Raw genomic sequence first — 57671 nt, forward strand, 5'->3', positions numbered from 1 at the left:
GCCACCGGGACAACCGCGGCACCTTCGTCCGCCTGTTCTGCGCTGAGGAACTTCAGCCCCTGCTGGGCGACCGCCAGTACGCACGGAAAACCCACGCCACAAGAGCCCACCCCGGCGCCTGCCCCGCAGCAGCCGGCCTATGAGGCCCCCTCCGCGCAGGTCAGCGAGGATCAGGCGCTGAAGGCAGCCAAGGTTTTGAGCCTCGCCCAGGACACCGCCGACCGGTTGACCAGCACTGCGAAGGCAGAGTCGGAGAAACTGCTCGCCGATGCGCGCGCGCAGGCCGACGCGATGGTCAGCGAGGCGCGGCAGACGGCCGAGACCACCGTCGCCGATGCGCGTCAGCGCGCCGATGCCATGCTGGCCGACGCCCAGACCCGATCCGAGGCCCAGCTGCGCCAGGCGCAGGAGAAGGCCGACGCCCTGCAGGCCGACGCCGAGCGCAAGCACTCCGAGATCATGGGCACCATCAACCAGCAGCGCACAGTTTTGGAGGGCCGCCTCGAACAGTTGCGCACGTTCGAACGCGAATACCGCACCCGGCTCAAGACGTATCTGGAGTCTCAACTCGAGGAGTTGGGCCAGCGCGGCTCGGCCGCACCAGTCGACTCCAGTGCTGGTAACGACGGCGGTGGGTTCAATCAGTTCAACCGGGGAAACAACTGAGCGCACTGAAGACCTAGGGTTGATCAATGCTGATCGTTGCGCTCGTCCTCGCTGTCATCGGCCTCGCCGCGCTCGTGACCGCGGTCGTCACAAGCAATGAGCTGATCGCCTGGGTCTGTATCGCCGCCAGTGTCATCGGTGTCCTGCTCCTGATCGTCGACGCGGTCAGGGAACGCTCCCGTGGCCGAGCGGCCGGCACCGACGAGGAGCAGGCCGACGCGGAACCCGAGTACTACGAGGACTATCCGGACGACACCCCGGCTGAAGACGAACCAGAATACGCGGACGAATCCGAGGCGGAGTCCGAGACCACGATCGTCGAACAGGCCGATTCCGGCGAAGACCGCCGCTGAGCCAGTCGAGCCGCTGAGTCGTCTAAATCGTTGGCGCCGCGAGTAATTCGCGGACTTCATCATCGGTGACCTGGTGGAAGTCGGCGAACACCTGGCCGACCGCTTCGAACCCCGCCGGCATCGTCGCGCACACCACCTCGTCTGCTTCCTTGGCCAACTCCCGACAAGCCGACGGTGGTCCGACCGGAACCGCGACGACGATCCGAGCCGGATTCTGGGCGCGAACGGCGCGCACCGCGGCGAGCATGCTGGCGCCGGTGGCGATCCCGTCGTCGACCAGGATCACGGTCTTGCCCGCGAGCTCGAGGGGTGGGCGGTCGCCGCGGTAGGCCCGCTCACGGCGATTCAGCTCCTCGGTTTCGCGCGCGATCGCGGCCTGCAGCGCCTCGTCACCGATCCCGAGGTTGCTCACCAGGTTGTCGTTGATGACCACGCCGCCCCCGCTGGCCAGCGCGCCCATCGCGAGCTCCTCCCACTGCGGCACGCCCAGCTTGCGGACCAGGAACACGTCAAGCGGGGCGTGCAGCGCGTGCGCCACCTGCCAACCGACCGGCACGCCGCCGCGCGCCAGCCCCAGCACCACCAGATCCTGATCGCGGTAGGACGTCAACTCGTTCGCCAAGACTTCGCCGGCGTCTCGGCGGTTCTGATACACACGTCTGGCGCTTCGGCGGGCGAGCCCGCTCCATCCGCTCATCACAGTTCGTTTCGATGTCGGGACTTTGTCAGCCTATGTCCGTGGGTACCCCACCCGGGCACAATCCACCGGCGCGACGGGAGCGAATATCAGTCATGGGAATCGAGTACCGCAGCGTCGTCGAACATCCATTGGACGAGGTGTTCGCGTGGCACGCGCGCCCCGGTGCGATGAGGCGGCTGGTCCCGCCGTGGCAGCCGATGAAGGTGGTGGCCGAAGCGGGCTCACTGGCCGACGGGCAGGCGGTGCTCGGACTACCCGGCGGTCTGCGCTGGGTCGCACAGCACGATCCCGCCCGCTACGACCCGCCGCGCCGCTTCGTCGACGTGCTGTCCACGCAGGGACCGGCCTCGTGGCCGCCGCGCCTGGTCGGCAGGTGGACGCACACCCACGAGTTCGCCCCGGCGCCCGGCGGCACGACGGTCTACGACCACGTCGCCACCCCGGTGCCCGCGGCGGCGCTGCGGCCCATGTTCGTCTACCGCCATCGGCAACTGGCCGACGACCTCGCCGCGCACCGCAGCGGCGCCGCCGCCGGCCTGCGACCGCTCACCGTCGCGGTCAGCGGAGCGTCCGGCCTTGTCGGCTCGGCATTGTCGGCGTTTCTGAGCACCGGCGGCCACCGGGTGATCCGGCTGGTACGACGGGCGGCGCACGGCCCCGACGAGCGGCAGTGGAATCCCGATCGGCCGCATCGTGACCTGCTGAGCGGCGTGGACGCGGTCGTGCATCTGGCTGCCTCGTCGATCGCCGGGCGTTTCACCGACGCGCACAAGGACGCCGTGCGTGCCAGCCGCGTCGAACCGACCCGCCGGCTGGCCGAGGCCGCGGCCGACGCCTCGGACGGACCGGGGGTGTTCGTCAGCGCTTCGGCGGTCGGCATCTACGGCTTCGACCGTGGCGATGCGGTATTGGCCGAGGAAAGCGTGCGCGGCGACGGTTTTCTCGCCGATGTGGTGGCGGACTGGGAGGCGGCGACCACACCTGCCATTGACGCGGGACTGCGGGTCGTCACCGTGCGGACGGGAATCGTGCAGTCCGCGCGTGGAGGCACGCTGCGGCTGCTGCGACCGCTGTTCGCCGCCGGCCTGGGCGGGCGGCTGGGCAGCGGCAGTCAGTGGTTGGCGTGGATCGCGCTCGACGACCTGCTGGACGTCTACCACCGCGCGCTCTACGACGCCCGGCTGACCGGTCCGGTCAACGCGGTTGCGCCCCACCCGGTGCGCAACACCGACTACACCAGGACGCTGGCGCGGGTATTGCGGCGACCGGCGATCGTGCCGGTACCCTCGCTGGGTCCGCGGCTGCTGCTGGGGGAGCAGGGGGCCCGTGAGCTCGCCGAGGCCGACCAACGGGTGGTGCCGGCCAAACTGCAGACGGTGGGCCACCGATTCCGTCATCCGTCCCTCGACGCCGCGCTCGCTCATGAGCTCGGGCACGGCTGACGGATAAATTGACGCGCGAGCGGGCACTCCACGGGGTGTCAGTGCTGGCCGAGTGGTTCCTCACGTCAGGTGAGCGCGGCAACCCGAATTGGGCACTGCCGGCATGGAGCGAGGGCAACCAGGCCGAAGCCCTCATTCACGGCGCGACGTACTTCGATCGGCTCGTCACCGAGGTAGAGGCACTCGGGGCCGGCGATCACCTGTTCTTCGCCGACTGGCGAGGCGACGCCGATGAGCGACTGCGCGACGACGGGCCGACCGTCGCGGAGCTGTTCCGCGCGGCGGCGGAACGCGGCGTCCTGGTGAAAGGGCTGATGTGGCGGTCGTATCCGAACCGATTGCAGTTCAACGAGGAACAGAACCGCCATCTCGCCGAGACGATCGAGCGGGCCGGCGGCGAAGTGCTGCTCGACCAACGGGTGCTGGTCGGCGGGTCGCATCATCAGCGACTGGTTCTGCTCCGCCATCCCGACGAACCGCACCGCGACGTCGCGTTCATCGGCGGCATCGATCTGTGCCACTCCCGGCGGGACGACGCGTCGCACCGAGGTGACCCGCAGGCGGTGCAGATGTCGAGCCGGTACGGCGAGCGCCCACCGTGGCATGACGTGCAGCTGCAGGTGCGCGGTCCCGTCATCGGCGCGCTGGACACCACGTTCCGTGAACGCTGGACGGCCCGTGCGCCGCTCGACTTGTTCAATCCGCTGGCGTGGTTACGCGACCGGTTTCTCGGGTCCGAGGCCGCGCGGCATCCGCTGCCGGAGCAGCCGCCCGACCCACCGCGCTGCGGATCGCACGCGGTGCAGGTGTTGCGAACCTACGGCGATGCGTTGATCCAGTACGAATTCGCCAAGGAGGGTGAGCGCAGCATCGCCCGCGGCTACACCAAAGCGGTCCGGCGGGCCCGGCGCCTGATCTATCTCGAAGACCAATACCTGTGGTCAGAGGAGGTCGCGCGGCTGCTGGTCGACGCGTTGAGCGCGAACGAGGATCTACATCTGGTGGCGGTCGTGCCGCGCTATTTCGACCTGGAGGGCGGCCTGGGCCGGCCCCCGACGCTGGTCGGGCGACAGCTTGCGCTGGATGCATGCCGCCGCGCCGCGCCCGAGCGAGTGCACGTGTTCGACGTCGAGAACCACGAGGGCACACCGGTTTACGTGCATTCCAAGGTTTGCGTCATCGACGACACCTGGGCCTGCATCGGTAGCGACAACTTCAACCGGCGGTCCTGGACGCACGACAGTGAGCTGTCGTGCGCGGTGCTCGACGCCGACGGTGCGTTCGCACTCGACCTACGGCTGCAGCTGATGCGTGAACACCTCGACCGCGCCGACGACGGCAGCGAAGACGAGGGATTGGCCGAACCCGACGAAGCGGTACGCGAAATAGTGTCTGCCGCAGAGGCTTTGGAGGCGTGGCACCAGTCGGGCTGCCAAGGGCCGCGGCCGCCGGGGCGATTGCGGCCGCACGAGAGCGAACGAGTAGATCCGTTGACGCGTTTGTGGGCCGAACCGGCGTACCGGATGATCTTCGACCCGGATGGCCGGTCGTATCGCGATCGACTGTTGAGGCGGCGGTGGCCGTGAACGTTCACGAGTGGTTCCTCACGGCGGAGGAACGGGGCAATCCCGCCTCCGACCTGCCGGCGTGGTGCTCGGGCAACCGCGTCGAACCGCTCGTGCACGGCGCGACATATTTCGAGCACCTTGCCACCGAGGTGGAAGCGCTGCAGGCGGGCGACTACGTGTTCTTCACCGACTGGCGTGGGGATCCGGACGAGAAGATGCGTGACGACGGCCCGACGGTGCGCGAATTGTTCTGCCGCGCAGCCGAACGCGGTGTGATCGTCAAAGGTCTGGTGTGGCGGTCGCATCTGGACAAGCTGGCCTACAGCGAGGAGGAGAACCGCCACCTCGGAGAGCACATCGAGGAGGCGGGCGGTGAAGTGCTGCTGGACCAGCGGGTCCGGATCGGCGGTTCGCATCACCAGAAGCTGGTCGTGATCCGGCATCCCGGCGCGCCGGAGCGCGATGTGGTGTTTGCGGGCGGCATCGACCTGTGCCATTCGCGTCGAGACGATGCCTCGCACCGCGGGGATGCGCAGGCGGTGCAGATGTCGAGTCGGTACGGTGAGCACCCGCCGTGGCATGACGTCCAGCTGCGGCTGCAGGGACCGGTCGTCGGCGCACTCGACATGACGTTTCGTGAGCGGTGGAACGACCCGGCGTCGCTCGACATGCTGAACCCGCTGGCATGGCTTCGGGACAAGTTCGGCGGAGCCGACATGACCGCCGACACGCTGCCCGAACAGCCGCCGGATCCGCCGCCGTGTGGAACCCACCTTGTCCAGGTGCTGCGCACCTACCCGGACGCACACTTCGCGTACGACTTCGCGCCGCACGGCGAACGCAGCATCGCCCGCGCCTACAGCAAGGCGGTGCCGCGCGCCCGCCGGCTGATCTACCTGGAGGACCAGTACCTGTGGTCGAAGCGGGTGGCCGAGCTGTTCGCGCGAGCCCTGCGCGAGAACCCCGATCTGCATCTGGTCGCGGTCGTGCCGCGCTACCCCGACGTGGACGGTCGGCTGGCGTTGCCGCCCAACCAGGTTGGCCGCTGGCAGGCGATCGAGACCTGCCGTCAGGCAAGCCCCGATCGGCTGCACGTCTTCGATGTCGAGAACCACGAAGGCACACCGGTTTACGTGCACGCGAAGGTATGTGTGATCGACGACGTGTGGGCGTGTTCGGGCAGCGACAACTTCAACCGGCGGTCCTGGACGCACGACAGCGAACTGTCCTGCGCGGTGCTGGACGAGGACGGTGTCTTCGCCCGTGACTTCAGGTTGCGATTGTTGCGCGAGCACTTGGACCGAGCCGAGGACGGCAGCGAGGACGGGGGACTGGTCGATCCGGTCAGCGCGGTAGACGAGATCGTCGCCGCCGCCGAGGCGTTGGAAGCGTGGCACGCGTCCGGCCGCAGGGGGCCGAGGCCGCCGGGTCGGCTGCGTCCGAACAAAGCCGAACGGCTCGGGCTGCTGACGCGGCTGTGGGCTGAGCCTGCATACCGGTTCATGTACGACCCCGACGGGCGGTCGTACCGCGACCGGCTCAGGCGCCGAGTATGAGCATTGGGCCGTAGATATACGCGCATGCGCTGATGTTTTGCCGGATACGGCGTCGCATGCTGGCTAGCATGAGCGCAACTGAGTGGAGCGAGCTTGGTGTGCGTGGACTTCCGACCGGAACGGTGACGTTGCTGTTGGCGGACGTCGAGGCTTCCACGCGGCTTTGGGAGACGCAACCCCACGACATGAGGGCGGCGGTCGCGCGGCTCGACGAGACCTTGGCCGATCTCGTCGCCGCATATCGCGGCGTGCGACCAGTTGAACAAGGCGAGGGCGACAGTTTCGTGCTGGCTTTCGCGCGGGCTACCGATGCGGTGGCATGCGCGTTGGCGTTACAGCGGGCACCGCTGGCGCCGATCCGGATGCGCATCGGAATCAACACCGGCGAGATCGAGTTGCGCGACGAGGACAACTACATTGGGCCAACTATCAATCGGACCGCCCGGCTACGCGATCTCGCGCACGGTGGCCAGACCGTGCTGTCGAGTGCGACCGAGTCGATGGTGCTCGACCACCTGCCGGCCGACGCGTGGCTCCGCGAGCTGGGCAGCCATCCGCTGCGAGATCTCCCGCGGCCCGAACGGGTCGTCCAACTGTGCCATCCCGATCTACGAAACGAATTTCCCCCGCTGCGGACAGCCGATGCCGTCGAGAAGCGAGTCCTGCCCACTCAACTGACTCGCTTCATTGGCCGCGAGAAACAGATCGACGACATTCGACAGGCTCTGGCTGACAACCGATTGGTGACGTTGACAGGCTCCGGTGGAGTCGGGAAGACCCGCCTGGCGGTACAGGTTGCGCAGTCAATGAGCACCGGCGCGATCTGGTACGTCGACCTTGCACCGATCACTGACCCAGATGTAGTGCCAGTAGCGGTCGTTCGCGCCATGGGCTTGCCCGATCAGCCTGGGCGCTCGACGCTGGAGACCATTCTCGAATCCATCGTGGGACGGCTCGGCTTGATGCTGCTCGACAATTGCGAACACCTGCTCGACGCGAGTGCCGAGCTGATCGTCGCTCTCTTGGAGCAGTGCCCGGAGCTGACGCTTCTGGCGACCAGCCGCGAACCCATCGGGGTCGCAGGCGAACTCACGTGGCGAGTTCCGTCCTTGTCACTGCGGGACGAAGCCATCGAGTTGTTCTACGACCGTGCTCGACACGTGCGGTCGGACTTCACTGCCACCGACGACAACATCGTTCTCGTCGGCGAAATCTGCAAGCGCCTTGACGGAATGCCGCTTGCGATCGAGCTGGCCGCCGCCCGGGCACGAGCCTTATCGGTGTCGGAGATTCTCGACGGCATCCACGATCGATTCCGGTTGTTAACCGGAGGATCGCGAAAGTCGGTGCGACGCCAGCAGACGTTGCGGGCGTCCGTCGACTGGTCGCACGCAATGTTGACGCAACCCGAGGCCGTGCTGTTCCGGCGGCTCGCGGCGTTCATGGGCGGGTTCGATCTCGAAGCTGCACAGTCTGTCGCCGACGGTGGCGAGGTGGCCTCCTTTCAGGTGCTCGACCTCCTCACACTCCTTGTCGATAAGTCGCTCGTATCAGCCGACAGCACCAGCGGACTGATGCGGTATCGGCTTTTGGAGACCGTCCGCCAGTACGCGCTGGAGAAGCTGAGCGAATCAGGTGAGGCCGACACCGTCCGCGACCGGCACCGCGACCACTACACGGCCATGGCCGTGCAGCTCGAAACGCCTACGACCGCCGACCGCGATGGGTTGCTGCAACGCGCCGAAATCGAGATCGACAACCTGCGCGCCGCATTCACATGGAGCTTGGAGCGCGCTGACGTCGACTCTGCATTACGACTCGCCTGCTCGCTACAACCGCTCTGGCTCATGCGGGGTCGAGTGCAAGAGGGCTTGGCATGGTTCGACCAAGGATTCGCGGAGTACGTGGCCGGCGGCGTTGAACTGTCGCCTGTCACCCATGCCAGCGCTCTCGCCGATCAGGCTTTATTGGGTTCGTGGGCTGTCACAACCGGCGGCATCGGCACTGCTGAACAGGCCCTTGCGATAGCGAGAGAAGTTGATGATCCTGTCCTGTTGGTTCGCGTACTCACAGCCTGTATCGGGGCCGCCTCGTTCGATGCCGAGGCAGCGCGCCCACATATCGAGGGGGCCCTCGAATTGGCGCGGGCGTTGGGCGATGACTGGCGGCTCGGTCAGATCCTCGGGTGGAAGGCGTACATCGCGACTCTCGCGGGTGACTCGATTTCCGCCCGCGCTGCGGGGGATGAAGGCTACCTACTGGCCGACGCCGTCGGTGACCGTTTCATCTCGCGTTTCTGTCGGTACTGGGGTCCGGCCATGGCGTCTTTCCAACAAGGCGATCCAGACCGGAGTTCCGCCGAACTTCAATCGATCCTCGTTGAAGCAGACGCCTCCGGAGATGTCATACACGGCTTTCTCGCGCGTATCGGCCTCGGACACCTACAGGTCATAAGGGGAGACATCGCCGGTGGTCGCGCCCGTGCGGAAGAGGCCGTGGCAGCAACGCCAAGACTGGGGCCCTATCTTGAACCGTGGGCTTATGCGCCGCTGGCGCTCGCGGCATTCGCCGAAGGAGACTTGGTCGCCGCCGCAGAGGCGTGCGAGTTGGCGTGGCAACGGATCAGTGCCCAACCCGAAACGGCCATCGCGAACGTTCTTCCGCTGGCGGAGCTCGAACTCGCGCGACGGGACTTGCCCGCGGCCAGGAAGTGGGCCGACGCCAATGTGGCCGTGATGATGGGCTGGCATCTCGCGAAAGCGTTGGTGTCGCGTGCTCGGGTTGCCAGCGCGCAGGGCGAGTTGGAGTTGGCACAGAGTGATCTACATCAGGCGCTCGCATGCGCCGCCGGCCACCAGGCGTACCAAATCGCTCCCGAGGCTTTCGAAATTCTGGGCGAAGTGACGGGCAAGACGGGCGATCACCGTGAAGCCGCGCGGTTATTGGGCGCGGCCTACGCCATGCGGCAGCGAACGGGTCTGGTCAGATTCCCGGTGTATGACACTGCCTATACGGCGTTGGTCACGCATCTTCGTGAAGCTCTGGGAGAGGACGAGTTTCACGCGCTGTGGGACGAGGGCTCGGCTCTCTCGACCGAAGAGGCGATTGCGTATGCGCAACGCGGGCGCGGTGAGCGCAAGCGCCCGTCCAGCGGTTGGGCATCATTGACCCCGACGGAGCTAGACGTCGTCCGGTTGGTCTCCGAAGGGCTGGGGAACAAGGACATTGCCGCGCGTCTGTTCGTCTCGCACCGCACGGTGCAGACCCATCTGACGCATGTGTACGCCAAGCTGGGACTCACCTCGCGTGTGGCGCTGGCGCAGGAGGCTGCTCGCCAACCCTGACCGGACGTCGGTGGGTCCAGATACACTCGAACACATGTTTGAATCCGAGAGCGATGCGGGGTTGCTCGACGCGATACGGGATGCCCAGCATGCCGAACGCGTCGCCATCGCTCGAAAGATTTTCGCCGCAGGCCGGTTCGGTTTGCAGCGCTTCGCCGCGATGGGCAATACGCACGAGAACTGGTGCATCGACGACTGGGATGTCATCGCTTCCGAAGTCGCGGCCGAACTCGGAGTGACCCGTCGACGCGCGTCCTCGCTGATCGATTACGGCCGAACGCTTATCGAGGAGATGCCGCGGCTGGGCGAGGTCTTCCTCGCGGGGCGGGTGGATTTCCGGGTGATCAGGATCATCGACTTCCGGTGCGGATTGATCATCGATGAGCAGGCCATCGCCGCGATCGACGAGATGGTGGCGCATCAGGCGTCGTCGTGGAACAAGTTGTCCGACGCCAAAATTGCCCAGCTGGTCGACTGGATGGTGCTCGATGTCGATCCCGAAGCGTTGCGCGTTGCCAAGGAGCGCGACGACGACCGTTATATCGAGATCACCCCCGATCAGTACGGAACGGCCAATCTCGAGGGCAAGCTGCGCGTTGCCGACGGCGCCGCCCTGGACGAGAAACTCAACCAGCTGGCGACCACAGTCTGCCGAGACGATCCGCGCACCGCGCGGCAACGCCGCTCGGATGCGGTGATGGCCCTGGTCGCCGGAGAGACCACCATGGCGTGCAGGTGCGAAAAGCAGCGGTGTGCCGCCGCGTCCGACGGCCCGGCCGGGTCGTCGGGTGTGGTGATTCACGTGATCGCCGAGGCCGCGACGCTCACCGGTGAGAAGGACACCCCCGGGTATGTGGCCAACTTCGGTCCGGTGCCGGCGCCGTTAGTGCGCGAAATGGCCGCGACCGCCAAGCTCAAACCCCTGAGCGTGCCGAAGGACTCGGTCGCCGAACCTCGATACCGGCCGTCGGCCGCGTTGGCCGACTTCGTCCGCTGCCGTGATCTGACCTGCAGATGGCCCGGATGCGACAAGCCGGCCTGGAAAGCCGACATCGACCACACCGTGCCTTACCCGTCAGGACTGACACATCCGTCGAACAACGCCTGCTATTGCCGCTTTCACCACCTGATGAAGACCTTCCACTGTGGACCCGGTGGATGGAGCGAGCAACAGTTACCTGATGGCACAATCGTTTACACTTCGCCCAGCGGCCGGGTCCACCTCACCGAACCGCTGGGCGCGCAGTTGTTCTCGCAACTCGCGGCGCCCACCGGCGCCCTCACCCTGAGTACCGGTCCGCCGCCAGGTGAGTGGCGTGGTGTGGCGATGCCAAAGCGAAAACGCACCCGCGCCCAAGAGCGGGCGTATCGCATCCAACGGGAGCGCGCGATCAACGCCGCACGCTATGCCGCGGACCCGCCACCGTTCTGATCGCCTGTCAGCCGACGTAACCCACGCCACATTTGTTTCCGGTGCGTTTCAGCGGTCCCGACGTGCATGCGGTGCCTATGTGAGGGGGTGTTGACGTTTCCGACACGACCGTGCAACGGATGCGGAATGGGCTCACGCGACTCTGGTGCCCGTGAAGACTTTGCGCCGCAGCCGCACGATCGAAAACTGGGACGCCGAAGACGTCGAAGCGTGGGAATCCGGTGGCAAGCAGATCGCCAAGCGCAACCTGATCTGGTCGATCTTCGCCGAGCACGTCGGCTTCTCGGTGTGGTCGATCTGGTCGGTGATGGTGCTGTTCATGCCGCAGGACGTCTACGGCATCGACGCCGCGGGCAAGTTCTATCTGGTCGCAGTGCCCACGCTCGTGGGAGCGGCGATGCGCATCCCGTACACCGTCGCCCCGGCCAAGTTCGGCGGCCGCAACTGGACCATCGTCAGCGCCCTGCTGCTGCTCATCCCTGCGCTGCTGACGCTGTGGGCGATGAAGCGCCCCGACACCTCGTACACCACGTTCATGATCGTCGCGGCCTTCGCCGGTTTCGGCGGCGGCAACTTCGCCTCGTCGATGACCAACATCAACGCGTTCTACCCGCAGCGGCTCAAGGGCTGGGCGCTCGGCCTGAACGCAGGCGGCGGGAACATCGGCGTCCCGGTCATGCAGCTCGTCGGCCTGCTGGTGATCGCCACTGTCAGCAACACCGCAGCCGAAGTCGTCTGCGCCATCTACCTCGTGCTGATCGGGCTCGCCGCCCTGGGCGCCGCGCTGTTCATGGACAACCTCGGCAACCAACGGTCGAACATCAGCGCAATGGCAGAGGCGTTGCGGTTCAAGCACTCCTGGGTGATGAGCTTCCTCTACATCGGCACGTTCGGCTCGTTCATCGGGTTCTCGTTCGCGTTCGGTCAGGTGCTGCAGATCAACTTCCTCGCCGCCGGCGACACCCCGGCTGAGGCGTCGCTGCACGCCGCGGAGATCGCGTTCATCGGCCCGCTGCTCGGCTCGATCTGCAGGCCGTTCGGCGGCAAGCTGGCCGACCGAATCGGCGGCGGCAAGATCACGCTCTACACCTTCGTGGCAATGATTTTCGCCGCCGGCGTCCTGGTGACCGCGGGGACCCTGGATGACGGCGCCACTGGAGCTCCGTCAAGCGGTCAGATGATCGCCTACGTCATCGGATTCATCCTGCTGTTCATCCTCTCGGGACTCGGCAACGGCTCGACCTACAAGATGATCCCGTCGATCTTCGAGGCCAAGGCGCAAGGCCGCGATGACTGGAGCCGCGACGAGAAAGCCGCTTGGTCCCGCAGCATGTCCGGCGCGCTGATCGGTTTCGCCGGGGCCATCGGCGCTCTCGGGGGCGTGTTCATCAACGTCGTGCTGCGCGCCTCCTACGTCAGCGATGCCAAGTCCGCGACCAACGCCTTCTGGGTGTTCCTCGCCTTTTACGTGATCTGCGCGATCGTCACCTGGTTCGTGTTCCTACGCATGCAAACCCCGCGGGCCCGCGCCGGCGAGCAGTTCGACAGCGCGGCATCGCCGGTGCCGGCCTGACGCCCATGGTGACCCGGACGGCGTGCTCCTACTGCGGCGTTGGCTGCGGTATCGAGGTGCACACCACGACCGACCGCGAGACCGGCAGACCAGTCATCGCGCGAGTGGCCGGAGACAAGTTGCACCCGGCCAACTTCGGCAGGTTGTGCACCAAGGGCGCCACCCACGCCGAGATGATGCGCGCCGATGCTGGCAGGCTGACATCGGCGTTCCTGCGGCCCACCCGGGACGAGGAACTGGTTCCCACGCCCGTCGACGACGCGGTCGCCGAGGCGGGTCGGCGGCTGCGAGCCATCGCCGACGAGCACGGGCCGGACGCCGTCGCGCTGTACGTGTCGGGGCAGATGTCCATCGAGGCTCAGTATCTGGCGACCAAACTGGCCAAAGGCTTCCTGCGCACCGTGCACATCGAGTCGAACTCACGGCTGTGCATGGCGAGCGCGGGCACCGGGTTCAAGCAATCGCTGGGTGCCGACGGCCCGCCGGGGTCGTACAGCGACTTCGACTGCACCGACTTGTTTTTCGTCATCGGCTCGAACATGGCCGACTGCCACCCCATCCTGTACCTGCGGATGGTCGACCGGCTCAAGGCCGGAGCCAAGCTGATCGTCGTCGACCCCCGCCGGACCACCACCGCCGAACGCGCCGACCTGTTCCTCCAGATCAAACCCGGCACTGACCTGGCGCTGCTCAACGGCCTGCTGCATCTACTGGTCGAGAACGGCGACATCGACCGGGATTTCATCAACGAGCACACCGACGGCTGGGACACGATGCCGGCGTTCCTCGCCGATTACACCCCCGAACGCGTCGCAGCCAGCACCGGCCTCGCCGAGGCCGACATCCGGACCGCCGCACGCATGATCGCCGATGCGGGGGAGTGGCTGAGTTGCTGGACCATGGGACTCAACCAGAGCACCCACGGCACGTGGAACACCAACGCGATCTGCAACCTGCACCTGGCCACCGGCGCGATCTGCCGACCGGGCAGCGGACCGATGTCGCTGACCGGACAGCCCAACGCGATGGGCGGACGCGAAATGGGCTACATGGGACCGGGATTGCCCGGCCAGCGCTCGGTGACCTCGGCAGAGGATCGTGCATTCGTCGAGGAGCAGTGGAACCTGCCGCCCGGCACCATCCGTTCCGACGTCGGCCCCGGCACCATCGACATGTTCCGTCAGCTCGCCGACGGCGAAGTCAAGGCGTGCTGGATCATCTGTACCAATCCCGTTGCCACGGTGGCCAACCGGTCGACCGTGATCGCCGGGCTGGAGGCGGCCGATCTGGTCGTCACCCAGGACGCCTACCGCACGACGGCGACCAACACCTACGCCGACATCGTGCTGCCTGCCGCGCTGTGGGCGGAGTCCGACGCGGTGATGGTCAACTCCGAACGCAACCTGACGTTGCTGCAACAGTCGATTCCAGCGGTGGGACAGGCCCGCCCGGACTGGCAGTTGATCTGTCAGGTGGCCGCGCACATGGGGTTCGGCGACCACTTCTCCTACACGTCCAGCGAGCAGATCTTCGACGAGATCCGACGGTTCTGGAACCCCAAGACCGGATACGACCTGCGCGGCGTCAGCTATGCACGGCTACGCCAGACACCGGTGCAGTGGCCCTGCCCGCCGGACGACGAGGCGGACCGGCACCCCGTGCGCTACCTCAACGACGGGGTCAGCCAGGAGTACTTCGTCGACGAGCACGGAAACGCTCCGCGCCTCGCGTTCCCGACGCCGTCGCGCCGCGCCGTGTTCCACGCCCGACCGCACATGGACCCGCGCGAACTGCCCGACGACGATTATCCGTTGGTGCTCAACACAGGTCGGCTGCAACATCAATGGCACACCATGACCAAGACGGGTTTGGTCGACACCCTCAACAAGCTCGACGCCGGACCGTTCGTCGAGATCCACCCCGACGATGCGCTGACGCTCGGCATCGACGACGGTCAGCGCGTCGAGCTCGCGTCGCGGCGCGGCCGTGCGGTGCTGCCCGCAGTCGTCACCGACCGGGTGCGACCGGGTAGTTGTTTCGCGCCGTTCCACTGGAACGACGACCACGGCGTGGATCTCACCGTCAACGCGCTGACCAACGACGCCGTCGACCCCGACTCGCTGCAGCCGGAGTTCAAAGCCTGCGCGGTCAGCCTGCGGCCGGTCCCTTCGCCGACACTCACCGAACACGAATCGCTCTATGTCGCCGGGTTCTTCAGTGGCCTGACCGAGGCTCAGTCCGATGTGCCGACACTGCCGGTTTCTGCGCCGTTGAGCACCGAGGCGCGCCAGTGGATCAATGGTCTGCTCGCCACGCAGTCGCGCCGGCCGGCCGAGGATCCGGTGCGGCCGCACTCGGGTGACGGGCCGCTCGTGCTGTGGGCCTCGCAGACCGGAACCGCGCAGGACTTCGCCGCGCGCCTGGCCGCCCGGCTCGACGGGGCGCAGCTGGTGAACATGGACGACATGGCGCCCGCCGACCTGGCCGCGGCCCACGACGTGGTGGTCGTCACCAGTACCTTCGGCGACGGTGAGCCGCCCGACAACGGCGCGAGCTTCTGGCACCGCCTGGAGGGGACGGAGGCGCCCGCGCTGACGGGTGTGCGGTACGCGGTGCTCGGCATCGGGGACCGGTCGTATGACAATTTCTGCGGGCACGCCAGGGCGCTCGACGCCAAATTGGCCGACCTCGGCGCCACCCGGCTGCTCGACCGCGCCGAGTGCGAGGCCTACGACGACGAGCCCATGCAGCGATGGGCCGACGACCTGACCGCGTTGCTCAACCCCGGCATCACACCGTCGCCCGCCGCTGGAAGTGTCTCGATCCTCGCGCGGCCCGCCACTGTTGCGCAGCCGTTCACCCGCGCGCGGCCCATCGTCGCCCCGCTGTCGAGGAACGCGGTCCTCACCGGGTCGGCATCGCGAAAAGAAGTGCGCCAGTTGGGCTTCGACATTTCCCAGCACGAGATCAGCTATGCCGCGGGCGATTCGCTGGGAGTGTGTCCCACCAACGACCCCCTAGTGGTCGACGCGTGGCTGGCGGCCACCGGGATGCCGGGTCAGCACGTGATCGAGGTGGACGGCACCGAGCAGTCGTTGCGCGATGCGCTGCTGTCGCACTTCGACTTCTGCCGCGTCACACCGGACCTGCTGCGGTTCATCGCCGAACACAGCCGCGACGCGAAATCGTTGCTGGCGCCCAAAGCCAAGCTGGACAAGTGGCTGCGGGGCCGCAACGGGCTCGACCTCGTCCAGGAGTTCGTCGTGCACGCCGACCCGGACGAATGGCGCGAGGTATTGGTCCGGCTGACCCCGCGCAGCTACTCGATCTCATCTAGCCCGCTGGTCAGCCCGCACGAAGTGCAGTTGACGGTGTCTGTGGTGCGCTACCGCAGCGTCCACGGCGGCCGGCGCGGTGGGGTCTGCTCGACGTTCCTCGCCGACCGCGCGTCGTCGGCACCGGTATTTCTGCAACGGTCGCCGCACTTCCGCCCGCCGGAGGACGGCGCGGTCCCGATGATCATGGTCGGCCCGGGCACGGGGGTAGCGCCGTTCCGCGGGTTCCTGCAGGAACGACGGGCCCTCGGCCACCGCGGCCCCAACTGGTTGTTCTTCGGTGAGCAGCACCGCAGCCAGAACTACTACTACCGCGACGATTTCGAGGACATGGCCCGCGACGGCCTCCTGGACCGGTTGGACCTCGCGTTCTCGCGCGACCAGAAGTCGCGGGTGTACGTCCAGCACAGAATGCTCGACCGCGGCGCCGAGATCTGGCGCTGGCTCGACGACGGGGCGCACTTCTACGTCTGCGGCGACGCCACCCGCATGGCCCGCGACGTGGACGCCGCACTGACCACGATCATCGAGAGACACGGCGGGATGTCGCACGAGCAGGCCCACGACTACAAACGCGAACTGGTCGCCGAGAAGCGCTACGTCCGCGACGTGTACTGACCTGGCGTGATCGCGGCTTCGCTCAACACACTCATCGGTTCGGATATGAATGCGAGCATCCATATCGCTCGACTCAATCGTGTGTCCGAGGGGGGACTTGAACCCCCACGCCCGTTAATAGGGCACTAGCACCTCAAGCTAGCGCGTCTGCCATTCCGCCACTCGGACCTGTTGTGGGCAGCTAAGGCTATCGGATCACCGAGGCCGGACCCAAACCCAGACCCGAACCTGAACCCAGGTCAATGGTACGAATGGTGACTGTGACTGGTCCTGTCAATGCCGAGGCCGAGGTCGTCGACCTCGTCAGCACGCTCATCCGGTTCGACACGTCCAACACCGGCGACCCCGCCACCACGAAGGGCGAGGCAGAATGCGCGCGTTGGGTCGCCGAGCAACTCGAGGAAGTCGGATACGCGACCGAGTACGTCGAGGCGGGAGCCCCGGGCCGCGGCAACCTGTTCGCCCGGCTGGAGGGCGCCGACCGTTCGCGCGGCGCGCTGTTGCTGCACGGCCACCTCGACGTGGTGCCGGCCGAGGCGTCCGACTGGAGCGTGCACCCGTTCTCCGGCGCGGTCACCGACGGTTACGTGTGGGGCCGCGGCGCCGTCGACATGAAGGACATGTGCGGCATGCTGATCGCGATCGCACGGCACTTCAAGCGCGCCGGAATCACTCCTCCGCGCGACCTGATCTTCGCGTTCCTGTCCGACGAGGAGGCCGGGGGCAAGTTCGGTTCGCACTGGCTGGTCAACAACCGGCCCGACCTCTTCGAGGGCGTCACCGAGGCGGTCGGCGAGGTCGGCGGCTTCTCGTTGACCGTGCCACGCAAAGACGGCGGTGAGCGACGCCTCTACCTGGTCGAGACGGCCGAGAAGTCGATGATGTGGATGAAGCTGACCGCGCGCAGCCACGCCGGCCACGGCTCGATGATCCACGACAGCAACTCCGTCACCGCAGTCGCCGAGGCCGTTGCCAAGCTGGGCCGCCACGAGTTTCCCCTGGTGATGACCGACGCCGTCGGCCAGTTCCTGCAGGCCGTCACCGAGGAGACCGGGTACTCGTTCGACATCGACTCGCCGGATCTGCCCGGCGCGATCGCCAAGCTGGGCCCGATCGCGCGCGTTGTCGGCGCCACGCTGCGCGACACCGCCAACCCGACGATGCTCAAGGCGGGATACAAGGCCAACGTCATCCCGGCGTCGGCGGAAGCGGTGGTGGACTGCCGCATCCTGCCGGGCCGCCAGGCCGCCTTCGAGCGGGAGGTCGACGAGCTGATCGGGCCCCACGTCACCCGCGAATGGATCACCGAGCTGCCGTCGTATGAGACCACCTTCGACGGCGACTTGGTCGACGCGATGAACGGTGCGATCCTGTCGGTGGATCCCGACGCCCGCATAGTGCCGTACATGCTCTCCGGAGGCACTGACGCAAAAGCGTTCGCGCAGTTGGGAATCCGTTGCTTCGGCTTCGCGCCGCTGCAGCTGCCGCCGGATCTGGACTTCACCGCGTTGTTCCACGGCGTCGACGAGCGGGTACCCGTTGACGCGTTGAAGTTCGGTACCCAGGTCCTCGAGCACTTCCTGTTGCACTGCTGACCCAGAAAGGACGAGTCATGGCATTTGACTACAACCCGTACGAGTTCCTCCCCGAGTTGCCGTCGTTCACGCTCACTTCCGACACGTTCAACGACGGCCAGGCGTGGGGCAACGACCAGGTCAGCGGCATCATGGGCGCCGGAGGCAGCGACGTATCGCCGCACCTGACGTGGTCGGGTTTCCCCGAGCAGACCCGCAGCTTCGCCGTCACCGTGTACGACCCCGACGCCCCGACCGCCTCCGGCTTCTGGCACTGGGCGGTGGCGAACCTGCCCGCCACCGTGACCGAACTGCCCGCCGGTGTGGGCGACGGCAGCAGTAGCGGATTCCCGGGCGATGCGCTCACGCTGCGCAACGACGCCGGGCTCAAGCGCTTCATCGGCGCCGCCCCGCCGCCCGGGCATGGTGTGCACCGCTACTTCGTCGCCGTGCATGCCGTCGACGTCGAAAAACTCGATCTGCCCGAGGATGCGACGCCGGCCTATCTCGGTTTCAACCTTTTCCAACACGCGATCGCGCGGGCGCTGATCCATGGCACTTATGAGCAGAAGTAGCGAGAAGTAGCGCATAAGTAGCGAAATCCGCTCTGCGCGCTTCGATTACCTGCATGACTGGCTTTTCCCGGGAACTGACGTATGGTCGCGGTTGAGTGATTGCCACTTCTGCTAAGGAGCGACAATGGCTGACAAGAAACCGGGCAAGAACCCTAAGAAGGCCGAACGGTCCCTGAAGGAGCGGCGCGCTGAGAAGCGTCAGCGCGAAGCCGAGGCGGGTGAGTTCATCCGCAAGCGCAAGCGCGCCGGTTAGGCCGCCGACCCCACCGCGTCGGTCAAGGACGCAAAGCCGCCCTCGTGTAGGCGGCGGGCGATGCCGTCGTGAATGCGCTTGGCCCACAGCCCGCCGCCGTATACGAAGCCCGTATAGCCCTGCAGCAGCGAGGCGCCGGAGGTGATGCGGTCCCAGGCGTCGTCGGCGGTTTCGATGCCGCCGACGCTGATCAGCACCAGGCGGTCACCGACGCGCCGGTAGAGCCTGCGCAGCACCTCCGTCGAGCGTTGCGCGACCGGAGGTCCGGAGATGCCGCCGGGACCGAGTTCGTCGACGCCAGGCGTGGCCAGCCCGTCGCGCGACACTGTGGTGTTGGTGGCGACGATGCCTGCCAGACCGAGTTCGGTTGCCAGATCGGCGATCTCGTCGACGTCCTGGTCGGACAGGTCCGGCGCGATCTTCACCAGGACCGGTGTCGACGTCTCCGCCAGCACGGCCGTCAGGATCGGCCGCAACGACTCCACGGCCTGCAGATCGCGCAATCCGGGGGTGTTCGGCGAGCTGACGTTGACCACTATGAACGACGCGAGCGGGCCGAGCAGCCGGGCGGACGTGGCGTAGTCCTGCACGGCCTCCTGCGGCGGGGTGACCTTGGTCTTGCCGATGTTCACGCCGATCGGCACGTCGGGCACGTGACGCGTCAGCTTCACGGCAAGTTCGCCGGAGCCGTGGTTGTTGAAACCCATCCGGTTCAGCAGCGCGCGATCCTGCGGCAGCCGGAACATCCGCGGTTTGTCATTGCCGGGCTGAGCTTGCGCAGTCACGGTTCCGATCTCGGCATACCCGAAGCCAAGTGCCCCCCAGGTGTCGAGCCCGCTGCCGTTCTTGTCGAACCCGGCGGCCAGGCCGAGCGGCCCGGGAAACCTGACCCCGAACACGGTGGAGGCCAGCACCGGATCCCGCGGTCCCAACCAGCGTTTCAGCGCGCGTCGCGGCCACGGCAGGTAGGTGGCGGCGCGCAAGAGGGCGAACACCCAGGTGTGAATCCGTTCGGGCGCAACCAGAAACAACGCCCGCCGCAGCGCGCCGTACATCATCGAGTCACAGCGCGGGCTGCTCGGGAACGCCTACCCGGTCGGCCGCGGTCTTCCTGCGCCGCAGTAACACCCGCCGCGAGCCGTCGGTGTACAGCCGGACGCGGGTGAGTTCCCACCCCCGGTATTCGGCCTCGATGGACAATCGGGTCGACGCGCTGACGCGGGTCACATCGGGCGGCAGCCGCAGCGGAATCCATTCGTAATCGTCGGAGAGGTCCTGATCCCAGCCTGCAGGCAGGCGACCGCGGTGAATGGCACTCACGGGCGCCCACCCGCGGCGTCGGTGATCACCTGCACACCCGCTCCCACTCCGGACACGACGTACAGCGTGCCAGAGGATTCGTCATAAGCCAGGGAGTTCGGTTGCTGCACGGTTCGATATCGCACCTTCTCGACGGGGATCCCGGTGGCCAGATCGTAGCCAACGACCGTATTCGCCGCCGTCTGCGACACCCAGGCCAGCGTCGATGACCCGGCCAGGCCGTAGGGGGCCTCGGGCACCGGATAGCGCTGCCGAAGGATCAGCGGGTTCGTGCCGAAGACCAGCAGTCCGTCGCCGCGGGTGTCGGCGACCAGCACCCGGCCGGCGGGGTCGGCGACCATCGTCGTCGCCCCCTCACCGGCCCGCAGCGCCTGCTCCTGCTCGGTGCCGCTTTCGGACAACGCCGTCACCGACGTCTGCCCGCGATCCAGTACGACGGCCGTATTACCTTGCGTGACAAGGTCATCGACGCGAGCGAAGATCTTCAGCTGTGCGGCCACCGAGCCGTCCGAGCCCAGCGTGTACACCGCACCGTCCGCGCTGCCGAGAACCAGCCGCCCGTCCGCGCGTCGGGCGATCGCGGTGAACTCGGTGTCGGGTTGTCCGCCGACGTCGGACCTGGTCGCGTTACCCGTCGAGAGATCGATCCGGTAATAGCCGCCGCGGGTCGCGGCATAGGCGTGCCCGCCGTCGTCGCCGGTCAACGCGGTCGCGGCGGCGGGCAGCGGCACCGTCGCGACGACGTCGCCCGCCCTCGAGAACACGGTGACCTGCGACTGGCCGGCCGGGCCCGGGGCCAGCACCGCCAACGAGCCGCTCGCCGCGTCGACGATCGCAGCCTGCGCATGGCCCGCCAGCGGCCACACCACGCCGTCCGGCCGGCCGGTGACCGGTGGCGACTCAGCGGCCGACGCGGGCGCGATGGTCGGCGGTGCCACCTCGGCGGGCTCGGACGAACAGCCACCGACCATGCCGACGGCCACGACAATCGCCAGCGACACCACGATCCCGCGAACCAGCTGATTCGAGGCGTTTATGAAGGGCGGCAAGGGGTAGCTCTCGGTCGTGGGTACGGGAAATCGACTGAATGGCCAGTCTAGGCAGCCGGCTCGCCAGGAGTTTCCAGCCGCTCGCCGTGCCCTCCCAAGCGGCGGGCGGGCCGGAGGTATGGTGCGAACATGACCCTCGCCGCAGACCGTGATTTGGGTGCCCAAGAGTTTGCTATAGAGGACATCACCACTGGTGTGCACGCCAGCGGGTTTGGCCAACTCGGCGACGGCCGCAGCTTCTCGTTCCACGTCGAGCGCCAGAATCTCGTCGTCGAGATCTATCGTCCCCGGCTGACCGGGCCCGTCCCGGGCGCAGAGGACGTGGTGGCGACGTCGACCCGCAAGCTGACCGACATCGACCTCACCGACCAGCGCAGCGTGGGTGCCGCGGTCCGGGATGCGGTGGCCGCGGCCCAGCCGGTGGCGCGCGCCGGGCGCTAACAGCCGCCCACGGTACGGTCGTCGTCGTGACGGACGTGCCGGCGATGTCGTGGGTGCAGGTGGTCGTTCTCGCGGTACTGCAGGGGCTGACCGAATTTCTGCCCGTTTCGTCCTCGGCGCATCTCGCGATCGCCTCGCGCGTGTTCTTCGCCGACGACGCGGGGGCGTCGTTCACCGCCGTGACCCAGCTCGGTACCGAGTTCGCGGTGCTGCTGTACTTCGCAAAAGACATCGGCCGCATCATCAAGGCCTGGTTCCACGGGCTCTTCGTCGCCACCCAGCGCACCGCCGATTACCGGCTCGGTTGGTACGTGATCATCGGCACCATCCCGATCGGGGTGTTCGGGCTGTTGTTCAAAGACGAAATCCGCACGGGCGCACGCAATCTCTGGGCGATCGCGATCGCGTTGATCGTGTTCTCGGCCGTCATCGCCGCCGCCGAGTACTTCGGCAGGCAGATACGCAACGTCGAGCAGCTGACATGGAAGGACAGCATCGTCGTCGGCCTCACGCAGTGCCTCGCGCTGCTGCCCGGCGTGTCCCGCTCGGGCGCGACGATCAGCGCGGGCCTTTTCCTCGGCCTCAACCGCGAACTCGCGGCCCGGTTCGGCTTCCTGCTCGCCATCCCGGCGGTGTTCGCCTCCGGGCTGTTCTCGCTGCCCGACGCCTTCCATCCCGTCGGTGAGGGCATGAGCGCCAGCGGGCCCCAGTTGCTGGTGGCGACGGTGATCGCGTTCGTCGTCGGGTTCGCGGCGGTGGCATGGTTCCTGCGGTTCCTGGTCCGGCACAGCATGTACTGGTTCGTCGGTTACCGCGTGGTGCTGGGCGCGGTGGTGCTGGCCCTGTTGGGCACCGGGGTGGTGGCCGCGACATGACGGTGATCCTGTTGCGGCACGGCCGCTCCACCTCGAACACCGCGCACACGCTGGCGGGCCGCTCCGAGGGCGTCGACCTCGACGACAAGGGGCGTGAACAGGCGCAGGCGGTGGTGGCCAGGGTCGGCTCGCTGCCGATCCGTGCGATCGTGCGCTCGCCGTTGCTGCGGTGCGAACGGACCGTGGAACCGCTGGCCGCCGCGCTGGGCCTGACACCGATCGTCGACGACCGCATCGCCGAGGTCGACTACGGGGCCTGGACCGGCCGCAAGATCGCCGATCTGGTCAAGGAGCCGTTGTGGACGGTGGTGCAACACCAGCCGAGCGCCGCTGTCTTTCCGGACGGCGAGGGCCTTGCGCAGGTGCAGGCCCGCGCGGTCGCCGCGGTACGCGAGCACGACCGTCGGCTGGCGGAGGAACACGAGGGCGACGTGCTGTGGCTGGCCTGCACCCACGGCGATGTGATCAAAGCCGTCGTCGCCGACGCGCTCGGCACCCATCTCGACAGCTTCCAGCGGATCACCGCCGACCCCGGGTCGATGAGCGTGATCCGGTACACGGCGGTGCGACCGTTCGTGATCCACGTCAACCACACCGGTGACCAACTGACGGCCGGGCTGCGCCCCAAACCGGCCGAGACCGACGGCCGGGCCGACTCCGGAGAGGGGGAGGTGCCGCCGGAAGATGCCGTCGTGGGCGGGTCGACCGGCTAGTCGCGATTACGGCTGACAAGCCCTAACCGGTATTTTGGAAAGTGCCATGGCCCGCGCAATTCACGTCTTCCGCACACCCGACCGCTTCGTGGCCGGGACCGTCGGCCAGCCCGGCAACCGCACCTTCTACCTGCAGGCCGTTCACGACAAGCGAGTGGTGTCGGTGGTGCTGGAGAAGCAGCAGGTTGCCGTGCTCGCCGAGCGGATTGCCGCGCTACTGCTCGAGATCAACCGCCGGTTCGGCACCCCGATCCCGCCGGACACCGGTGAGGTCGAGGACCTGAGCCCGTTGATCACCCCGGTCGATGCCGAGTTCCGGGTCGGGACGATGGGTCTGGGTTGGGACTCCGAGGCGCAGACCGTCGTCGTCGAATTGCTCGCGGTGTCGGAAACCGAATTCGACGCATCGGTGGTGCTCGACGACGCGGAGGAAGGGCCCGACGCCGTGCGCGTCTTCCTCACGCCCGAATCCGCACGCGAGTTCGCGACGCGCTCCAACCGGGTCATCTCGGCAGGCCGACCGCCCTGCCCGTTGTGTGACGAGCCGCTGGACCCCGACGGTCACATCTGCGTGCGCACCAACGGCTACCGGCGCGGCGCCTTCGCCGAGTCCGACGATGACGTCGACATCTGACCCCGGGCCCGACGCCGCTTGCGAAGACGTCCTGCAGCGCGGCGAGCTCACCGTCATCGGGCGCATCCGCTCGGCGAGCAACGCGACGTTCCTGTGCGAAGCGAATCTCGGTGAGCAGCAAGTGCATTGCGTCTACAAGCCGATCGCCGGCGAGGCGCCGCTGTGGGATTTCCCCGACGGCACGCTGGCCGGCCGAGAACGCGGCGCATATCTGGTGTCGGCGGCGTTGGGTTGGAACCTGGTGCCCCACACCATTATTCGCGCCGGGCCCGCCGGCGAGGGCATGGTGCAGCTGTGGGTGGACCAGCCCGGCGACGAGATCGAAGACGAAAAGCCGACGGGGCCCGACCTGATCGATCTGTTGCCCGCCGGCCGGGTCCCTCCGGGGTTCCTGCCCATCCTGCAGGCCTACGACTACGCAGGCGGCGAGGTCGTGCTGGTCCACGCCGACGACGACCGGTTGCGCCGGATGGCGGTGTTCGACGTGCTGGTCAACAACGCCGACCGCAAGGGCGGCCACATCCTGTGCGGAGTGGACGGGCGCGTGTACGGCGTTGACCACGGGGTCACGCTGCACGTCGAGGACAAGCTGCGCACCGTGTTGTGGGGCTGGGCCGGTAAACCCGTCGACGACCAGACGCTGGAGGCGGTGGCCGCGCTGCGCGATCAACTGCGCGACGGGCTCGCCGCCCAGCTGTGCGATCACATCACCCAACGCGAGGTCGCCGCGCTGCTCGCGAGAACCATTGCGCTACTTGACGATCCGGTGATGCCGACACCCGACCGGCACCGCCCCATCCCGTGGCCGGCGTTCTGATCGATGACCCAGACCGATGCGGCGCTGGCCGCCGAGGTGGCCGTTGAGGCAGGCGAACTGCTGCTGCAGGTTCGCGAGGAGCTCGGTTTCTACGACCCGTACGACCTCGGTGACGCCGGCGACATGCGGGCCAACAAGCTGATCCTGCAGCGCCTGCGCGAACGTCGACCCGACGATGCGGTGCTCTCCGAGGAGGCCGTCGACGACGTGTCGCGGGTGCACGCCGACCGGGTCTGGATCGTCGACCCCGTCGACGGCACCTGGGAGTTCTCGCTGCCGGGCCGCACGGACTGGGCGGTGCACATCGCGCTCTGGCAACGCGACGGCAGCCCCAACGGCCGCATCACCGACGCGGCCGTCGCGCTGCCGGCGCGCAACGAGGTCTACCGCAGCGACACCGTCGAACCGCCGCCGCCACGCGCCGACGGCCCGATCCTGATCACGGCGAGCTCCAACCGGCCGCCGCCGGTGTTGTGGTGGTTGCGCGATCGGATGGACATCCAGCTGGTGCGGATCGGGTCCGCGGGTGCCAAGGCGATGGCCGTGGTCCGCGGCGACGTCGATGCCTACCTGCACGCCGGCGGCCAGTGGGAGTGGGATTCGGCGGCCCCGGCCGGGGTCGTGCAGGCGGCCGGTCTGCATGCGTCGCGGCTGGACGGCTCCGAGCTGATCTACAACCGCCGCGACCCCTACCTGCCCGACCTGCTGATGTGTCGGCCGGAACTGAGTGAACCGCTGCTCGAGGGCATTCTCTCGGCGTATCGGAGCCGCGGGAGGGGTTGAACCGGGAATGAAACAGGCGCCGCCCTTGTCGATCACGGCGATGCTTAGAGTCGAGGCTATGAATCCGTGGCCGGCACCCGTCGTCCCGGCGCTGCCGGGCCGCGGCCCGCAGCTACGCCTCTACGACAGCGCCGACCGGCAGGTACGCCCCGTCAGCGCCGGTGACACGGCCACTATGTATGTGTGCGGCATCACGCCGTACGACGCCACCCACCTCGGCCACGCCGCCACCTACCTTGCGTTCGACCTCGTGCACCGCATCTGGCTGGACGCCGGCCACCGGGTGCACTATGTACAGAACATCACCGACGTCGACGATCCGCTGTTCGAGCGCGCGCAGCGTGACGGGGTCGACTGGCGTGAGCTCGCCGACCGGGAGACCGACCTGTTCCGTGAGGACATGGCGGCGCTGCGGGTGCTGCCCCCGCACGACTACGTCGCGGCCACCGATGCCATCGCCGAGGTTATCGAGGTCGTCGAGAAGCTGCTGGCCTCGGGTGCGGCCTACGTCGTCGAGGACGCCGAATACCCCGACGTCTATTTCCGCGCCGACGCCACCGCCCAGTTCGGTTACGAGTCCGGCTACGACCGCGACACCATGCGGCGGCTGTTCGCCGAGCGCGGCGGCGACCCCGACCGACCCGGAAAGGGCGACGAACTCGACGCGCTGCTGTGGCGGGCGCAACGAGCGGGGGAGCCGAGTTGGCCGTCGCCGTTCGGGCCGGGCCGCCCCGGTTGGCACGTGGAGTGCGCCGCGATCGCGCTGAGCCGGATCGGCACGGGGCTCGACATCCAGGGCGGCGGCAGCGACCTGATCTTCCCGCATCACGAGTTCTCGGCCGCTCACGCCGAATCCCTCACCGGCGAACGGAGATTCGCCCGTCACTACGTCCACGCCGGAATGATCGGCTGGAACGGCCACAAGATGAGCAAGAGCCGGGGGAACCTGGTCCTGGTGTCGCGGCTGCGCGCCGACGGCGTCGACCCTTCGGCGATCCGGTTGGGGCTGTTCGCCGGTCACTACCGCTCCGACAGGTACTGGAGCGACGCGATGCTCGCCGAGGCCGTCGAGCGGCTGGACCGCTGGCGCTCCGCGGTGGCGTTGCCCGCCGCGCCGGACGCGACCGACGTCGTCGGCCGGGTGCGCCGTTATCTCGCCGACGATCTCGACACCCCGAAAGCGCTTGCGGCTCTGGATGGTTGGAGCACCGACGCGTTGACTTATGGCGGCCACGATCCCCATGCGGGCGGCACGGTGGCCACCGCCGTCGACGCGCTGCTCGGCATCCGGCTGTAGAACCGCCGAGACCCCGCCCGCCGCGGCGCCGTCCCGGGTACGTTGACGGCCATGGGTTCTGTGAACGGGAAAGTCGCGCTGATCACCGGTGGCGCCAACGGGATCGGGGAAGAGGTGGCGCGCCGCCTGCACGACAAGGGCGCCAAGCTCGTGCTGACCGACCTCGACGGTGACAGGCTGGCGCAGGTCGCCGCCAAGCTCGGCAACGAGAGCGTGCTGACCGTCGTCGCCGACGTGCGCGATCTGGCCGCGATGGAATCCGCCGTCGCCGAGGGCGTCGAGCGGTTCGGCGGCATCGACATCGTGATGGCCAATGCGGGCATCGCGACCTACGGTTCGGTGCTGCAGGTCGACCCGCAGGCATTTCGGACGCTCATCGACGTCAATGTCGTCGGCGTGTTCCACACCGTGCGGGCCGCGCTGCCGTCCGTCATCGACAGACGCGGCTACGTGCTGATCGTGTCCTCGGCGGCGGCCTACGCGGCGTCTGCCGGCATGGCGCCCTACGACGCTTCCAAGGCCGCTGTCGAGCATTTCGCCAACGCATTGCGTCTGGAGGTGGCGCATCAGGGTGTCGACGTCGGGTCGGCGCACATGCTGTGGATCGACACGCCGCTGGTGCAGGAGAGCAAGTCGGATCTGGCGAGCGCCCGCGAGATGCTGGACTCGCTGCCCGGGCCGCTGGGTAAGACCACCTCGGTGCAGAAGTGCGGGGAGCTGTTCGTCAAGGGCATCGAGGAGCGCAAACGACAGATCAACTGCCCGCGTTTCGTGGGCCTGCTGCGCTTCCTCAAGCCGGTGTTGTCGTCGCGGCTGGGGGAGCGCGCCACTCTCAAGTCGGTGCCCGAACTGTTGCCGAAGATGGATGCGGAGGTGGCCGCGCTCGGCCGTTCGATGAGCGCACGCACCGAAGCGTTGGAAAAGCGGGGTTAGCCGCGAAAGCCGGGACCTCGACGACGCAGGTAGCGCTCGAACTCCGCGGCCAGCGCGTCCCCGTCGATCTTGCCGAGCGCCTCGTGCATGTCGACCTCGGCGTCGCCGCGTTCCTCCAGTGAATGCACGTACTCGGCGATCTCGTCGTCCTCGGCGGTCATCTCCGACACCGCCTGCTCCCACTCCTCGGCCGCCGACGGCAGATCGGCCAGCGGCACCTCGATGTCGAGCACATCCTCGACACGGCGAAGCAGCGCCACGGTTGCTTTGGGGTTCGGTGGCTGGGAGACGTAATGCGGCACCGCGGCCCAGAACGTCACGGCGGGGATACCCGCCTGCACGCAGGCATCCTGGAACACCCCGGCGATGCCGGTCGGACCTTCGTACCGCGTCTCCTCCAGCCCGAACACCTTGGCGGTGTCCGACGAGTAGGCCGCTCCCGACACGGGCACCGGGCGGGTGTGCGGCGTGTCGGCCAGCAGGGCGCCGAGGATGACCACGGTCGCGACGTTGAGCTTGTCGGCGATCGCCAACAGCTCGGCGCAGAAGGTGCGCCAGCGCATGTTGGGCTCGACGCCGTGCATCAACACGATGTCACGGTCGGATCCGGGCGGGCGGCAGTGCGAAATCCGCATCGACGGCCACACCAGTTCGCGGGTCACCCCGTCGACCAGCCGGATCACCGGCCGGTTCACCTGGTAGTCGTAGTACGCCTCGTCATCGATCTCGACGATCGTGTCGGCCTCCCAGATGGCGTCCAGGTGCTCCAGAGCGTCGCTGGCCGCATCACCGGCGTCGTTCCAGCCTTCGAAAGCTGCGACGACGATCGCGTCGTTCAGTTCGGGCAGGCCCGGGCGGTTTTCAGATGATCCGCTTGCGCGAAGACCATCTGGCATGCCGCTCGCATCCGACAAGGTCACAACGCCAGCGTAAGCCCTGTGCGGCGGGTTCGAGCGCCATCGCCACACGGGGTGATTTGATCCGGCGACTACCCTGTATGCGTGGCTGATGCTGGCGATCGCGCGGGCGACACCGATTTGCTCGGGGCCGTGTCGACCAGGGTGATGGTCGGCGACGGCGCACTGAAGACACAGTTGCAGGCCGCCGATCTCATCGAGACGAAATACGTACGGTTGCAATCTGGTTAGCCTTGGTGACGACGACATTGCCGACAGGGTCCGTGAGCTGCCGCTCAACGGCGCCGCGATTGCCGGTCGGGTCGGTTTCGATCGCCGCGACGAGGCGGGCGTCCAGACGTCGATCGGGTGACGACGTAGACTTTTCTGGTCGAGAGGCGTTGCAACGGTTCCGGGTTTCCGCCGGTATCCGCCACGCTCGGCAGATTCAAGGACGCCTTCCATTACGGAAGGAGCGCGCGTGAACGCCTTTGAGCCCAACATCCGCCCTGACTGCACAGACGAACTGATGGCTGCGCTGCGCCAACGGATCGTGGTGATCGACGGCGCGATGGGCACGGCGATCCAGCGCGACCGGCCCGACGAGGCCGGCTACCGCGGCGAGCGGTTCAAGGACTGGCCGAGCGATGTCCAGGGCAACAACGACCTGCTCAACCTGACACAGCCGCAGATCATCGAGGCGATCCACCGCGAGTACCTCGACGCCGGCGCCGACATCATCGAGACCAACACGTTCAACGCGAACGCGGTCTCGCTCTCCGACTACGGCATGGAAGAGCTCGGCTACGAGCTGAACTACGCCGGCGCGGCCTTGGCCCGTACAGCCTGCGACGAGGTCAGCACCCCTGACAGGCCCCGGTACGTCGCCGGGGCGCTGGGGCCGACGACGCGGACCGCGTCGATCTCGCCCGACGTCAACGACCCGGGAGCCCGCAACGTCACCTACGACCAGCTGGTCGCCGCCTACCTCGAAGCGGCCAACGGCCTGGTCGACGGCGGCGCCGACATCATCCTGGTCGAGACGATCTTCGACACGCTGAACGCCAAGGCCGCGGTGTTCGCGCTCGAGACGCTGTTCGAGGACCGCGGGCGCCGCTGGCCCGTGATCATCTCGGGCACCATCACCGATGCCTCCGGGCGGACGCTGTCCGGTCAGGTCACCGAGGCGTTCTGGAACTCGATCAGGCACGCCAAACCGCTCGCGGTCGGACTCAACTGCGCCCTGGGCGCACCGGAGATGAGGCCCTACATCGCCGAGATGTCACGCATCGCGGACACGTTCGTCTCCTGCTACCCGAACGCCGGCCTGCCCAACGCCTTCGCCGAATACGACGAAACCCCCGAGCGGCAGGCCGGATACGTCGCCGACTTCGCCGAGGCGGGCTTCGTCAACCTGGTCGGTGGGTGCTGCGGGACGACGCCGGCGCACATCGCCGAAATCGCCAAGGCCGTCGAGGGCAAGCCGCCGCGCCGGGTGCCCGAGATCCCCGTGGCCACCCGGCTGTCGGGCCTGGAACCGCTCAACATCGACGACAACTCCCTGTTCGTGAACATCGGTGAGCGCACCAACATCACCGGCTCCGCCCGGTTCCGCAACCTGATCAAGGCCGAGGACTACGACACCGCGTTGTCGGTGGCCCTGCAGCAGGTCGAGGTCGGTGCGCAGGTCATCGACATCAACATGGACGAGGGCATGATCGATGGCGTCGCCGCGATGGACCGGTTCACCAAGCTGATCGCCTCCGAACCCGACATCAGCCGCGTCCCGGTGATGATCGACTCCTCCAAGTGGGAGGTCATCGAGGCGGGCCTGAAGAACGTGCAAGGCAAGCCGATCGTCAACTCGATCTCCATGAAGGAGGGCGAGGAGAAGTTCATCCGCGAGGCACGGCTGTGCCGCAAGTTCGGCGCCGCCGTCGTCGTGATGGCCTTCGACGAGCAGGGGCAGGCCGACAACCTGGAGCGTCGCAAGGAGATCTGCGGGCGCGCCTACCGGATCCTGACCGAAGAGGTCGGCTTCCCAGCCGAGGACGTCATCTTCGACCCGAACTGCTTCGCGCTGGCCACCGGTATCGAGGAGCACGCGACGTACGGCATCGACTTCATCGAGGCCTGCGCCTGGATCAAAGAGAACCTGCCTGGGGTGCACATCTCCGGCGGCATCTCGAACGTGTCGTTCTCGTTCCGGGGCAACAACCCCGTCCGCGAGGCGATCCACGCGGTGTTCCTCTTCCACGCCATCAAGGCCGGGCTGGACATGGGCATCGTCAACGCCGGCGCGTTGGTGCCCTATGACTCGATCGACCCCGAGCTGCGGGACCGCATCGAGGACGTCGTGCTGAACCGTCGCGACGATGCCGCTGAACGGCTCCTGGAGATCGCCGAACGGTTCAACAACACGGACAAGTCGGAGGATCCGAAGGCAGCCGAATGGCGCAGCCTGCCGGTCCGCGAGCGGATCACCCACGCCTTGGTCAAGGGCATCGACGCCCACGTCGACGCCGACACCGAGGAGCTGCGGGCCGAGATCGCCGCGGCAGGAGGTCGCCCGATCGAGGTGATCGAGGGCCCGCTGATGGACGGCATGAACGTCGTCGGAGACCTCTTCGGCTCGGGCAAGATGTTCCTGCCCCAGGTCGTGAAGTCGGCGCGGGTGATGAAAAAGGCCGTGGCGTACCTGCTTCCGTACATCGAGGCGGAGAAGCAGCCGGGCGATGCCGAGAGGTCCAACGGCACCATCGTGATGGCGACGGTGAAGGGCGACGTTCACGACATCGGCAAGAACATCGTCGGGGTCGTGCTGCAGTGCAACAACTACTCCGTGATCGACCTCGGCGTGATGGTGCCTGCGCAGAAGATCCTGGACGCGGCGAAGGAACACGACGCCGACATCATCGGGCTGTCCGGCCTGATCACCCCGTCCCTGGACGAGATGTCCAACTTCGCGGTCGAGATGGAACGCGAAGGCCTGGAGATCCCGCTGCTGATCGGTGGCGCGACCACGTCGCGCGCGCACACGGCGGTGAAGATATCGCCGCGTCGTAGCGGTCCGGTGGTCTGGGTCAAGGACGCGTCCCGTTCGGTGCCGGTCGCTGCCGCGCTGCTGGACGACAAGCAGCGCCCGGCGCTGCTGGAGGCGACCGAGAAGGACTACGCCGCCCTTCGCGAACGGCACGCCCAGAAGAACGAGCGGCCGATGCTGACGCTGGAGAAAGCCCGCGCCAACCGGACGCCGATCGAGTGGGACGGCTACACGCCGCCGGTACCCGCGCAGGGCCTCGGCGTACGCGAGTTTCTCGACTACGACCTCGCCGAACTGCGCGAGTACATCGACTGGCAGCCGTTCTTCAACGCCTGGGAGATGAAGGGCCGCTTTCCCGACATCCTCAACAACCCGGCCACCGGCGAGACTGCCCGCAAGCTGTACGACGATGCCCAGGAGATGTTGGACACCCTGATCAAGGAGAAGTGGCTGACCGCCAACGGCGTGATCGGGTTCTTCCCGGCGAACGCGGTCGGCGACGACATCGAGGTGTACACCGACGACACCCGGACCGAGGTGCTCACCACGCTGCACAACCTGCGCCAGCAGGGCGAGCACCGCGACGGCATCCCGAACCGGTCGCTGGGCGACTTCATCGCCCCCAAAGAAACGGGCCTCCGGGACTACGTCGGCGCCTTCGCCGTCACCGCGGGGCTCGGCAGCCAGGACAAGATCATGGAGTTCAAGGCGGCGCTCGACGACTACAGCGCGATCCTGCTGGAGTCGATCGCCGACCGGTTGGCGGAGGCGTTCGCCGAACGGATGCACCAAAGGGTCCGCACGGAGTTCTGGGGATACCAGCCGGAAGAGCAGCTCGACAACGACGCACTCATCGCCGAGAAGTACGTGGGAATCCGCCCGGCCCCCGGCTATCCGGCCTGCCCGGAACACACCGAGAAGGCCACGCTCTGGGAGTTGATGGACGTCCATCGGCGGACCGGCATCGAACTGACCGAGTCGATGGCGATGTGGCCCGGCGCTGCGGTCAGCGGCTGGTATTACTCGCACCCGCAGTCGCAATACTTCGTGGTCGGCCGGGTGGCCCAGGATCAGGTCGCCGACTACGCCAAGCGCAAGGGCTGGACACTCAAGGAAGCCGAGCGCTGGCTGAGCTCCAACCTCAGCTACAACCCGGAGGACTGAGCCTCACGTCGGTTCAGGAGCGGAACAACTCGGCGTTGCGGGCGGCCCAGCGGGCGACCGACTCCGCGGGCGTCCCGGTGAGTTCGACGACCAGCTGGTTGGCCTGCTGCGCCTCGGCGTCCTTCATCAGCTTGAGATACCAGTCGACCTCATCGCCCATCAACGGCCGCAATCGGTCACGCGCCTCGTCAAAGCTGCACTTCTCGTACCTCACCTCGGCGCCGATGCCCGCCCCTATCTGTTCGGCGATCTGCGCGCGGGTCAGCGCTTCGGGACCGGTGAGCTCGTAGGTCTGACCGAAGTGCACCTGCTCCGGTTTGACCAGCAGCGTGGCCGCCACTCTGGCGATGTCGTACATCGAAATCGGCGCCTCGACCACTTCCGGATAGGGCTCTCGCACGGTCCGGGTGGCCTTGATCGGCTCGGACCACATGGCGAAGTTCTCCAGGAACTCGCCCGGCCCCAGCTGCGTGCTCACGAGGCCGGATGCGGCGATGGTGTCCGTGTGCGCCTGCCAGTGCGCACCGCCGGACAGCGCGACGACGTACTGCACACCGGCCTGCTTGGCCAGGTCGAGCGTGACGTCCAACGTCGACGGCAACGGGGCCAGATACATCCGCTCCACCCCCTCCAGCGCGGCGGGCAGCGTGTCCGGGTCGCCGAGATAACCGGTGATCGCAGCGACCTCGTCCGGCAGGTTCGCCTTTGCGGGGTTCTTGGTCAGCGCTCGGATGTCCGGAATGTCACTGCCGCCCAGACGAATTAGCTCGTCCACTACGAGGCGGCCGATGTTTCCAGTGGCTCCGGTCACAAGAATCGTCATGATTTCACCGTACGTGCGCCCTCTGACAGAATCGGGGTCATGCGTGCGGTCCTGTTCGATATGGACGGCACGCTCGTCGACTCCGAAAAGCTCTGGGACATCTCGCTGGCGGCGTTGTACGACCACCACGGCGGTCGGCTCACCCCCGAGGTGCGTGCATCACTGGTGGGCAGCTCGGCCGAGAACACCATCGCGACCGTGTATGCCGACCTCGGTCTCGATCCGGATCCGACGGCCATGGCCGAGGCCAACCGCTGGCTGCACGACTACACCGCGGAGTTGTTCGACGGCGGGCTGCCGTGGTGCGACGGTGCCCGCGAATTGTTGGAAGCCCTTGCCGCCGAAGGAACTCCGATGGCGCTGGTTACCAACACCCAGCGTGCGTTGACCGACCGCGCTTTGAACAGCATTGGGCGACATTACTTTTCGGTTACCGTATGCGGAGACGAGGTGGCCCGCGGCAAACCCGTTCCCGACGTGTATCTGCAAGCGGCGGAGTTGCTGGGGCTTGGGCCGGCCGCCTGCCTCGCGATCGAGGATTCGGTCACCGGCACGGCGGCCGCCGAGAGCGCCGGATGCCCGGTACTGGTGGTGCCCAACGATGTAGCGGTGCCCGACGGGCCGCGGCGACGCCACGTTTCCTCGCTTGTGGGACTGCGGACGGCCGATCTACGCACCGTTCATTGCGAGCTGACGACGGGCAGGGAAGACCGCAGCGCGTGAACCCCGTCTGTGATTGAATGTGACGTCCATCACCCAAATCTGCGGAAGGGTGTCACATGGCCCATGGTCCCGTCGGTGAGCCCTCGTCAGGTTTGGATTACGAAGAATCCGAGCACAGCGGCCGCGTGGTCCGGATCGCCTCCGTAGCGGCCCTGGGCGGTCTGCTTTTCGGCTATGACAGCGCGGTCATCAACGGGGCGGTATCGGCGGTCGAGGACCACTTCCAGATCAGCAAGACCGTGACGGGCGTCGCCGTCGCGGCCGCGCTGATCGGTGCGGCTCTCGGCGCGGTCGTCGCGGGTCGGCTGGCGGACAAGATCGGCCGGCTGTCGGTGATGAAGATCGCCGCGCTGCTGTTCCTCATCAGCGCCTTCGGCACCGGCCTGGCGGTCAACGTCTGGATGTTCGGGATGTTCCGCATCGTCGGCGGCCTCGGCGTCGGCGTGGCATCTGTCATCGCTCCGGCGTATATCGCGGAGACCTCGCCGCCGCGGATCCGCGGCCGGCTGGGCTCGCTGCAACAACTGGCCATCGTCTCCGGGATCTTCGTTTCGCTGGCGATCGACGCGCTGCTGGCGCATCTCGCGGGCGGGTCGCGGGAAGAACTGTGGCTGAGCATGGAGGCTTGGCGCTGGATGTTCCTCGTGATGGCGGTGCCCGCGGTGGTCTACGGCGGTCTGGCGTTCACGATTCCGGAGTCTCCCCGCTATCTCGTTGCGACATACCGGATTCCGGAGGCGCGGCGGGTGCTGAACAAGTTGCTGGGGGAGAAGAACCTCGAGCTGACGATCACTCGCATCAAGGAATCGCTGAAGTCGGAGAAGCCGCCGTCGTGGCGCGATCTGCGCAAGCCCACCGGCGGGCTCTACGGCATCGTGTGGGTCGGTGTGCTGCTGTCGGTGTTTCAGCAGTTCGTCGGCATCAACGTGATCTTCTACTACTCGAACGTGTTGTGGGAGGCCGTCGGTTTCGGTGAAGGTCAGGCGTTCATCATCACCGTGATCACATCGGTGACGAACATCGTCACGACGCTGATCGCGATCGCGCTGATCGACAAGGTCGGCCGCAAGCCGTTGCTGCTGTTCGGATCGACCGGCATGGCCGTGACGCTGGGCACCATGGCGATCGTCTTCGGCACCGCACCGGTGATCGACGGCCAGCCACACCTCACCGGGGCGGCCGGGCCCATCGCGCTGGTCGCCGCCAACCTGTTCGTGGTCTCCTTCGGCATGTCGTGGGGCCCGGTGGTCTGGGTGTTGCTCGGCGAGATGTTCCCCAACCGCATCCGCGGTGCCGCGCTCGGCCTCGCCGCCGCCGCGCAGTGGGTGGCCAACTGCGCGATCACCGCGTCATTCCCCGCACTTGGTGATTTTTCGCTGGGTATCGCGTATGGCTTCTACGCCGTCTGCGCAGTGCTGTCGCTGCTGTTCGTGTGGCGGTTCGTGTCCGAGACCAAGGGCAAGCACCTCGAGGACATGGGCAGCGAGGTTCCGCATCAGCAGGAGCCGGTCTGAGCGCCGCGCCGACGCTAGCTGGCGTTGCGCGAACCGAACTCAACAAACCGGCGTGACCCAGCGGGCGAAACCGTGACACAATCGCGTGCCGTGAAGACCTTCGACGCCCTGTTCGCCGAGCTCGGCGAACGCGCCCGGACCCGCCCCGCCGGCAGCGGCACCGTCGCCGCGCTGGACGGCGGTGTGCACGGGCTCGGCAAGAAGATCCTCGAGGAGGCCGGCGAGGTGTGGCTGGCCGCCGAACACGAGAGCGACGAGGCCCTGGCCGAAGAGATCAGCCAGCTCCTGTACTGGACGCAGGTGTTGATGATCGCGCGCGGCCTCACCCTCGACGACGTTTACGAGAAGCTGTGATGTCTGCTCTTGGCCCGAGCGGCTCATCGCCGAACCGCGTGCTTCGCGTCGCCGTCCCGAACAAGGGCACGCTGTCTGAACCGGCGAGCGAGATCCTGTCCGAAGCGGGTTACCGGCGCCGCACCGATCCGAAGGACCTGACCGTTGTCGACCCCGTCAACAACGTCGAATTCTTCTTTCTGCGCCCGAAGGACATTGCGATCTATGTCGGCTCGGGGCAGCTCGATTTCGGCATCACCGGGCGCGACCTGGCCGCCGAGTCGGGTGCACCCGTGCGGGAGCGGCTCGCGCTGGGCTTCGGATCGTCGACGTTCCGGTACGCGGCGCCGGCCGGCCATCAGTGGCGCGTCGAGGACCTCGCGGGCAAACGAATCGCGACCGCGTTTCCGAACCTCGTCCGCAAAGACCTTGCGGCACATGGCATCGACGCGACGGTGATCCGGCTCGACGGTGCGGTGGAAATATCTGTGCAACTCGGTGTCGCCGATGCGATCGCCGACGTGGTCGGCTCCGGCCGCACGCTCGGTCTGCACAACCTGATGGCGTTCGGTGATTCCCTGTGCGACTCGGAGGCGGTGCTCATCGAGCGTGAAGGCGCGCCGGACAGCCCCACCGGCGGCCAGTTGGTGGCTCGCGTGCAAGGTGTGGTGTTCGGGCAGCAGTACTTGATGCTCGACTACGACTGCCCGCGCAGTGTGCTCGACGAGGCGACCGCGGTCACCCCCGGACTGGAGTCACCGACGATCGCTCCGCTCGCCGACCCGGCGTGGGTCGCGGTGCGCGCGTTGGTGCCCCGGCGCGATGTCAACGCGATCATGGACGAACTCGCCGCCATCGGAGCGAAGGCGATCCTGGCATCCGACATCCGGTTCTGCCGCTTCTGATTCAACCGGAAGTGGCCGCGCAGGCGTGTTAGCGTCCCGGCATGACGCTAGCGTTCGTTCTGTTGCTCGCCCTGCTGATCGGTGTGATCGCCGGTCTGCGCGCGCTGACGGCCCCCGCGGTGGTCGCCTGGGGGGCCGCGCTCGGCTGGATCGACGTCGACGGCAAATGGTCGGAGTGGATGGCACACCCGATCACCGTGGCGGTGCTGACGATTTTCCTGCTCGTCGAACTCGTGACCGACCAGCTGCCCACACTGCCGAGCCGCAGGACCGCGCCGCAGTTCATCACCCGGCTCATCATGGGCGCATTCGCCGGAGCAGTCATCGGCAGCGCGCACTTCCACACCTTCAGCGCGATGGGCGCGGGCATGATCGGTGCGGTGCTCGGCACGCTGGCCGGGGCGGCGGCACGCCAACGCTTCGCCGACGCCCGCAAGGGGCAGGACCGTCCGGGCGCGATCATCGAGGACATCGTCGCGGTCGGCGGGGGCTTCCTGATCGCGTTCCTGGCCAGCCTGGTGTGAACGGAACTGTGACACAGCGATTCGACGCGATCATCGTCGGCGCCGGTCAGGCAGGGCCACCATTGGCCGGCCGGCTCACCCAGGCGGGCCAGAAGGTCGCTGTGATCGAGCGCAAACTCGTCGGCGGCACCTGCGTGAATTACGGCTGCATACCGACCAAGACGCTCGTCGCGAGCGCGCACGCCGCCCATCTGGCCCGCCGCGGCGCCGAATACGGTGTCGGCACAGGCGAAGTCAGCATCGACATGGCAAAAGTCAAGGCACGCAAAGACAAGATCGTGCTCGGCGACCGCAACGGTGTCGAATCCTGGCTCAACGGCATGGACGGGTGCACATTCATCCGTGGCCACGCACGTTTCGAGGACCCTCACACGATTCGCGTCGACGACCAGGTGCTGCGCGCCGACAGGATCTTTCTCAACGTCGGCGGCCGCGCCGTGGTACCCGACCTGCCCGGCCTCTCCGACATCGACTACCTGACCAACGTCGGCATGCTCGAACTCGACACGGTCCCTGAGCATCTCGTCATCGTCGGTGGTAGCTACATCGCACTCGAGTTCGCGCAGATGTACCGCCGCTTCGGGGCCCGTGTCACCGTGCTCGAGAAGGGCCCCAGGTTGACCTCTCGCGAGGACGAGGACGTCTCCGCCGCGATCAAGGACATCCTGGAGAGCGAAGGCATCGATGTGGTACTCGACGCCGACGCGATCCGATTCAACAAGACCGACAACGGCTTCGAGGTGGTCCCCGCCGAGGGTGCGGCGCCGATCGCCGGAAGCCATGCGCTCATCGCGGTCGGGCGCACGCCCAACACCGACGACCTCGGGCTCGACAAGGCCGGCATCGAGACCGACGCCCGCGGTCATATCGCCGTCGACGACCAGTTACGCACCAACGTCGAGCACATCTGGGCGATGGGCGACTGCAACGGCCAGGGAGCGTTCACGCACACGTCGTACAACGATTTCGAGATCGTCGCGGCCAACCTCCTCGACGACGACCCACGCCGCGTCAGCGACCGGATCACCACCTATGCGCTCTACATCGACCCGCCGCTGGGACGGGCCGGGATGTCGGTGGCCGAAGTCCGCAAGTCGGGCCGAAAGGCATTGATCGGCAAGCGCCCCATGACAAGGGTGGGCCGTGCGGTGGAGAAGGGGGAGACCCACGGCTTCATGAAGGTGGTCGTGGACGCGGAGACCGAGCAGATCCTCGGCGCGGCGATCCTCGGAGTGGGTGGCGACGAGGTGGTCCACGCCATCCTCGACATCATGACCGCCAAGAAGCCCTACACCGCGATCTCGCGCACGATGCACATCCACCCGACGGTCAGCGAGTTGGTGCCGACGATGTTGCAGGAGATGACGCCGCTCGATTAGAGCCGCGCCAAGTCAAGCGCGAGTGTCGCCACCGCCAGCGCGAGAAAGGCCGCCGGGTAGGCGATGTTGCCGAACACCCGATAGTGGACGTGGAAAGCGACCGCGCCGATGAAGAACAGTACGAGGCCGACCGCCGCCGCGAGGCCGATCACCGGGACACCGAGCAACCCGACGATCAGGCCGGCCGCTCCGGCGGCTTTGAGCACACCCAGCGGTGCGATGGAGCGGTCCGAGAGGTGCACTGCGGCAGCGTTGTCGAGCACGAATTGGGCACGGGCGAAGTCCGCGACGGCCGCCGCGAGGTTGACGCTGGCGGTGACCACCGTGACGACGACGTACGCGGTGGTCAGCATCAGTGAGCCGCCGACGAAACTGCAGGAGACGAAGCCGCTGGAGTGACCGACCGGCCGACCTTGAGTTGGCGGGTCACGATCGCCACCCGCCAGCCGAGGTGCCGGCAGGTCTGCACATCGGACGGATGCACCTGGTCGGGGTTGGCGTCGACGTCGGTCTGCGCGCCGGCGCCGAGCCAGAAGCCCAGCCGGTTGAGATCGCTGTCACTACTGCCGGAACTGTTCCATCCTGGCCCCAAACCCAAACTGACCCAATGCATATGGTGCTGGGCCGCAAAGACCGCCATCGACACCAGTGTGTTGAGCTTGTCGCCGCTTTTGGCGCCGGAGTTGGTGAACCCCGCCGCGACCTTGTCGCGCCAGTCGCCGTTGGCGCACCGCCGCCCGGTCTTCTCGGCGAACGCCTGGAAGCCGGCCGACAGATTACCCATGTATGTGGCGCTGCCGAAGATGATGCCGTCCGCCCCGTCGAGAACGTCCCAATCCGCGTCGGTCATCTGGTCCACGGGCAGCATCGTGACCGCGGCGCCGGCTTCGCGCGCACCAGCGGCCACCGCGTCGGCGAGCGTGGCGGTGTGACCGAAGCCGGAGTGATAGGCGATCGTAATCGCAGGCGCGGCGACATCGGATCCGTTGTGAGACATCTCAGTTCGCTCCCTGCTGCGCGAGTTTGTTCACTTCCAGCCGACGGGTTTCCCAGTCCGGCAACTCGGTGCCCGCCAGATAGGCGGCCAGGCGGTCGAGGTAGGCGTGGCTGCCACCGTAGAAGCCCGACGCGTTGCGGACGCTGAGGCCGCGGTGGCTGAATCGCAGCAGCGTGCCCTCGCCGTCGGGCGTCAACTCGTAACGCACCACGCCGTCCTCGACGATGGGCTGCTTCCACTCGTGTTCGAACACGCGCGGTGGATCCCAGACCAGAATGCGCCCGGTCATCCGCTTACGTTCGGGTGGCAGCGGCGGATCGGTCGCGACCATCTCGATCGAACCGCCGTCCCGGGCATCGAGCGTCGTCTCGCCGAACCACTGCGCCCGTTGCGCTGGATCGGTGATGGCCGACCACACCGCTTCGATCGGAAAGGGCAGGTGGCGTTCGAAATTCAACACGGCGCGGTCGCCGTCGACCGTCAGCCGGCCGTCGAGTTCGGTCACTGTGACTCCTTGTGCGTGCGTTCCAGGTGCCGCTCGAGAGCGTTGAGGTGATCGGTCCAGTAGCGGCGGTACCGGTTGATCCAGGCGTCGATGGCGACGAGCCCGTCGGCGCGCAACGCATAGATGCGACGTTGCGCGTCGGGTCGGACCTCGACGAGTCCGACCTCGCGCAGCACCCGCAGGTGCCGTGACACCGTCGGCTGGGTCAACTCGGGCAACGTCGCAACGAGTTCACCCGCGGTGCGTTCGCCGTCGATCAGTTCGTCGAGCAGCGCCCGGCGGCTGGGTTCGGCGACCGCTTCGAAGACGTCCATACGGCTAGTATTGCACTACATCTATATAGACGCAAGCACATATTATCGTTGGTCAGGTGGCCGTCGTGAACGGGTTGTGCTCCGCGATCAGCTTCTCGATGCGGGCCTCGTCGAGCCGAACCCTGATAGTGGCGGCTTCCTGCTGGTCGCGGATCACCTTGGCCAGCGTGAACGAACTGGTGACCAGAAAGAGGGCGGTCATGCCGAGAAACAGCCGTTGCCACGAGTCGAGCGGCAGGAAGAGGATTCCGCCGAGCATGCCGAGCAAGCTCACGCCGAAGGCGATGGCGGCCTGCAGAAAGTAGGCGGCGGTGTTGCGCGGGTTGTTGAGTGTGTTCATGTCGCCAGCCTGCAACCTCCGGCGACGAAGCGGGTAGGTAGAACTACCCGACTTACTCCAAACGCTCTCGCGCGATGCGAGATTCACGGGCGGCGCTGCACCAGCAAGGTCTGCGCCGAGGTGCCGATGAACCCCTGCCGGTCGAACAGGTCCGCGGTCGTCACGCCGATGCCGTCGGGTCCGATCGAGCCACGAGCGCGCACCGCGAAGTCGTTGCCGACCGGCAGGCGGTGCAGATGGACGGCGGTGTCGGTGTTCATGAACACGAACCGCTGCGGATCCAGTGCCGCGCCCGCACCGTTGGCGCTGTCGACCACCATCGCCAGCCGCTGGAGATCCGTCGTCGGCTCCGAATCGACCAGCGGGACAAGGGGACTCATCCAGACCACGTTTCCGGCCTCGCCGGTGTCGGGCTGGCGCCGCCAGCTCACCGTCTCGAGGTACCCCGTCGCGCCCACCCAGTCGTGCGGCACCGGCACAGATTCGCCCTCGATCAGCGGGGGATAGCGGTCGGTCACCGCATCGGCGGTGTCACTCGTTTTCAACAGCCAGGCGGTGACGCGGGCGACCGCCCGTTGTCCGCCGCCCGACCTGTCCGCTGACATCTCCGCCACCATCAGCGAGATCCGTGCGCCCGGGCGGTCGACCCAGGCCCGCACCCGCACCCGGGCGACCGGAATCGCGCCGAGGATGTCGAGAGTCAACCGGCCGATGCGCAGACCCGAATCGCCGGCCATTTCCTCGATCCGTTTCGTCATCAGTGCCAGCGGCGGTGAGCCGTGCTGAATCTCTGGATCCCAGTTACTGCGGGTCCCGTCGGTGGACTCGAAGACGGCGAACTCGCCCTCGGCGCCGACGCGCCGGTAGTGGCAGTCGATCACGCAGCCGGCTCCGTCGTAGCGTTCAGCACCGGCTCCTCGGCGGAATCCGATCCTTCGTCGGGCGCCTCGGGCCAACCGGGGTACGGCGGCGGTGTGCCGCCGAACACCGGGCAGTGGGCATGGTGTGCACACCAGTCGCACAGCGCAGACGGATGTGGCCGAAAATCACCTGTGGCGCCGGCATTTTGGATGGCCCGCCAAATCGCGGTCAGGGTCTTCTCGAACCTCATCAGTTCCTCGAGGTCCGGGGTGTAGTCGAGGATCTGGCCGTCGGCCAGGTACAGCAACCGCAGCCGCGCCGGCAGCACGCCGCGCGAGCGAAACAGCGCCACCGCGTAGAACTTCATCTGGAACATGGCCTTGAACTCGGCCAGCGCCCGGGCCTCCGGCGGCGCCTTGCCGGTCTTGTAGTCGACGACCCTCAGTTCACCGGTCGGCGCGACGTCGATGCGGTCGACGAACCCGCGCAGCAGCGTCCCGTCCTCGAGCTCGACCTCGACGCGCTGTTCGCAGCCCTGCGGGTCGAAGCGGGTGGGATCCTCCAACCGGTAGTAGCCGGCCAACAGGGCCCGCGCCTCGGCCAGCAGTGCCGCCCGCACCTCGGGGGCGAACTCATCGGCGACGGCTGGTTGTTCGGCGACCACCGTGTCCCAGGCCGGGTCGACCAGCGTCAGCGCAGCTGCGGGTCCGCGTTCTGCAGCGGGCAACGCGTACAGCTTCTCCAGCGCGGCATGCACGACCGAACCGCGAACCTGGGCGATCGACACCGGCTCCGGCAGCCGGTCGATGGCGCGGAAGCGGTAGAGCAGCGGACACTGCTTGAAGTCGGCGGCCCGCGACGGTGACAGCGCCGGGCGCCGCCGCGTCGGCTCAACACGCTCGTCGCTCATGCGCGATCCGCCTTCGGCTTCTCGCTCGTCGGTCATAGGGGCAGCCTAGGACGGGGTCCTGACAACCCCGCGCACCAGCGGCGGCGCGTCAACTGGCAGGCTGATGGGCTGTGCCAAGAACCGGTCCGTTCGCCGTCGGCGATCGGGTGCAACTGACCGACGCCAAGGGCCGCCACTACACGATGGTGCTGACCCCGGGCGGGGAGTTCCACACCCATCGCGGCATCATCGCGCTCGACACGGTGATCGGGCTGCCCGAGGGCAGCGTGGTCAAGTCCACCAGCGGTGACCAGTTCCTGGTGTTGCGTCCGCTGCTGGTCGACTACGTGATGTCGATGCCCCGCGGCGCGCAGGTCGTGTATCCGAAGGACGCGGCGCAGATCGTGCACGAGGGCGACATCTTTCCGGGCGCGCGCGTGCTGGAGGCGGGTGCCGGGTCCGGTGCGCTGACGTGCTCGCTGCTGCGTGCCGTCGGCCCCGACGGGCGGGTGGTGTCGTATGAGGTCCGCGCGGACCACGCCGAACACGCCGAACGCAATGTCGTGACGTTCTTCGGTGCGCGACCGGCCAATTGGGAGCTGGTCGTGGCGGATCTCACCGAATACTCGGGTCCGGAAGTCGACCGCGTGGTGCTCGACATGCTGGCGCCGTGGGAGGTGCTCGGCACCGTGGCCGACGTGCTCGTTGCCGGCGGCGTGTTGATGATCTACGTCGCCACCGTCACCCAGCTGTCGCGTGCGGTGGAGGCGCTGCGCGAACAGCAGTGCTGGACCGAACCCCGGGCGTGGGAAAGCATGCAGCGCGCCTGGCACGTCGTCGGCCTGGCGGTGCGTCCACAGCACACGATGCGAGGGCATACCGCGTTTCTCATCAGCGCGCGAAAGTTGGCGCCGGGCGCGGTGGCGCCGATGCCGGCGCGACGCAAGCGTCAGATCGGAATCTAGTAGCGATCGCCCAGACCGACGCTATGGTCGAAATCCGCGCGCGGAAACGACCAAAGTGTCGGTTTCGGCGCTAGGTCCGCTCAGTCGGTGCTGCGGCGCAGGCCGCGGTGTGCAGAGAGCAGTTCGATTTCGGGCCGCGCCGCCACCAACCGCTCGGCGGCGTCGAGGATGTCGACGACGTGGCCGCGGTCGGCGGCCACCAGGGCGACGCCGACATTCGCGCGCCGATGCAGATCCTGAGCGCCGGTCTCGGCCGCCGAGACGGCGAACCGGCGGTGCAGTTCGGCGATCACCGGACGGATCGCAGAGCGCTTCTGTTTGAGCGACCGCACGTCGCCCAGCAGCAGGTCGAATTCGATCCAGCCGATCCACATCGGCGGGTCAGGGGGTCGGCGTGGGCGTGGGATTCTCGCCGAGGTGCAGCAGCGCGTCGGCAGTCCCGCGCGTCAGCTGCCAGTGGTTGTCGGCGAGGCGGAACTCCATCGGGAACGTGAAGTCGCCCGCCTGCGGATCGGCGGCCTTGACGGTGATGGTCGCCAGCACGACGCCGTTCGCGCCGTCGGCCCATGCGAGGTCCTTCGCCTCGAAGGTGGCCGGAGCGTAGCCCCCATCGCGCAACGCCGTTGCGAACTTGTCCATCGCCGCGCCGTCGGCGGGTGTCGCGTTCTCGACCAGGTCGAGCTTTTCGGGGCCCGGGATGTTGGCGTCGGCGAGCCGCGCGAGGACGTCGGTGAGCGCGTTCGGAGGCGGCAGCGGCGCGATCGACGACGGCGGTTGCGCGGCCGGCACCGGCGACGCCTCGGTGGTCGGCGGCACGACTGGCGCCGGCTCGGTACGCGGCTCGTCGGCACCACACGCGCATAGCCCGAGCGCCGTCGCGATCGCGACGGCGCTCAGGACTGCGGCACGAGCGGTGCGCTGCACCGGGCTCCTAGCGGACGGACGACAGCAGCGCCATGAGCGACTGCTTGGACATCTGCCAGCCGGTCGGGCTCGGCCCGGGTACGAACTGGATGTTCTGGCTGGCCGTGCCGCCGGTGGCAGCGGTCGCGGTCACGTCGGCCGACACCACGGCCCCGTTCTGGTCGATGTTCGCCACCGAGAAGGTCAACGGGAATTTGCCCTCGGCGGCCGCTTCACGAAGCTTGCTGTCGGCGAGCCTGCCCTCGATCCGCCCGATGCCACCCTGAACGTAGGGCGCCTTGCCGGCGGAGGTGCCGCCCGAGCCGAGCGCCTGCAGGGTCTGCATCAGCGGGCCTTCGAGTTCGGGGGCCGGCGTCTGCGGCATCGGAATGTCCCACACGACCGGGGTGACGGCCGGTGCGGAGGCGACATTGGAGGATGCAATGGATGTCACACCTGCCGCGGCACCGCCGACGACAGCGACCGCTGCGACGCCGGTAACGAGGGATTTCAGGGTCACGATTTTCCTTTCGATGGGCCCAACTCAGCAGAGAGGTTAACAAGTGGTGCTGGTGTGTCGAATTGCTACACCGCACACAATGGCTGAATCGCCGGTAGCGTTGATGTTGTTACTGCACCAACTCTCGGTGCGGGGAGGGGCGCAACATGAGTGAATCAGAGCGTTCTGAAGCCTACCCAGAAGGCTTCGACACCCACGAATCAGGCATGTCCAGCGAGGACGCGGCCGAGCTCGAAGAGCTCCGCCGCGAGGCCGCAATTCTGCGCGAGCAGTTGGAGAACGCGGTCGGCCCGCAAAGTGGTTTGCGCAGCGCCCGAGACGTCCACCAGCTCGAGGCACGGATCGACTCACTCGCCGCCCGCAACGCCAAGCTGATGGAGACGCTCAAGGAGGCCCGTCAGCAACTGCTCGCATTGCGCGAAGAGGTCGATCGACTCGGACAGCCGCCGAGTGGTTACGGGGTGCTGCTGGGCGTTCAGGACGACGACACGGTCGATGTGTTCACCTCCGGGCGCAAGATGCGGCTGACGTGCTCACCGAACATCGACGCCAAGGCGCTCAAGCAGGGCCAGACCGTCCGCCTCAACGAGGCCCTGACGGTCGTCGAGGCCGGCAACTTCGAAGCGGTTGGCGAAATCAGCACGCTGCGCGAGATCCTGTCCGACGGGCACCGCGCGCTGGTGGTCGGCCACGCCGACGAGGAGCGCATCGTCTGGCTGGCCGAGCCGCTGGTCGCGGCCGAACACCTGCCCGAGGGCTACGACGACGACCTCGACGACAGCCGGCCCCGCAAGCTGCGTCCTGGCGACTCGCTGCTGGTCGACACCAAGGCCGGTTATGCGTTCGAACGCATCCCCAAGGCCGAGGTCGAGGATCTGGTGCTCGAAGAGGTGCCCGACGTCAGCTACAACGACATCGGCGGACTGGGCCGGCAGATCGAGCAGATCCGCGACGCGGTCGAACTGCCCTTCCTGCACAAGGAGTTGTACCGGGAGTACTCGCTGCGTCCGCCCAAGGGTGTGCTGCTCTACGGTCCGCCCGGCTGTGGCAAGACGCTGATCGCCAAGGCGGTGGCCAACTCGCTGGCCAAGAAGATGGCCGAGGTCCGAGGTGACGACGCCCGAGAGGCGAAGAGCTACTTCCTCAACATCAAGGGCCCGGAACTGCTGAACAAGTTCGTCGGCGAAACCGAGCGTCACATTCGGTTGATCTTCCAGCGCGCCCGGGAGAAGGCGTCCGAAGGCACGCCGGTGATCGTGTTCTTCGACGAGATGGACTCGATCTTCCGCACCCGCGGCACCGGCGTCTCGTCGGATGTGGAGACGACGGTTGTGCCGCAGCTGCTTTCGGAGATCGACGGCGTCGAGGGCCTGGAGAACGTCATCGTCATCGGCGCCTCCAACCGCGAGGACATGATCGACCCGGCGATCCTGCGGCCCGGCCGCCTCGACGTGAAGATCAAGATCGAACGGCCGGATGCCGAAGCGGCGCAAGACATCTACAGCAAGTACCTCACCGAGGAACTACCGGTCAACGAAGACGATCTCGCGGAGTTCGGCGGCGACCGGTCGCTGACCATCAAGGCGATGATCGAAAAGGTCGTCGACCGGATGTACGCCGAGATCGACGACAACCGCTTCCTCGAAGTGACCTACGCCAACGGCGACAAAGAGGTCATGTACTTCAAGGACTTCAACTCCGGCGCGATGATTCAGAACGTCGTCGACCGGGCGAAGAAGTACGCGATCAAGTCGGTGCTGGAGACCGGCAAGCGAGGGCTGCGGATCCAGCATCTGCTGGACTCGATCGTCGACGAGTTCGCCGAGAACGAGGACCTGCCCAACACCACCAATCCCGATGACTGGGCACGGATCTCGGGCAAGAAGGGCGAGCGGATCGTCTACATCCGCACGTTGGTCACCGGCAAGAGCTCGTCGGCCAGCCGTGCCATTGACACCGAGAGCAACCTGGGCCAGTACCTGTAGTGCGCACATGCCCGGGGGCTTGTCAGTGACCGGCGATGTGTTCGGCAAGCGCTACGGCGAAGTGCTGCTCGTCGCTTCCACACCGTCCGGACTCGAGGCCACGGTGTACAACACGTTCCCGCTCAACGACTGCCCGGCGGACCTGTGGAATGCACTCGACCCGCAAGCCATCGCCGCGGAAACCGGCGCCGTCGCCGCACTGCTCAATGGGCCGCGGTACTGGTTGATGAGCAGTATCGGCAAGCGTGATCGAGACACGTTGGAGCGCAAGAGTTTCGGCGGAATCGAGGTGCTGCGGCAGGCCACCGTCAAGCTCACTGCGATGAACCCGGCGCCGTACCAACTGAACCGGGTGGATCGCAAGGCGGTCTTCACCTTCGATGCCGGACGGGAGATCTACGAACTCGTCGACCCCGACGGCAGGCGGTGGGTCATGCAGACGTACAGCCAGACCGTCGACCCTGCCCTGTCCTTGACCGACCTCGCCGGCCTGGCCGAGCGGCTGTCGTTGCCCACGGGATGGTCCTACCAACCGCGCATGCTCACATCGCCGCTGGTTGTGGACACCGCCACCGAGGCCGCCTGCGTGACGCAGGACGATCTGGCCAACAGTTACTCACTGCAGGCGTAAAGACCCCGTCAGAAGTTCCGTACACACACATGGTCGGTGCGGTTACCGCGCCGGTACCGCCGCCCGGTACCGGTTGCGGGCGGTCAGCGTGAGCCGTAGTCCGTCAAGCAGCGGAGTGACGAAACGGTCGCGGTAAGCGTCGTCGCCGACCGCCCGGGCGCTGACGTACATGAACGTCAAGGCGCCGAGGAACAGCGTGACCTGAATCAGCGCCTCGGGCACCGGGATGGTCATCCCGAGGAACCGGCCATCGCTGGACCCGTTGCGCGTCCACGCCGCAAGCAGTTCGGGGGAGAGCAGGATCAAACCCAGTACGAAGAACAACAGCGCCGTGACCACCGCCACCACCAGGATCTGGGCCAGTTGTGACACCGCCAGCACGAAGTACACGTTCAACCGCTCGGCGCGGCCCAGCGGCTTGACCTCCGTGGGATCCGGCATCCCCGCGAATGGGGTGTCGTCGAGCTTCGCGACGTGTCGCGTGTCCGGTTCGGCCGCGTTGATCATCGGCCGCATTCGGTCGACCGTCACCGACACGACGAATGCCACCGCGACAGCGCCGAGGAACCACAGCGCCAACCACAACCGGGTACGCGACACCGTCGCCGCCATCAGCCACACCGGCGAGTTGAAGAAGACCAGGATGGTCAGCAGCAGCACCGGCAGCGCGCGCAGCAGCAGCGAGCCCGCCGCAGCGAGATGGCTCAGCGTCACGTGAGCGGCCCAACCCAGAATCGAGCCGACCCCGGATGCGGTGAGCGCCAACGTGACTGCGACCGAAACCGCCACCAGCACCAGATTGCTCGACAGGTACGAGCTCGGGCCGCCGAAGACAGCGCCGACGACCGAAACGCCCACGGCGCCCGCCGCGGCGAGCAAGCGACCGCTCTGCGCCACGATCCGTGACACCCACCAGCCGACGGCCGCCGCGACCGGGAGCACCAGCACCAGCAGCGCCAGCACGAACCACTCGGCACGCGTCGGCCTGCCGTCGATGTCCACGGCATGTTTGCCGGTCACCGCCACGACCACCACGGAGGTCGCCATCAGAACGGCGAAACCTGCCAGGGCCGGCGCCGACCGGGACCACAACCGGCGCACCAGGCGGCCCGGCCGCAGCACCGCCGGCAGCCCGTGCGCGAGGAACCAGCGGTCGGCCGCGCGCCGTTGCGCTCCGTCGACCAATGAAGGATTAGCCCCATCGGAAGGCACGGTCGCAGGCTACTTCGCGCCGTCACCTACGCTTGGCGACATGCAACGGATTATCGGAACGGAAGTCGAGTACGGCATCTCGTCGCCGTCCGACCCGACCGCGAATCCGATTCTCACGTCCACCCAGGCGGTGCTGGCGTACGCCGCCGCCGCCGGGATCCAGCGGGCCAAGCGCACGCGCTGGGACTATGAGGTGGAATCACCGCTGCGCGACGCCCGCGGATTCGACCTCAGCCGGTCGGCCGGCCCGCCCCCGGTGGTCGATGCCGACGAGGTCGGCGCGGCGAACATGATCCTCACCAACGGCGCGCGGCTGTACGTCGACCACGCCCATCCGGAGTACTCCGCGCCGGAGTGCACCGATCCGCTCGACGCCGTGATCTGGGACAAGGCGGGCGAACGGGTGATGGAGGCCGCCGCCCGGCACGTCGCAAGCGTGCCCGGCGCCGTGAGGCTGCAGCTGTACAAGAACAACGTGGACGGCAAGGGCGCTTCGTACGGGTCGCACGAGAACTATCTGATGAGCCGGCAGACCCCGTTCTCCGCGGTGATCGCGGGCCTGACTCCGTTCCTGGTGTCGCGCCAGGTGATCACCGGCTCGGGCCGGGTGGGAATCGGTCCCTCGGGCGACGAGCCGGGGTTCCAGCTGTCGCAGCGCGCGGACTACATCGAGGTCGAGGTCGGCCTGGAGACGACGCTCAAGCGCGGCATCATCAACACCCGCGACGAGCCGCACGCCGATGCCGACAAGTACCGCAGGCTGCACGTGATCATCGGCGATGCGAACTTGTCCGAAACCTCGACGTACCTCAAGCTCGGCGCGACGGCGCTGGTGCTGGACCTGATCGAGGAGGGCATGGAGCTCAGCGATCTCGCGCTGGCCCGTCCCGTGCACGCCGTCCATGTGATCAGTCGCGATCCGTCGCTGCGCGCCACCGTCGCACTGGCCGACGGCCGCGAAGTGACCGCCCTTGCGCTGCAACGCATGTACCTCGACCGGGTGGCCAAGCTGGTGGACAGCCGCGACCCGGACCCCCGCGCCAACGACATCGTCGAGACGTGGGCGAATGTGCTCGACCTGCTGGAGCGCGACCCGATGGAATGCGCGGAGCTGCTGGACTGGCCCGCCAAACTGCGGCTGCTCGAGGGCTTCCGGCACCGGGAGAACCTGGGTTGGTCGGCGCCGCGGCTGCACCTGGTCGATCTGCAGTACTCCGACGTCCGGCTGGACAAGGGCCTGTACAACCGGCTGGTGGCGCGCGGATCGATGAAGCGGCTGATCACCGAGCAGCAGGTGCTCGACGCGGTCGACAACCCGCCGACCGACACCCGCGCCTACTTCCGCGGCGAGTGCCTGCGCCGGTTCGGGGCCGATATCGCCGCGGCCAGCTGGGACTCGGTGATCTTCGACCTGGGTGGTGATTCGCTCGTCCGAATCCCGACGCTGGAGCCGCTGCGCGGTAGCAAGGCCCATGTCGGGGCGCTGCTGGATTCGGTGGACAGCGCCGTCGAGCTGGTGGAACAGCTCACCACGTAGATTGTTCTCACCCACCGCCCGAATCGTTCCCACCCACCGCCCGAATCGTTCCCACCCACCGCCCCTGGAGCGCGCTATCGCAGGAATTCCGCGCGGCGACCGGTAATGTGGAGTGACGGCGGGCAGCAGTGAGCCGCCGATAACATACGCAGGAGGCAGCGATGGCTCAGGAGCAGACCAAGCGTGGCGGTGGCGGCGGCGATGACGACGACCCCACCGGCAGCACGGCCGCCGGGCAGGAGCGTCGCGAGAAGCTGGCTGAGGAAACCGACGACCTGCTGGACGAGATCGACGACGTTCTCGAGGAGAACGCCGAGGACTTCGTCCGCGCGTACGTCCAGAAAGGTGGACAGTGACCTGGCCGCACCGCGATCAGCTGGCCTTTCCCACACCTCTACCAGGAGCTTTCTCCGTACCCGTGGACTTGTCGTCCTTTTCTGAACTGCTGCGCCGACAGGCGCCCGAACTCCTGCCCGTCAACGAGCACGCCGTCGCCACGGATGCGCTGCCGCACGGCACCACGATCGTCGCGCTGAAGTACCCCGGCGGCGTGGTGATGGCCGGTGACCGCCGCGCCACCCAGGGCAACATGATCGCCAGCCGCGATGTGCAGAAGGTCTACATCACCGACGACTACACCGCGACCGGCATCGCCGGGACCGCGGCGATCGCGGTCGAGTTCGCCCGGCTCTACGCCGTCGAGCTCGAGCACTACGAAAAACTCGAAGGCGTCGCGCTGACCTTCTCCGGCAAGGTCAACCGACTCGCCACCATGGTGCGCGGCAACCTCGGCGCCGCCCTGCAGGGGTTCGTCGCACTGCCGTTGCTCGCGGGCTACGACCTCGACGACGCGAACCCCGAGGCGGCCGGGCGCATCGTGTCCTTCGACGCGGCCGGCGGCTGGAACATCGAGGAAGAGGGTTACCAGTCGGTGGGATCGGGCTCGATCTTCGCGAAGTCGTCGATGAAGAAGTTGTATTCGCAGGTGACCGACGGGGATTCGGCGCTGCGGGTGGCCATCGAGGCGCTGTACGACGCCGCCGACGACGATTCGGCGACCGGCGGGCCCGACCTGGTCCGCGGCATCTATCCCACCGCGGTGATCATCGGTGCCGACGGCGCCGAGGAGGTGTCCGAGGAGCGCATCGCCGAGTTCGCCCGGCAGGTGATCGAAAACCGTTCGCGCTCTGACACGTTCGGCCCGGACGCCGTCCACCGTTCGACCGACGCGCGGGGAGATTCGTGAGCTTTCCCTATTTCATCTCGCCTGAGCAGGCGATGCGCGAGCGTTCCGAGCTCGCGCGCAAAGGCATCGCCAGGGGACGCAGCGTGGTGGCGCTGGCGTACGCCGACGGCGTGCTGTTCGTCGCCGAGAACCCGTCTCGCTCACTGCAGAAGGTCAGTGAGCTCTACGACAGGGTCGGCTTCGCGGCCGTCGGGCGGTTCAACGAGTTCGACAGCTTGCGCCGCGGCGGCATTCAGCTCGCCGACACCCAGGGCTATGCCTATTCTCGCCGGGACGTCACCGGCCGCCAGCTCGCGAACAGGTATGCCCAAGCGCTCGGCAGCATCTTCACCGAGCAGGCCAAGCCCTACGAGGTCGAGTTGTGCGTCGCCGAGGTCGCCCACTACGGCGAAACGAAACCACCCGAGATGTACCGCATCACCTACGACGGGTCGATCGCCGACGAACCGCACTTCGTGGTGATGGGCGGTACGACTGATCCGATCACCGCGGCGCTCAAGGAGTCCTACACCGAGAACGCCGGGCTGCAGGACGCGGTGAAGATCGCCGTCGACGCACTGAAGGTCGATGGCAACGGCGGCTCGGAACAGCGCACGCTGGGGCCGTCGACGCTCGAGGTGGCCATTCTGGACGCCAACCGGCCGCGCCGGGCATTCCGCCGAATCACCGGCGCCGCACTGGAATCGCTGCTCCCGACCGAAGCGACTTCGGAGACGTCCGAGAGCTCGGGCGAGTAACTCCTTACTCGTACCGACGCGGTCAACCCGCGGCCGGTGCGGGTCGAGCCCGAATGAGGATAAGCTCGGCGAACTGCTCGGGACACTCGAGCGGGGTGAAATGCCCTGCATCGTAAGCGAAGTGCAGCTCGACATCGGTGAAGTAGTGCCCCAGCCGGTCCGACCACTCGACCGGGAACAGGGGATCATGGCGTGGCCACACCACATCGGTGGGCACATGAATCTTGATGGCTCGCTCCGGTGGCAGTTCGGTCAACGACTGGGCGATCATGCCGGCGCCCGCGCGGTACCACGCGATCGAGGCGGTGAACGCGCCGGGCAATCCGTAGTCGGACACCAGCCGCTCCAGATCATCATCGGAGACAGTGAAGTTCGGACCCGACCAGTGCGTCCAGAAGTGCCGCAGGTAGTCGCGGACGAGGTCGGGATTGCCGTCGATCAACTGCGCCGCCAACGGCAACTGATGAAACGCCTGGTACCAGAACTCGCTCTGCGCCTTCGCCGTCAGGACGCGGTCCCCGGCGCCGGGCAGCGGCGGGGACAGCACCAGCGAGCGCACCAGATCCGGCTGCATGCGGGCGACGCTCTGCGCGACTCGACTGCCGACGTCGTAGCCGGCGAGCACCACCTGCGACAGCTCCAGATCCTTGATCAGGCCGATGACGCTGCCCGCCTGCGCGGTGGCGCTGTAGAAATGCCGGATCGCGACCGCGTGTTTGTCCGAGCCGCCGAACCCGCGCAGGTCCGGCACGACGACATCGGCGGCATCACCGAGCAGCGGTATCACCCGGCGGTAGTCCTGGCGGCTGCCGGGCCAACCGTGCAGCAGAACCACCGGCGACGCGCCCCGGGTGCCGAACCGGTCGTAGGCGAGCCGGAACCCGTCGACAGGAGAGCTACGGGACCACATCGGCTCATTCTGGCCGGATGTCAACCCACTTGTTGCGCGGTTGCGCCATCCCTTCCGAGATCGCCGGTGATCACCCCCAGAATCGCCCGCCATGAGTCCGATGGCGCGTTGAGCACGTCGGAGTGGGCACCCGGACCGGCCATTGGCCGCCCGTCGTCGTAACGTCCGGTCGGTAACCGGATCACACCGGGCATCTCGTCGGGGTCGGCGCCGTGCGGGCCGCCAGGAACGCCCTGCACCAGCGCGATGAGATCGCCCGGCGGCGTCATCGAGAAGCGCACCACATCCGGGTTGCGGTTGTGCCAGTCACCGGGATCGTCGACCCCGACACCCGCCCCGGCGGCCGCCACGTACAACGTGCGGTCGGAGGTCAGTCCCAACGATTCCGCGGTGCCCACGATCGACCCGCCATAGGAGTGGCCGATGACCGTGACCGGCACCCGGCGGCCGGTCGCGTCCACGGTGCGGTCGACGTCCTCGCTGAACGCGACCAGTCGCGGCGCCATGGCGAGCGCGTACCGAGGATCGGCCGCAGCCGCCAGCGCGCTCGCCGGATTGTCGCCGCGCGGAAACGGGCCACCGAGATAGGTGATCGTCGCGGTGTCGCCGCGGGTCGCCGAGACGAACCGGCGCGCGGTCCGCGCGTTCGCCGCCGAACCGGCGATCGTCGTGTTCAAACCCGGCACCAGCACCGCGACGCTCGACGCCGACCCGACGTCGCCGTGCAGTTCCACCAGCGACGCGCGGCCCGGGTCGAACGCGAGCAGCTGGCGGTCGATGCGGCCGTGTTCGCCTGCCGGATCGTCGATTTCGGCCAACAGGCCCCGGTACAGCGCAAGGCGGTCGGGATCGGGTTCACGCAGCACGGCCTGTGCGACGTTCGTCCGGTTGGCCTCGATCCGCATCTCCCACGGCACGCCGTCGGTATTGCCGACCTGCGCAGGGAACGCGTCGACCAACCGCTGCCGCTGCTCGGGCGTCATCGTCGTGATCTGGTCGGCGATCCGGTCCTGACTCGAGGTCGGCCACGCGGCGACGACGTCGGCCTCCGCTCCCGCGTCGCCGGCGGCCCGCATCGCGAACGCCTCCACGATGTCGTTCGCGGCGTCGGCGTCCGCGGCGTCCAGGCGATCGAGCGCCTGACCGAGCTGGCTGGTCAGTTCGGCCGCCCGCACAGTGAGCATCTCCACCGCGACGGCCGGGACGCCACCGGACAACGCGACCAGCAGCTCCGAGGGGTCCGCCTGCACGGACACCGATCCGGCGTCGTCGACGGCGAACCCGTCAGCGGTGGCCGCGGAGGCCAACGCCATGACCTCGGCGCGCGCCGAGGCGATCTGAGACGCTCCGTCGCGCGCCGCGGCGGCCCCCAACACAAGGGCGCGAGCAACCGTATCGGCCGTTGCCACAATGGTTTTCGCCTGCATGCGAGCCGCGTCGGCGGCCGCGCCGGACCAGAAGCCGAACTCGGCGGCCAGGGTGTCGGCATGAGCCGACACGAGCCGGGCGTGGCGGTCCCATTCCGCTGCCAACACGTGCAGCGCGTCGGGTCGCCAGGCTTCGGCCTGGCCGATGGTCGGCCGCGTCACCGTCCGAGACGGTCGACGTTGCGTTCTTCTGCGCGCTCGAACGCATCAGCCGACTTCTCGGCCGCCAGGGCCCATCGGCGCATGTCGGCGACCACCCCGGCGAGCCGCGCCGCGCCGAGCGTGGGTGCCGTGACGTTTCCGACGGCTGAACCGGGCAGGGCGTCTGCATCCAATTCGGGCCACGGTGTCTCGGCGATCCGTTCGGCGGCGGTCATGACTCTGTCGGCGACGGTGCGCAGCTGCGACACGTCGACCTCAACGATTTCCCCCATGGCTCATGCTGACAGAACCGGGGCCAACCGTGCCGAAGTTATCCACAGGGCCGGCCGTGACGGACCGCGCCGACAGTGTCAACGCCCTGTCAACGCCGATGTCCGCCGCGATCTTCGGCGCGGCTTGCCCGACGTGGCCGCCGGGCAACCAGTAGTCTCGATGAGGTGCAGCGACGGATCATGGGCATCGAGACCGAGTTCGGTGTCACCTGCACGTTCCACGGCCACCGGCGGCTGAGCCCCGATGAGGTCGCCCGCTACCTCTTCCGGCGGGTGGTGTCGTGGGGCCGCAGTTCGAACGTCTTCCTCCGCAACGGCGCCCGGCTCTACCTGGACGTGGGCAGCCACCCGGAGTACGCCACCGCCGAGTGCGACAGCCTGAGCCAGTTGGTCACCCACGACCGGGCGGGTGAGCGGGTGCTCGAAGACCTGCTCATCGACGCTGAGCAACGGTTGGCCGACGAGGGCATCGGCGGGGACATCTACCTGTTCAAGAACAACACCGACTCGGCGGGCAACTCCTACGGCTGCCACGAGAACTACCTGATCGTGCGCGCGGGCGAGTTCTCGCGCATCTCGGATGTGCTACTGCCGTTCCTGGTCACCCGTCAGCTGCTGTGCGGCGCGGGCAAGGTCCTGCAGACGCCGAAGGCGGCGACGTTCTGCCTGAGCCAGCGCGCCGAGCACATCTGGGAAGGGGTGTCGTCTGCGACGACGCGGTCGCGCCCGATCATCAACACCCGCGACGAGCCGCACGCCGACGCCGAGAAGTACCGCAGACTGCACGTCATCGTCGGCGACTCGAACATGTGCGAATCCACCACGATGCTCAAGGTCGGCACGGCGTCGCTGGTGCTGGAGATGATCGAGGCCGGGATCGCGTTCCGCGACTTCTCGCTGGACAACCCCATCCGGGCGATCCGCGAGGTCAGCCACGACCTGACCGGCCGGCGCCCCGTGCGGCTCGCCGGCGGCCGGCAGGCCAGCGCGCTCGACATTCAACGCGAGTATTACTCCCGCGCGGTGGAGTACGTGCAGACGCGGGAGCCGAATACGCAGATCCAGCAGGTCGTGGACCTGTGGGGACGCCAACTGGATGCCGTGGAGAGTCAGGACTTCGCCAAGGTCGACACCGAGATCGACTGGGTGATCAAGCGCAAGCTGTTCCAGCGCTACCAGGACCGCTACAACATGGAGCTGTCCGATCCGAAGATCAGCCAGCTGGACCTGGCGTATCACGACATCAAGCGTGGTCGCGGCGTGTTCGACCTGTTACAGCGCAAGGGACTGGCCGCGCGGATCACCACCGACGAGGACATCGAGGCCGCGGTCAACACGCCGCCGCAGACCACGCGGGCCAAGCTGCGCGGGGAGTTCATCAGCGCCGCGCAGGAGGCTGGTCGCGACTTCACCGTGGACTGGGTGCACCTGAAACTCAATGACCAGGCTCAGCGCACGGTGTTGTGCAAGGACCCGTTCCGCTCGGTCGACGAGCGGGTGAAGCGACTCATCGCCTCGATGTAGGTCTTCAGCCATTTAGCTCGAGCGCTCAACCACGTACGGTTTCGGCGCGAAAATCCGTACCAGGGTGAGCGCTCGGCAGTTATCCACAGGCCCTGCTGGCGATTTCGTGGCGGCTCAACACACAATGCGCAAATGCCGCCAGAGCTCTGCGCCGTCTTCGCTGCGCAGGGCGGAGTCGCAACCTATTCGCAGATCTTGGATCACCTGAGCCGTCGCGGTTTGCAGCGCTTACTGAGGACCGCCGAACTGGTCAAGATCTTTCCTGGTATTTACAGCCGTGGTGCACCCGATGCGTTTACTCGTCTGCACGGGTTGGACCTGCGCTGCGGTGGTCGGGTTGCGGTGTGTCTGGGCACCGCCGCGGCGCTTTTCGGTTTCGACACCGAGAACGTCACCGACCTGCATGTCCTCAACCCGGAGAGCCGCCTTCTGCGGGACCAGCCGGGCCTTCGAGTGCATCGGAGGCAGGGCGCGCCCCTTACCAGCTACCGTGGCCGTCCGCTCACCGCGCCGGGTTGGACTGCGGTCGAGGTGGCGCGAAGCCTGCACCGCCCTCGGGCCTTGGCGACGCTCGATGCC

At 67.4% G+C, this 57671-nt stretch carries 56 protein-coding genes, 1 tRNA gene and 1 pseudogene (1 of these 58 running past the window's edge); 37 read left to right on the forward strand and 21 right to left on the reverse strand.

Annotation, left to right across the window (positions count from 1 at the left end):
* Both AU185_RS03795 and AU185_RS03800 read left to right on the forward strand, forming a co-directional pair.
* A partial coding sequence (locus AU185_RS03795) for a DivIVA domain-containing protein (protein ID WP_286142921.1) occupies positions 1-666 on the forward strand: 666 nt, incomplete at its 5' end.
* 26 nt (positions 667-692) lie between these two features.
* Positions 693-1019 carry a hypothetical protein gene (locus AU185_RS03800; protein ID WP_059102120.1) on the forward strand — a complete coding sequence of 109 codons (327 nt, stop codon included), beginning with the start codon at positions 693-695 and terminating at the stop codon, positions 1017-1019.
* Between the two features lie 22 nt (positions 1020-1041).
* Here the strand turns inward: AU185_RS03800 and AU185_RS03805 are convergent, their stop codons facing one another.
* Positions 1042-1716 carry a phosphoribosyltransferase gene (locus tag AU185_RS03805; protein ID WP_059102121.1) on the reverse strand — a complete coding sequence of 225 codons (675 nt, stop codon included), beginning with the start codon at positions 1714-1716 and terminating at the stop codon, positions 1042-1044.
* Positions 1717-1811: 95 nt separating this feature from the next.
* On the opposite strand from AU185_RS03805, the gene AU185_RS03810 reads away from it, so the two are divergent.
* From AU185_RS03810 to AU185_RS03840, 7 genes are all read left to right on the forward strand, one after another.
* Positions 1812-3161: a TIGR01777 family oxidoreductase gene (locus AU185_RS03810; protein ID WP_059156943.1), complete on the forward strand. Its 1350-nt coding sequence runs from the start codon at positions 1812-1814 to the stop codon at positions 3159-3161.
* Positions 3162-3196: 35 nt separating this feature from the next.
* Positions 3197-4747, forward strand: coding sequence for a phospholipase D family protein (locus tag AU185_RS03815; protein WP_059102123.1), 1551 nt, complete (start codon positions 3197-3199; stop codon positions 4745-4747).
* A complete protein-coding gene (locus AU185_RS03820; protein WP_059102310.1) occupies positions 4744-6285 on the forward strand; it encodes a phospholipase D family protein in 1542 nt (513 codons plus the stop codon). The genes AU185_RS03815 and AU185_RS03820 overlap by 4 nt, the downstream gene beginning before the upstream one ends.
* Before the next feature lie 56 nt (positions 6286-6341).
* Entirely contained in the window at positions 6342-9629 is a 3288-nt protein-coding gene (locus tag AU185_RS03825; RefSeq protein WP_059102124.1) for a helix-turn-helix transcriptional regulator, read from the forward strand.
* A 34-nt stretch (positions 9630-9663) separates the two neighbouring features.
* On the forward strand, positions 9664-11061 hold the full coding sequence (locus tag AU185_RS03830) for an HNH endonuclease signature motif containing protein (RefSeq protein WP_059102125.1): 1398 nt from the start codon (positions 9664-9666) through the stop codon (positions 11059-11061).
* Positions 11062-11203: 142 nt separating this feature from the next.
* Positions 11204-12634: a nitrate/nitrite transporter gene (locus AU185_RS03835; protein WP_082683732.1), complete on the forward strand. Its 1431-nt coding sequence runs from the start codon at positions 11204-11206 to the stop codon at positions 12632-12634.
* A gap of 5 nt (positions 12635-12639) precedes the next feature.
* Positions 12640-16587, forward strand: a complete 3948-nt coding sequence (locus AU185_RS03840; RefSeq protein WP_172800367.1) for a bifunctional nitrate reductase/sulfite reductase flavoprotein subunit alpha — start codon at positions 12640-12642, stop codon at positions 16585-16587.
* 82 nt (positions 16588-16669) lie between these two features.
* Here the strand turns inward: AU185_RS03840 and AU185_RS03845 are convergent.
* A tRNA-Leu gene (locus AU185_RS03845) sits at positions 16670-16755 on the reverse strand.
* A gap of 83 nt (positions 16756-16838) precedes the next feature.
* Between AU185_RS03845 and AU185_RS03850 the strand changes: the two genes are divergently transcribed.
* The 3 genes from AU185_RS03850 (at position 16839) to AU185_RS25505 (ending at position 18989) form a co-directional block, all read left to right on the forward strand.
* Entirely contained in the window at positions 16839-18182 is a 1344-nt protein-coding gene (locus AU185_RS03850) for a M20/M25/M40 family metallo-hydrolase (protein WP_059102127.1), read from the forward strand.
* 17 nt (positions 18183-18199) lie between these two features.
* Entirely contained in the window at positions 18200-18736 is a 537-nt protein-coding gene (locus tag AU185_RS03855) for a YbhB/YbcL family Raf kinase inhibitor-like protein (protein WP_059102128.1), read from the forward strand.
* Between the two features lie 124 nt (positions 18737-18860).
* On the forward strand, positions 18861-18989 hold the full coding sequence (locus AU185_RS25505) for a hypothetical protein (protein ID WP_286132064.1): 129 nt from the start codon (positions 18861-18863) through the stop codon (positions 18987-18989).
* Here AU185_RS25505 and AU185_RS03860 read toward each other — a convergent pair.
* Genes AU185_RS03860 through AU185_RS03870 form a run of 3 tightly spaced genes read right to left on the reverse strand, consistent with a single transcriptional unit; the run spans position 18986 to position 21358 of the window.
* Entirely contained in the window at positions 18986-20044 is a 1059-nt protein-coding gene (locus tag AU185_RS03860) for a quinone-dependent dihydroorotate dehydrogenase (RefSeq protein ID WP_172800369.1), read from the reverse strand. The two genes, AU185_RS25505 and AU185_RS03860, sit on opposite strands and share 4 nt — an antisense overlap.
* Positions 20045-20051: 7 nt before the next feature.
* Complete coding sequence (locus tag AU185_RS03865; RefSeq protein ID WP_059102130.1) at positions 20052-20309, reverse strand: DUF5703 family protein; 258 nt, start codon at positions 20307-20309, stop codon at positions 20052-20054.
* Positions 20306-21358 carry a YncE family protein gene (locus AU185_RS03870; protein ID WP_502687980.1) on the reverse strand — a complete coding sequence of 351 codons (1053 nt, stop codon included), beginning with the start codon at positions 21356-21358 and terminating at the stop codon, positions 20306-20308. Before AU185_RS03870 ends, AU185_RS03865 begins: the two co-directional genes overlap by 4 nt.
* 129 nt (positions 21359-21487) lie before the next feature.
* Between AU185_RS03870 and AU185_RS03875 the strand changes: the two genes are divergently transcribed.
* The 8 genes from AU185_RS03875 to AU185_RS03910 are packed head-to-tail and all read left to right on the forward strand — an operon-like array spanning position 21488 to position 27851.
* A complete protein-coding gene (locus tag AU185_RS03875; protein WP_059102131.1) occupies positions 21488-21799 on the forward strand; it encodes a hypothetical protein in 312 nt (103 codons plus the stop codon).
* Positions 21800-21843: 44 nt separating this feature from the next.
* Positions 21844-22674 (forward strand): undecaprenyl-diphosphate phosphatase, encoded by an 831-nt coding sequence (locus tag AU185_RS03880; RefSeq protein ID WP_059102313.1) that lies wholly within the window; start codon positions 21844-21846, stop codon positions 22672-22674.
* Complete coding sequence (locus AU185_RS03885; protein ID WP_059102132.1) at positions 22671-23387, forward strand: histidine phosphatase family protein; 717 nt, start codon at positions 22671-22673, stop codon at positions 23385-23387. The genes AU185_RS03880 and AU185_RS03885 overlap by 4 nt, the downstream gene beginning before the upstream one ends.
* A gap of 46 nt (positions 23388-23433) precedes the next feature.
* Positions 23434-24021 carry a DUF3090 domain-containing protein gene (locus AU185_RS03890; RefSeq protein WP_059102133.1) on the forward strand — a complete coding sequence of 196 codons (588 nt, stop codon included), beginning with the start codon at positions 23434-23436 and terminating at the stop codon, positions 24019-24021.
* Positions 24005-24838: an SCO1664 family protein gene (locus AU185_RS03895; protein ID WP_059102134.1), complete on the forward strand. Its 834-nt coding sequence runs from the start codon at positions 24005-24007 to the stop codon at positions 24836-24838. Before AU185_RS03890 ends, AU185_RS03895 begins: the two co-directional genes overlap by 17 nt.
* 3 nt (positions 24839-24841) lie before the next feature.
* The gene (locus AU185_RS03900; RefSeq protein ID WP_059102135.1) at positions 24842-25621 is read left to right on the forward strand and encodes a 3'(2'),5'-bisphosphate nucleotidase CysQ; all 780 of its coding nucleotides are present in this window, start codon (positions 24842-24844) and stop codon (positions 25619-25621) included.
* 58 nt (positions 25622-25679) lie between these two features.
* Positions 25680-26918, forward strand: a complete 1239-nt coding sequence (gene mshC / locus AU185_RS03905; protein ID WP_059102136.1) for a cysteine--1-D-myo-inosityl 2-amino-2-deoxy-alpha-D-glucopyranoside ligase — start codon at positions 25680-25682, stop codon at positions 26916-26918.
* Positions 26919-26969: 51 nt separating this feature from the next.
* Positions 26970-27851 carry an SDR family oxidoreductase gene (locus tag AU185_RS03910; protein ID WP_059102137.1) on the forward strand — a complete coding sequence of 294 codons (882 nt, stop codon included), beginning with the start codon at positions 26970-26972 and terminating at the stop codon, positions 27849-27851.
* Here AU185_RS03910 and AU185_RS03915 read toward each other — a convergent pair.
* On the reverse strand, positions 27848-28747 hold the full coding sequence (locus AU185_RS03915) for a PAC2 family protein (protein WP_059102314.1): 900 nt from the start codon (positions 28745-28747) through the stop codon (positions 27848-27850). The genes AU185_RS03910 and AU185_RS03915 overlap by 4 nt on opposite strands.
* A 105-nt stretch (positions 28748-28852) precedes the next feature.
* On the opposite strand from AU185_RS03915, the pseudogene AU185_RS25005 reads away from it, so the two are divergent.
* Positions 28853-29072: pseudogene (locus AU185_RS25005) on the forward strand (hypothetical protein); the annotation flags it as partial.
* Between the two features lie 156 nt (positions 29073-29228).
* Positions 29229-32954, forward strand: coding sequence for a methionine synthase (metH, locus tag AU185_RS03920; RefSeq protein WP_156425391.1), 3726 nt, complete (start codon positions 29229-29231; stop codon positions 32952-32954).
* A gap of 13 nt (positions 32955-32967) precedes the next feature.
* Here the strand turns inward: metH and AU185_RS03925 are convergent, their stop codons facing one another.
* Positions 32968-33777: an NAD(P)H-binding protein gene (locus tag AU185_RS03925; protein WP_059102139.1), complete on the reverse strand. Its 810-nt coding sequence runs from the start codon at positions 33775-33777 to the stop codon at positions 32968-32970.
* A 39-nt stretch (positions 33778-33816) separates the two neighbouring features.
* On the opposite strand from AU185_RS03925, the gene AU185_RS03930 reads away from it, so the two are divergent.
* From AU185_RS03930 to AU185_RS03955, 6 genes are all read left to right on the forward strand, one after another.
* The gene (locus AU185_RS03930; protein WP_059102140.1) at positions 33817-34500 is read left to right on the forward strand and encodes an HAD family hydrolase; all 684 of its coding nucleotides are present in this window, start codon (positions 33817-33819) and stop codon (positions 34498-34500) included.
* A gap of 56 nt (positions 34501-34556) precedes the next feature.
* Positions 34557-36014: a sugar porter family MFS transporter gene (locus AU185_RS03935; protein WP_059102141.1), complete on the forward strand. Its 1458-nt coding sequence runs from the start codon at positions 34557-34559 to the stop codon at positions 36012-36014.
* A gap of 72 nt (positions 36015-36086) precedes the next feature.
* On the forward strand, positions 36087-36368 hold the full coding sequence (locus AU185_RS03940; RefSeq protein ID WP_059102142.1) for a phosphoribosyl-ATP diphosphatase: 282 nt from the start codon (positions 36087-36089) through the stop codon (positions 36366-36368).
* Positions 36369-36406: 38 nt separating this feature from the next.
* Entirely contained in the window at positions 36407-37252 is an 846-nt protein-coding gene (gene hisG / locus AU185_RS03945; protein WP_059102143.1) for an ATP phosphoribosyltransferase, read from the forward strand.
* Between the two features lie 41 nt (positions 37253-37293).
* Positions 37294-37776, forward strand: coding sequence for a DUF4126 family protein (locus AU185_RS03950; RefSeq protein WP_059102144.1), 483 nt, complete (start codon positions 37294-37296; stop codon positions 37774-37776).
* A gap of 8 nt (positions 37777-37784) precedes the next feature.
* Positions 37785-39155 (forward strand): FAD-containing oxidoreductase, encoded by a 1371-nt coding sequence (locus tag AU185_RS03955; RefSeq protein WP_059102315.1) that lies wholly within the window; start codon positions 37785-37787, stop codon positions 39153-39155.
* Here the strand turns inward: AU185_RS03955 and AU185_RS03960 are convergent.
* The 7 genes from AU185_RS03960 to AU185_RS03990 form a co-directional block, all read right to left on the reverse strand.
* The gene (locus AU185_RS03960) at positions 39152-39505 is read right to left on the reverse strand and encodes a DoxX family protein (protein ID WP_059102316.1); all 354 of its coding nucleotides are present in this window, start codon (positions 39503-39505) and stop codon (positions 39152-39154) included. The genes AU185_RS03955 and AU185_RS03960 overlap by 4 nt on opposite strands.
* Before the next feature lie 2 nt (positions 39506-39507).
* Entirely contained in the window at positions 39508-40152 is a 645-nt protein-coding gene (locus AU185_RS03965; protein WP_172800368.1) for a flavodoxin family protein, read from the reverse strand.
* A 1-nt stretch (position 40153) separates the two neighbouring features.
* Entirely contained in the window at positions 40154-40657 is a 504-nt protein-coding gene (locus AU185_RS03970; RefSeq protein WP_059102145.1) for an SRPBCC family protein, read from the reverse strand.
* Positions 40654-40971, reverse strand: coding sequence for an ArsR/SmtB family transcription factor (locus AU185_RS03975; protein WP_059102146.1), 318 nt, complete (start codon positions 40969-40971; stop codon positions 40654-40656). Before AU185_RS03975 ends, AU185_RS03970 begins: the two co-directional genes overlap by 4 nt.
* Before the next feature lie 52 nt (positions 40972-41023).
* Positions 41024-41311 (reverse strand): YiaA/YiaB family inner membrane protein, encoded by a 288-nt coding sequence (locus tag AU185_RS03980; protein WP_059102147.1) that lies wholly within the window; start codon positions 41309-41311, stop codon positions 41024-41026.
* 83 nt (positions 41312-41394) lie between these two features.
* Entirely contained in the window at positions 41395-42192 is a 798-nt protein-coding gene (locus tag AU185_RS03985) for a thioesterase family protein (protein ID WP_059102148.1), read from the reverse strand.
* Entirely contained in the window at positions 42189-43082 is an 894-nt protein-coding gene (locus AU185_RS03990) for a RecB family exonuclease (protein ID WP_059102318.1), read from the reverse strand. Before AU185_RS03990 ends, AU185_RS03985 begins: the two co-directional genes overlap by 4 nt.
* Positions 43083-43192: 110 nt before the next feature.
* Between AU185_RS03990 and AU185_RS03995 the strand changes: the two genes are divergently transcribed.
* The gene (locus AU185_RS03995) at positions 43193-44026 is read left to right on the forward strand and encodes a tRNA (adenine-N1)-methyltransferase (protein ID WP_059102149.1); all 834 of its coding nucleotides are present in this window, start codon (positions 43193-43195) and stop codon (positions 44024-44026) included.
* 80 nt (positions 44027-44106) lie between these two features.
* On the opposite strand, the gene AU185_RS04000 is transcribed toward AU185_RS03995, so the two are convergent.
* Genes AU185_RS04000 through AU185_RS04010 form a run of 3 tightly spaced genes read right to left on the reverse strand, consistent with a single transcriptional unit; the run spans position 44107 to position 45449 of the window.
* Entirely contained in the window at positions 44107-44400 is a 294-nt protein-coding gene (locus tag AU185_RS04000) for a DUF503 domain-containing protein (RefSeq protein ID WP_059102150.1), read from the reverse strand.
* Between the two features lie 7 nt (positions 44401-44407).
* Positions 44408-44950 (reverse strand): lipoprotein LppK, encoded by a 543-nt coding sequence (gene lppK / locus AU185_RS04005; protein WP_059102151.1) that lies wholly within the window; start codon positions 44948-44950, stop codon positions 44408-44410.
* A 7-nt stretch (positions 44951-44957) separates the two neighbouring features.
* Positions 44958-45449: an MTB12 family secreted protein gene (locus tag AU185_RS04010; RefSeq protein WP_059102152.1), complete on the reverse strand. Its 492-nt coding sequence runs from the start codon at positions 45447-45449 to the stop codon at positions 44958-44960.
* A gap of 146 nt (positions 45450-45595) precedes the next feature.
* Here AU185_RS04010 and arc point away from each other — a divergent pair, with 146 nt between their 5' ends.
* Together arc and AU185_RS04020 are read left to right on the forward strand one after the other, a co-directional pair.
* Positions 45596-47434, forward strand: coding sequence for a proteasome ATPase (gene arc / locus AU185_RS04015; RefSeq protein WP_059102153.1), 1839 nt, complete (start codon positions 45596-45598; stop codon positions 47432-47434).
* Positions 47435-47441: 7 nt separating this feature from the next.
* Positions 47442-48065 (forward strand): hypothetical protein, encoded by a 624-nt coding sequence (locus AU185_RS04020; protein ID WP_059102154.1) that lies wholly within the window; start codon positions 47442-47444, stop codon positions 48063-48065.
* A 42-nt stretch (positions 48066-48107) separates the two neighbouring features.
* On the opposite strand, the gene AU185_RS04025 is transcribed toward AU185_RS04020, so the two are convergent.
* Positions 48108-49277 (reverse strand): hypothetical protein, encoded by a 1170-nt coding sequence (locus AU185_RS04025; protein ID WP_059102155.1) that lies wholly within the window; start codon positions 49275-49277, stop codon positions 48108-48110.
* A 40-nt stretch (positions 49278-49317) separates the two neighbouring features.
* On the opposite strand from AU185_RS04025, the gene dop reads away from it, so the two are divergent.
* From dop to prcA, 4 genes are all read left to right on the forward strand, one after another.
* On the forward strand, positions 49318-50814 hold the full coding sequence (gene dop / locus AU185_RS04030; protein ID WP_059102156.1) for a depupylase/deamidase Dop: 1497 nt from the start codon (positions 49318-49320) through the stop codon (positions 50812-50814).
* 161 nt (positions 50815-50975) lie between these two features.
* Positions 50976-51170 (forward strand): ubiquitin-like protein Pup, encoded by a 195-nt coding sequence (locus tag AU185_RS04035; RefSeq protein ID WP_059102157.1) that lies wholly within the window; start codon positions 50976-50978, stop codon positions 51168-51170.
* Positions 51167-52060, forward strand: coding sequence for a proteasome subunit beta (prcB, locus tag AU185_RS04040; protein ID WP_059102158.1), 894 nt, complete (start codon positions 51167-51169; stop codon positions 52058-52060). Before AU185_RS04035 ends, prcB begins: the two co-directional genes overlap by 4 nt.
* Positions 52057-52797 carry a proteasome subunit alpha gene (prcA, locus tag AU185_RS04045; protein WP_059102159.1) on the forward strand — a complete coding sequence of 247 codons (741 nt, stop codon included), beginning with the start codon at positions 52057-52059 and terminating at the stop codon, positions 52795-52797. Before prcB ends, prcA begins: the two co-directional genes overlap by 4 nt.
* Positions 52798-52819: 22 nt before the next feature.
* Here the strand turns inward: prcA and AU185_RS04050 are convergent, their stop codons facing one another.
* Genes AU185_RS04050 through AU185_RS04060 form a run of 3 tightly spaced genes read right to left on the reverse strand, consistent with a single transcriptional unit; the run spans position 52820 to position 55568 of the window.
* Positions 52820-53707, reverse strand: coding sequence for an alpha/beta fold hydrolase (locus AU185_RS04050; protein ID WP_059102160.1), 888 nt, complete (start codon positions 53705-53707; stop codon positions 52820-52822).
* Between the two features lie 20 nt (positions 53708-53727).
* Positions 53728-55296, reverse strand: coding sequence for an alpha/beta hydrolase (locus AU185_RS04055; RefSeq protein WP_059102161.1), 1569 nt, complete (start codon positions 55294-55296; stop codon positions 53728-53730).
* A complete protein-coding gene (locus AU185_RS04060) occupies positions 55293-55568 on the reverse strand; it encodes a DUF7162 family protein (protein ID WP_059102162.1) in 276 nt (91 codons plus the stop codon). The genes AU185_RS04055 and AU185_RS04060 overlap by 4 nt, the downstream gene beginning before the upstream one ends.
* Before the next feature lie 165 nt (positions 55569-55733).
* Here AU185_RS04060 and pafA point away from each other — a divergent pair, with 165 nt between their 5' ends.
* Together pafA and AU185_RS04070 are read left to right on the forward strand one after the other, a co-directional pair.
* Positions 55734-57092, forward strand: coding sequence for a Pup--protein ligase (gene pafA, locus AU185_RS04065; protein ID WP_156425392.1), 1359 nt, complete (start codon positions 55734-55736; stop codon positions 57090-57092).
* Positions 57093-57224: 132 nt separating this feature from the next.
* A protein-coding gene (locus AU185_RS04070; protein WP_059102163.1) for a type IV toxin-antitoxin system AbiEi family antitoxin crosses the window boundary here: on the forward strand, positions 57225-57671 show its 5' portion. The gene runs 441 nt beyond the window's last position; 447 of the gene's 888 nt are visible here — the first part of the coding sequence; it begins with the start codon at positions 57225-57227; the stop codon falls past the right edge of the window.

It is taken from the genome of Mycobacterium sp. GA-0227b (assembly GCF_001499855.1).
GTDB lineage: Bacteria > Actinomycetota > Actinomycetes > Mycobacteriales > Mycobacteriaceae > Mycobacterium.

Coding starts and splice junctions, on each gene's coding strand:
- AU185_RS03800 (WP_059102120.1), top strand. CDS start 693: ATGCTGATCGTTGCGCTCGTCCTCGCTGTCATCGGCCTCGCCGCGCTC.
- AU185_RS03805 (WP_059102121.1), bottom strand. CDS start 1,716: ATGAGCGGATGGAGCGGGCTCGCCCGCCGAAGCGCCAGACGTGTGTAT.
- AU185_RS03810 (WP_059156943.1), top strand. CDS start 1,812: ATGGGAATCGAGTACCGCAGCGTCGTCGAACATCCATTGGACGAGGTG.
- AU185_RS03825 (WP_059102124.1), top strand. CDS start 6,342: ATGCTGGCTAGCATGAGCGCAACTGAGTGGAGCGAGCTTGGTGTGCGT.
- AU185_RS03830 (WP_059102125.1), top strand. CDS start 9,664: ATGTTTGAATCCGAGAGCGATGCGGGGTTGCTCGACGCGATACGGGAT.
- AU185_RS03840 (WP_172800367.1), top strand. CDS start 12,640: ATGGTGACCCGGACGGCGTGCTCCTACTGCGGCGTTGGCTGCGGTATC.
- AU185_RS03850 (WP_059102127.1), top strand. CDS start 16,839: ATGGTGACTGTGACTGGTCCTGTCAATGCCGAGGCCGAGGTCGTCGAC.
- AU185_RS03855 (WP_059102128.1), top strand. CDS start 18,200: ATGGCATTTGACTACAACCCGTACGAGTTCCTCCCCGAGTTGCCGTCG.
- AU185_RS25505 (WP_286132064.1), top strand. CDS start 18,861: ATGGCTGACAAGAAACCGGGCAAGAACCCTAAGAAGGCCGAACGGTCC.
- AU185_RS03860 (WP_172800369.1), bottom strand. CDS start 20,044: ATGTACGGCGCGCTGCGGCGGGCGTTGTTTCTGGTTGCGCCCGAACGG.
- AU185_RS03875 (WP_059102131.1), top strand. CDS start 21,488: ATGACCCTCGCCGCAGACCGTGATTTGGGTGCCCAAGAGTTTGCTATA.
- AU185_RS03880 (WP_059102313.1), top strand. CDS start 21,844: ATGTCGTGGGTGCAGGTGGTCGTTCTCGCGGTACTGCAGGGGCTGACC.
- AU185_RS03885 (WP_059102132.1), top strand. CDS start 22,671: ATGACGGTGATCCTGTTGCGGCACGGCCGCTCCACCTCGAACACCGCG.
- AU185_RS03890 (WP_059102133.1), top strand. CDS start 23,434: ATGGCCCGCGCAATTCACGTCTTCCGCACACCCGACCGCTTCGTGGCC.
- AU185_RS03895 (WP_059102134.1), top strand. CDS start 24,005: ATGACGTCGACATCTGACCCCGGGCCCGACGCCGCTTGCGAAGACGTC.
- AU185_RS03900 (WP_059102135.1), top strand. CDS start 24,842: ATGACCCAGACCGATGCGGCGCTGGCCGCCGAGGTGGCCGTTGAGGCA.
- mshC (WP_059102136.1), top strand. CDS start 25,680: ATGAATCCGTGGCCGGCACCCGTCGTCCCGGCGCTGCCGGGCCGCGGC.
- AU185_RS03910 (WP_059102137.1), top strand. CDS start 26,970: ATGGGTTCTGTGAACGGGAAAGTCGCGCTGATCACCGGTGGCGCCAAC.
- AU185_RS03915 (WP_059102314.1), bottom strand. CDS start 28,747: ATGCCAGATGGTCTTCGCGCAAGCGGATCATCTGAAAACCGCCCGGGC.
- AU185_RS03925 (WP_059102139.1), bottom strand. CDS start 33,777: ATGACGATTCTTGTGACCGGAGCCACTGGAAACATCGGCCGCCTCGTA.
- AU185_RS03930 (WP_059102140.1), top strand. CDS start 33,817: ATGCGTGCGGTCCTGTTCGATATGGACGGCACGCTCGTCGACTCCGAA.
- AU185_RS03935 (WP_059102141.1), top strand. CDS start 34,557: ATGGCCCATGGTCCCGTCGGTGAGCCCTCGTCAGGTTTGGATTACGAA.
- AU185_RS03950 (WP_059102144.1), top strand. CDS start 37,294: ATGACGCTAGCGTTCGTTCTGTTGCTCGCCCTGCTGATCGGTGTGATC.
- AU185_RS03965 (WP_172800368.1), bottom strand. CDS start 40,152: ATGTCTCACAACGGATCCGATGTCGCCGCGCCTGCGATTACGATCGCC.
- AU185_RS03975 (WP_059102146.1), bottom strand. CDS start 40,971: ATGGACGTCTTCGAAGCGGTCGCCGAACCCAGCCGCCGGGCGCTGCTC.
- AU185_RS03980 (WP_059102147.1), bottom strand. CDS start 41,311: ATGAACACACTCAACAACCCGCGCAACACCGCCGCCTACTTTCTGCAG.
- AU185_RS03990 (WP_059102318.1), bottom strand. CDS start 43,082: ATGAGCGACGAGCGTGTTGAGCCGACGCGGCGGCGCCCGGCGCTGTCA.
- AU185_RS04000 (WP_059102150.1), bottom strand. CDS start 44,400: ATGTGGATCGGCTGGATCGAATTCGACCTGCTGCTGGGCGACGTGCGG.
- arc (WP_059102153.1), top strand. CDS start 45,596: ATGAGTGAATCAGAGCGTTCTGAAGCCTACCCAGAAGGCTTCGACACC.
- AU185_RS04020 (WP_059102154.1), top strand. CDS start 47,442: ATGCCCGGGGGCTTGTCAGTGACCGGCGATGTGTTCGGCAAGCGCTAC.
- dop (WP_059102156.1), top strand. CDS start 49,318: ATGCAACGGATTATCGGAACGGAAGTCGAGTACGGCATCTCGTCGCCG.
- AU185_RS04035 (WP_059102157.1), top strand. CDS start 50,976: ATGGCTCAGGAGCAGACCAAGCGTGGCGGTGGCGGCGGCGATGACGAC.
- AU185_RS04050 (WP_059102160.1), bottom strand. CDS start 53,707: ATGTGGTCCCGTAGCTCTCCTGTCGACGGGTTCCGGCTCGCCTACGAC.
- AU185_RS04060 (WP_059102162.1), bottom strand. CDS start 55,568: ATGGGGGAAATCGTTGAGGTCGACGTGTCGCAGCTGCGCACCGTCGCC.